The organism is Plantibacter sp. ME-Dv--P-122b (assembly GCF_030209375.1).
GTDB lineage: Bacteria > Actinomycetota > Actinomycetes > Actinomycetales > Microbacteriaceae > Plantibacter.
In genome coordinates this window covers 1-57,671 of sequence record NZ_JARVSC010000011.1, presented here as the reverse complement: position 1 = coordinate 57,671, position 57,671 = coordinate 1, and the positions used below count along the sequence as shown (strand labels likewise).

General features: G+C 69.0%; 46 protein-coding genes and 1 pseudogene (1 of these 47 running past the window's edge). 18 read left to right on the top strand and 29 right to left on the bottom strand.

The genetic code is table 11. From position 1 onward, the window contains the following. A protein-coding gene (locus tag QRN19_RS17430; protein ID WP_285028490.1) for an ROK family transcriptional regulator crosses the window boundary here: on the top strand, nt 1-906 show its 3' portion. It extends 288 nt beyond the left edge of the window; only the last 906 of its 1,194 coding nucleotides appear in the window; its start codon lies off the left edge, out of view; the stop codon is at nt 904-906. Between the two features lie 40 nt (nt 907-946). Then, nucleotides 947-2,179: a multidrug effflux MFS transporter gene (locus tag QRN19_RS17425; RefSeq protein WP_285028489.1), complete on the top strand. Its 1,233-nt coding sequence runs from the start codon at nt 947-949 to the stop codon at nt 2,177-2,179. An 87-nt stretch (nt 2,180-2,266) separates the two neighbouring features. Here the strand turns inward: QRN19_RS17425 and QRN19_RS17420 are convergent, their stop codons facing one another. From QRN19_RS17420 to QRN19_RS17405, 4 genes are read right to left on the bottom strand one after another with little or no spacing between them, the layout of a single operon-like run. Beyond that, the gene (locus QRN19_RS17420) at nt 2,267-3,235 is read right to left on the bottom strand and encodes a carbohydrate ABC transporter permease (protein ID WP_285028628.1); all 969 of its coding nucleotides are present in this window, start codon (nt 3,233-3,235) and stop codon (nt 2,267-2,269) included. 5 nt (nt 3,236-3,240) lie between these two features. After that, complete coding sequence (locus QRN19_RS17415) at nt 3,241-4,218, bottom strand: ABC transporter permease (protein WP_285028488.1); 978 nt, start codon at nt 4,216-4,218, stop codon at nt 3,241-3,243. 4 nt (nt 4,219-4,222) lie between these two features. Further along, nucleotides 4,223-5,923 carry an extracellular solute-binding protein gene (locus QRN19_RS17410; RefSeq protein WP_285028487.1) on the bottom strand — a complete coding sequence of 567 codons (1,701 nt, stop codon included), beginning with the start codon at nt 5,921-5,923 and terminating at the stop codon, nt 4,223-4,225. A 37-nt stretch (nt 5,924-5,960) separates the two neighbouring features. Then, entirely contained in the window at nt 5,961-7,478 is a 1,518-nt protein-coding gene (locus QRN19_RS17405) for a carboxylesterase/lipase family protein (RefSeq protein WP_285028486.1), read from the bottom strand. Nucleotides 7,479-7,688: 210 nt separating this feature from the next. Here QRN19_RS17405 and QRN19_RS17400 point away from each other — a divergent pair, with 210 nt between their 5' ends. After that, complete coding sequence (locus tag QRN19_RS17400) at nt 7,689-8,414, top strand: FadR/GntR family transcriptional regulator (protein WP_285028485.1); 726 nt, start codon at nt 7,689-7,691, stop codon at nt 8,412-8,414. 4 nt (nt 8,415-8,418) lie between these two features. Here QRN19_RS17400 and QRN19_RS17395 read toward each other — a convergent pair whose 3' ends face one another. Then, entirely contained in the window at nt 8,419-9,426 is a 1,008-nt protein-coding gene (locus QRN19_RS17395; RefSeq protein ID WP_285028484.1) for a glycosyl hydrolase, read from the bottom strand. A gap of 235 nt (nt 9,427-9,661) precedes the next feature. Between QRN19_RS17395 and QRN19_RS17390 the strand changes: the two genes are divergently transcribed. After that, nucleotides 9,662-10,321 (top strand): HEAT repeat domain-containing protein, encoded by a 660-nt coding sequence (locus tag QRN19_RS17390; RefSeq protein ID WP_285028483.1) that lies wholly within the window; start codon nt 9,662-9,664, stop codon nt 10,319-10,321. A 24-nt stretch (nt 10,322-10,345) separates the two neighbouring features. Here QRN19_RS17390 and hisD read toward each other — a convergent pair whose 3' ends face one another. From hisD to QRN19_RS17375, 3 genes are all read right to left on the bottom strand, one after another. Further along, nucleotides 10,346-11,662, bottom strand: coding sequence for a histidinol dehydrogenase (hisD, locus tag QRN19_RS17385; RefSeq protein ID WP_285028481.1), 1,317 nt, complete (start codon nt 11,660-11,662; stop codon nt 10,346-10,348). A 94-nt stretch (nt 11,663-11,756) separates the two neighbouring features. Next, nucleotides 11,757-12,689: a LysR family transcriptional regulator gene (locus tag QRN19_RS17380; RefSeq protein ID WP_285028479.1), complete on the bottom strand. Its 933-nt coding sequence runs from the start codon at nt 12,687-12,689 to the stop codon at nt 11,757-11,759. Between the two features lie 30 nt (nt 12,690-12,719). Continuing rightward, nucleotides 12,720-13,583 (bottom strand): nitrilase-related carbon-nitrogen hydrolase, encoded by an 864-nt coding sequence (locus QRN19_RS17375; RefSeq protein ID WP_285028476.1) that lies wholly within the window; start codon nt 13,581-13,583, stop codon nt 12,720-12,722. 186 nt (nt 13,584-13,769) lie between these two features. Here QRN19_RS17375 and QRN19_RS17370 point away from each other — a divergent pair, with 186 nt between their 5' ends. Then, nucleotides 13,770-15,263, top strand: coding sequence for a purine-cytosine permease family protein (locus tag QRN19_RS17370; RefSeq protein ID WP_285028474.1), 1,494 nt, complete (start codon nt 13,770-13,772; stop codon nt 15,261-15,263). Between the two features lie 50 nt (nt 15,264-15,313). Continuing rightward, nucleotides 15,314-18,181, top strand: a complete 2,868-nt coding sequence (locus QRN19_RS17365; protein ID WP_285028472.1) for a hypothetical protein — start codon at nt 15,314-15,316, stop codon at nt 18,179-18,181. A gap of 13 nt (nt 18,182-18,194) precedes the next feature. On the opposite strand, the gene QRN19_RS17360 is transcribed toward QRN19_RS17365, so the two are convergent. From QRN19_RS17360 to QRN19_RS17350, 3 genes are all read right to left on the bottom strand, one after another. Further along, a complete protein-coding gene (locus tag QRN19_RS17360; protein ID WP_285028469.1) occupies nt 18,195-19,853 on the bottom strand; it encodes an extracellular solute-binding protein in 1,659 nt (552 codons plus the stop codon). A gap of 101 nt (nt 19,854-19,954) precedes the next feature. Next, nucleotides 19,955-20,842: a carbohydrate ABC transporter permease gene (locus QRN19_RS17355; protein ID WP_285028467.1), complete on the bottom strand. Its 888-nt coding sequence runs from the start codon at nt 20,840-20,842 to the stop codon at nt 19,955-19,957. After that, on the bottom strand, nt 20,839-21,834 hold the full coding sequence (locus QRN19_RS17350; RefSeq protein ID WP_285028465.1) for an ABC transporter permease: 996 nt from the start codon (nt 21,832-21,834) through the stop codon (nt 20,839-20,841). The genes QRN19_RS17355 and QRN19_RS17350 overlap by 4 nt, the downstream gene beginning before the upstream one ends. Before the next feature lie 141 nt (nt 21,835-21,975). On the opposite strand from QRN19_RS17350, the gene QRN19_RS17345 reads away from it, so the two are divergent. The 5 genes from QRN19_RS17345 (at nt 21,976) to QRN19_RS17325 (ending at nt 29,232) form a co-directional block, all read left to right on the top strand. After that, nucleotides 21,976-23,067, top strand: coding sequence for a substrate-binding domain-containing protein (locus tag QRN19_RS17345; RefSeq protein WP_285028462.1), 1,092 nt, complete (start codon nt 21,976-21,978; stop codon nt 23,065-23,067). 104 nt (nt 23,068-23,171) lie between these two features. After that, nucleotides 23,172-24,200: a hydroxyacid dehydrogenase gene (locus QRN19_RS17340; protein ID WP_285028460.1), complete on the top strand. Its 1,029-nt coding sequence runs from the start codon at nt 23,172-23,174 to the stop codon at nt 24,198-24,200. A gap of 29 nt (nt 24,201-24,229) precedes the next feature. Further along, on the top strand, nt 24,230-26,146 hold the full coding sequence (locus QRN19_RS17335) for a heparinase II/III family protein (RefSeq protein WP_285028458.1): 1,917 nt from the start codon (nt 24,230-24,232) through the stop codon (nt 26,144-26,146). Next, on the top strand, nt 26,143-28,320 hold the full coding sequence (locus QRN19_RS17330; protein ID WP_285028456.1) for an alpha-galactosidase: 2,178 nt from the start codon (nt 26,143-26,145) through the stop codon (nt 28,318-28,320). The genes QRN19_RS17335 and QRN19_RS17330 overlap by 4 nt, the downstream gene beginning before the upstream one ends. A 9-nt stretch (nt 28,321-28,329) precedes the next feature. After that, nucleotides 28,330-29,232 carry a PhzF family phenazine biosynthesis protein gene (locus tag QRN19_RS17325; protein WP_285028454.1) on the top strand — a complete coding sequence of 301 codons (903 nt, stop codon included), beginning with the start codon at nt 28,330-28,332 and terminating at the stop codon, nt 29,230-29,232. A 39-nt stretch (nt 29,233-29,271) separates the two neighbouring features. Here QRN19_RS17325 and QRN19_RS17320 read toward each other — a convergent pair whose 3' ends face one another. From QRN19_RS17320 to QRN19_RS17290, 7 genes and pseudogenes are all read right to left on the bottom strand, one after another. Beyond that, a complete protein-coding gene (locus QRN19_RS17320) occupies nt 29,272-31,266 on the bottom strand; it encodes a bifunctional lysylphosphatidylglycerol flippase/synthetase MprF (protein ID WP_350224046.1) in 1,995 nt (664 codons plus the stop codon). 111 nt (nt 31,267-31,377) lie between these two features. Next, nucleotides 31,378-33,006: a bifunctional aspartate transaminase/aspartate 4-decarboxylase gene (locus QRN19_RS17315; RefSeq protein ID WP_285028450.1), complete on the bottom strand. Its 1,629-nt coding sequence runs from the start codon at nt 33,004-33,006 to the stop codon at nt 31,378-31,380. A gap of 14 nt (nt 33,007-33,020) precedes the next feature. Continuing rightward, nucleotides 33,021-34,733, bottom strand: a complete 1,713-nt coding sequence (locus QRN19_RS17310; RefSeq protein ID WP_285028448.1) for an aspartate-alanine antiporter-like transporter — start codon at nt 34,731-34,733, stop codon at nt 33,021-33,023. Between the two features lie 233 nt (nt 34,734-34,966). Next, nucleotides 34,967-35,722, bottom strand: a pseudogene (locus QRN19_RS17305) (ABC transporter ATP-binding protein); the annotation flags it as partial. Next, nucleotides 35,719-36,723, bottom strand: coding sequence for a FecCD family ABC transporter permease (locus tag QRN19_RS17300; protein ID WP_285028627.1), 1,005 nt, complete (start codon nt 36,721-36,723; stop codon nt 35,719-35,721). The pseudogene QRN19_RS17305 and the gene QRN19_RS17300, both read right to left, overlap by 4 nt. A 101-nt stretch (nt 36,724-36,824) precedes the next feature. Beyond that, nucleotides 36,825-37,868: an ABC transporter substrate-binding protein gene (locus tag QRN19_RS17295; protein WP_285028444.1), complete on the bottom strand. Its 1,044-nt coding sequence runs from the start codon at nt 37,866-37,868 to the stop codon at nt 36,825-36,827. A 138-nt stretch (nt 37,869-38,006) separates the two neighbouring features. Continuing rightward, nucleotides 38,007-38,348: a hypothetical protein gene (locus QRN19_RS17290; protein ID WP_285028442.1), complete on the bottom strand. Its 342-nt coding sequence runs from the start codon at nt 38,346-38,348 to the stop codon at nt 38,007-38,009. Between the two features lie 579 nt (nt 38,349-38,927). On the opposite strand from QRN19_RS17290, the gene QRN19_RS17285 reads away from it, so the two are divergent. Then, a complete protein-coding gene (locus QRN19_RS17285) occupies nt 38,928-39,521 on the top strand; it encodes a recombinase family protein (RefSeq protein WP_285028440.1) in 594 nt (197 codons plus the stop codon). 299 nt (nt 39,522-39,820) lie between these two features. Here the strand turns inward: QRN19_RS17285 and QRN19_RS17280 are convergent, their stop codons facing one another. Beyond that, complete coding sequence (locus tag QRN19_RS17280; protein WP_285028438.1) at nt 39,821-40,273, bottom strand: hypothetical protein; 453 nt, start codon at nt 40,271-40,273, stop codon at nt 39,821-39,823. Between the two features lie 351 nt (nt 40,274-40,624). Here QRN19_RS17280 and QRN19_RS17275 point away from each other — a divergent pair, with 351 nt between their 5' ends. After that, nucleotides 40,625-42,376: a hypothetical protein gene (locus QRN19_RS17275; RefSeq protein WP_285028437.1), complete on the top strand. Its 1,752-nt coding sequence runs from the start codon at nt 40,625-40,627 to the stop codon at nt 42,374-42,376. 72 nt (nt 42,377-42,448) lie between these two features. On the opposite strand, the gene QRN19_RS17270 is transcribed toward QRN19_RS17275, so the two are convergent. From QRN19_RS17270 to QRN19_RS17250, 5 genes are all read right to left on the bottom strand, one after another. Beyond that, nucleotides 42,449-43,111, bottom strand: coding sequence for a response regulator (locus QRN19_RS17270; RefSeq protein WP_285028436.1), 663 nt, complete (start codon nt 43,109-43,111; stop codon nt 42,449-42,451). Continuing rightward, a complete protein-coding gene (locus QRN19_RS17265; protein WP_285028434.1) occupies nt 43,108-44,403 on the bottom strand; it encodes a sensor histidine kinase in 1,296 nt (431 codons plus the stop codon). Before QRN19_RS17265 ends, QRN19_RS17270 begins: the two co-directional genes overlap by 4 nt. A gap of 68 nt (nt 44,404-44,471) precedes the next feature. Next, nucleotides 44,472-45,686: a serine hydrolase domain-containing protein gene (locus tag QRN19_RS17260; RefSeq protein WP_285028433.1), complete on the bottom strand. Its 1,215-nt coding sequence runs from the start codon at nt 45,684-45,686 to the stop codon at nt 44,472-44,474. A 14-nt stretch (nt 45,687-45,700) separates the two neighbouring features. After that, nucleotides 45,701-46,525 (bottom strand): hypothetical protein, encoded by an 825-nt coding sequence (locus QRN19_RS17255; protein WP_285028432.1) that lies wholly within the window; start codon nt 46,523-46,525, stop codon nt 45,701-45,703. Further along, complete coding sequence (locus QRN19_RS17250) at nt 46,525-47,274, bottom strand: ABC transporter ATP-binding protein (RefSeq protein WP_285028431.1); 750 nt, start codon at nt 47,272-47,274, stop codon at nt 46,525-46,527. Before QRN19_RS17250 ends, QRN19_RS17255 begins: the two co-directional genes overlap by 1 nt. A gap of 99 nt (nt 47,275-47,373) precedes the next feature. On the opposite strand from QRN19_RS17250, the gene QRN19_RS17245 reads away from it, so the two are divergent. Together QRN19_RS17245 and QRN19_RS17240 are read left to right on the top strand one after the other, a co-directional pair. Then, nucleotides 47,374-47,928, top strand: coding sequence for a hypothetical protein (locus QRN19_RS17245; protein ID WP_285028430.1), 555 nt, complete (start codon nt 47,374-47,376; stop codon nt 47,926-47,928). A gap of 81 nt (nt 47,929-48,009) precedes the next feature. Further along, on the top strand, nt 48,010-48,723 hold the full coding sequence (locus QRN19_RS17240) for an HAD family hydrolase (protein WP_285028429.1): 714 nt from the start codon (nt 48,010-48,012) through the stop codon (nt 48,721-48,723). Between the two features lie 31 nt (nt 48,724-48,754). On the opposite strand, the gene QRN19_RS17235 is transcribed toward QRN19_RS17240, so the two are convergent. The 4 genes from QRN19_RS17235 to QRN19_RS17220 all read right to left on the bottom strand — a co-directional run bounded on the left by QRN19_RS17235 (nt 48,755) and on the right by QRN19_RS17220 (nt 53,275). Then, nucleotides 48,755-49,198 carry a BLUF domain-containing protein gene (locus QRN19_RS17235; RefSeq protein WP_285028428.1) on the bottom strand — a complete coding sequence of 148 codons (444 nt, stop codon included), beginning with the start codon at nt 49,196-49,198 and terminating at the stop codon, nt 48,755-48,757. Nucleotides 49,199-49,448: 250 nt separating this feature from the next. Beyond that, nucleotides 49,449-50,720, bottom strand: coding sequence for an HNH endonuclease signature motif containing protein (locus QRN19_RS17230; RefSeq protein ID WP_285028426.1), 1,272 nt, complete (start codon nt 50,718-50,720; stop codon nt 49,449-49,451). Between the two features lie 540 nt (nt 50,721-51,260). Further along, nucleotides 51,261-52,571, bottom strand: coding sequence for an ABC transporter permease (locus QRN19_RS17225; protein WP_285028425.1), 1,311 nt, complete (start codon nt 52,569-52,571; stop codon nt 51,261-51,263). After that, nucleotides 52,568-53,275 carry an ABC transporter ATP-binding protein gene (locus QRN19_RS17220; RefSeq protein ID WP_085511157.1) on the bottom strand — a complete coding sequence of 236 codons (708 nt, stop codon included), beginning with the start codon at nt 53,273-53,275 and terminating at the stop codon, nt 52,568-52,570. The genes QRN19_RS17225 and QRN19_RS17220 overlap by 4 nt, the downstream gene beginning before the upstream one ends. A 166-nt stretch (nt 53,276-53,441) precedes the next feature. On the opposite strand from QRN19_RS17220, the gene QRN19_RS17215 reads away from it, so the two are divergent. From QRN19_RS17215 to QRN19_RS17205, 3 genes are all read left to right on the top strand, one after another. Continuing rightward, the gene (locus QRN19_RS17215; protein WP_285028424.1) at nt 53,442-54,677 is read left to right on the top strand and encodes a sensor histidine kinase; all 1,236 of its coding nucleotides are present in this window, start codon (nt 53,442-53,444) and stop codon (nt 54,675-54,677) included. Continuing rightward, nucleotides 54,674-55,351 (top strand): response regulator, encoded by a 678-nt coding sequence (locus tag QRN19_RS17210; RefSeq protein WP_285028423.1) that lies wholly within the window; start codon nt 54,674-54,676, stop codon nt 55,349-55,351. The genes QRN19_RS17215 and QRN19_RS17210 overlap by 4 nt, the downstream gene beginning before the upstream one ends. Before the next feature lie 64 nt (nt 55,352-55,415). Next, nucleotides 55,416-56,858 carry a sugar porter family MFS transporter gene (locus tag QRN19_RS17205; RefSeq protein ID WP_285028422.1) on the top strand — a complete coding sequence of 481 codons (1,443 nt, stop codon included), beginning with the start codon at nt 55,416-55,418 and terminating at the stop codon, nt 56,856-56,858. A 7-nt stretch (nt 56,859-56,865) separates the two neighbouring features. On the opposite strand, the gene QRN19_RS17200 is transcribed toward QRN19_RS17205, so the two are convergent. After that, complete coding sequence (locus QRN19_RS17200) at nt 56,866-57,429, bottom strand: manganese efflux pump MntP (protein WP_285028420.1); 564 nt, start codon at nt 57,427-57,429, stop codon at nt 56,866-56,868. Nucleotides 57,430-57,671 lie beyond the last annotated feature (242 nt).

Sequence of the window (57,671 nt, the reverse complement as noted above, 5' to 3'; positions counted from 1 at the left end):
GTCCGCGTGGCCCTCTGCGCCCTCGGCGGGCGGATCGTCGCGCAGACCTTCCGTCCGAGCGAGCGGGTGGTCACCCCGAACGAGGCTGCCGCGATGACCGCCGACGCCGTCCGCGAACTGCGGGCGGGCCTGCCGGACTCGCGCCTGGTCGCGCTCTGCGCCGCCATGCCGGGCCGTGTCGACAAGACCGGCGAGGACGTGGTCTACGCGCCGCACCTGAGGTGGCGGAACGTGCCGTTCGCGTCGATGCTGCAGGACGCGACCGGCATCCCCTCCCGGGTCGCTTTCGACGCCGCCGTCGGGCTGGCCGCGGAGCGACACTGGGGAGCTGCCCGTGACACCGCCGACGCCGTCTACCTCTACGGCGGCCCCGGCGGGATCGGGGCGTCGGCGCTCGTCGACGGCCGGATCCTGCAGGGAGCGAACGGCGGCGTCGCCCGCCTCGGCCACCTGCTCGTCGCCCCCGACGGTCCGGTGTGCAGTTGCGGCAACGTCGGCTGTCTCACGACCGTCGTCTCTGCGCACGCCATCGCCGCGGCCACCGGTGCCGCCTCGGTCGCGCTCGCGGACCTCCGTGCCGCGCTCGCCGAGGGCTCCGCCGCCCGGACCGCCGGCGCCCTCGACCGACAGCTGGAGTACGTCGCGACCGCGATCCGGGTCATCACCAACATCTACGACCCCGAGATCGTCGTCATGGGTGGGTTCTTCGGCCTGCTGCTCGACCAGGGCGACGGTGCGATCCGGCGGCGACTCTCGGACGAGACCATCTCCGCGCTGCGCAGCCCGGCCCGCCTCGTCGAACCGCGGCTCGGCGAGAGCCAGCTCCTCGCGGGGGCGAGCGACGTCGCGTTCGCCGCGCTCCTCCGGGACCCCCTCGGGTTCACCGCCCGCGAAGCGACCGCATGAGCCGCGGGATCCGACCGGTGTCCTCCGCGGGACACCGGCGATGAGCGCGGGCGACGCGGCACCGGCGGCCGGAGACTTCGCACGCCGACGGATCGCGTACGTCATCGCGCTGGGACTGCTGCAGACGCTCAGCACCTTCACGATCGACATCTACCTGCCGGCCTTCCCGCAGATCGCGGGCACGTTCGGTGTCTCGGAGCCGTCGATCCAGTTCACCTTCACGGGCGCGATGATCGGCATGGTCTTCGGGCAGTTCTTCGCCGGCCCGTGGAGCGATGCCGTCGGTCGGCGTCAGCCGATGCTCATCGCCACGGTCGTCCACGTCGCCGCCTCGATCGCGTGCGCCCTCGCCCCCTCGGTCGAGATGCTCGTCGCCGCGCGTGTGCTCCAGGGCGCGGCGTCGGCCGCGACGGGCGTCATCGCGCTCGCCATCGTGCGCGACCTCTACTCCGGTTTGTCGATGATGCGCATGCTGGCGTCGATGTCGCTCATTTCGGGGATGGCCATCGCCGTCGGGCCACTGTTCGGGTCGCTGTTGCTGGAGGTCATGGAGTGGCGGGGGGTCTTCGCCTCTCTCGCCGGATACGGACTCGCCATCGGGCTGCTGGTGCTCGTCCTCATCGGCGAGACGCTCCCGCCGGAACGCCGGCACCCCGGAGGACTGCGCGCTCGCGCCTCGGCGATGCGGCGGGTGGGCTCCGACCGACCCTTCGTCGGGCTCGTCCTCGTGACCTCGCTCGCTTGGGCGGGCATGTACAGCTACCTCGCGGCATCGTCGTTCCTCTTCCAACGCGTGTACGGACTCAGCGAGCTGCAGTACGGCCTCGTCTTCGCCTCGCACGCACTCATGATGCTCCTGGGCACGCAACTCGGGGTCCGCGTCGCCCATCGCATCGAACCACGCCGCATCGTCATGCTGTCAACCGCCGGTCTCGGGCTCTCCGCGATCGGGCTGCTCGTGATCGGGTTCCTGCCCGTCGGGCCGCTCGTGAGCATCATGGTGTTCCTCTGGGCGTTCACCTTCTTCCTCGGCGTCAACACCCCCTGCATCCAGACCCTCGCGCTCGCCCGCCACGGCGGCGACGCCGGCACCGCGGCGAGTCTCCTGAACGCCACCCGGCAGGGTTTCGGCGCGCTCGCCACCCCGATCGCCGGGTTCATCGGGGTCACGAGCGCCGCACCCGTGGCCGCGGTCATGGTGGTCGGCCAGCTCGCCGCGATCGTCATCCTGTGGGTCGTCGTCCGGCCGGGACGACTCGACCCCATCGACTGAGGCGCACGGCTGCAGCGCACCGCGAAACGACACCCCGGACCAGGAGGGTCCGGGGTGTCGCGGTCCGTTCGGCATCGGATCAGGGAATCACCCCTTGATCGCGCCGGTCAGCATGCCCTTCGTGAAGTGGCGTTGGATGAACGGGTAGACGATCAGGATCGGCAGGGTCGCGAGGACCACGACCGCCATCTGCACCGATTGGGACGGCGGTGTCGGGACGTCCGAACCGATGATGTCGGTGAGGACGGACCCCTGGATGACGTACTGGTTCAGCACGACCTGCACCGGCCAGAGGCTCGAGTCGTTGATGTAGAGCAACGCATTGAAGTAGCTGTTCCAGTACCCGACGGCGGCGAAGAGCCCGACGACCGCGAGCACCGGGCGCGACAGCGGCAGGACGATCTTCCAGAGGATCCGGAAGTCGCTCGCGCCGTCGATGCGCGCGGACTCGATGAGACTCGCCGGGATGCTCATGAAGAAGTTGCGCACGACCACCATGTTGAACGCCGAGATCAGGCCCGGGAGGATGAGCGACCACAGGGTGTTCAACAGGCCGAGGTTCTTCATCAGCAGGTAGTTGGGGATGATCCCGGCACCGAAGAACATGGTGAACACGACGAGGAGCAGGATCGCACGCGAGCCGGGGACCTGCCTGGTGCGGCTGAGCCCGTAGGCCAACATCACGGTGCAGGTGAGCGAGAGCGCCGTCCCGACGATCGTCACGAAGGCCGAGATGAGCAGCGAACGCGTGACGATGTCGCCGGCGAGGATCGCCTGGTACGCGTCCAGCGAGAACGAGGTCGGCAGGAAGCCGCTCGTCTGCGCGTCCTTTGAGGCGAAGCTCATCGCGATGATGTAGACGAACGGGTACAGCATCACCAGGACGATGAAGCCGATGACGAGGGCTTTGAGCGCCTGGACAGGGACGGAGGGACGCCCCATCCACGCCGGTCGGTCGCTCGTGGGACCGCGTCGCCGACGTTTGGTCCGCGGTGGGCGAGCGCTGCCCGCGGCTTCCGGTGCCATCGGCGCCGTCGGCGTCTCCGGTGCTGTCATGGTGGTCACAGGACCCCCTCCGTTCCCATTCGTTTCGCCAGACGGTTGGCGCCCAGCACCAGGAGCGTGCCGATGACGCCCTTGATGAGTCCGGCGGCCGCGGAGATCCCCCAGTCGCCTCCGACCACGCCTCGGAAGTACACGAAGGTGTCGATGACCTGCGCAGCATCCGCGCCGACGATCGGTTGTTGCAGGAGCAGCTGCTCGAACCCGACGGTCAGCACGTTGCCGACGGTCAGGACCAGCAACAGCGAGATCACCGGGACGAGCCCCGGCAGGGTCACGTGCCACGTCTGCCGCCACGGTTTCGCGCCGTCCACCGCCGCGGCCTCGTAGAGTTCCTGCGGGATCGCCGCGATCGCCGCGAAGAAGATGATGGTGCCCCACCCGATGTCCTTCCAGATGACCTGCGAGGTCACGAGGAGCTTGAAGGTGTCCGGATTCGACATGATGTTGACGCCGTCGACCCCGAGGGACTCGAACAGCCCGGCGACCGGTCCAGCGCCGCCGAGGATCTGCTGCCAGATGGAGATCACGATCACCCAGGAGATGAAGTGCGGCAGGTAGACGATCGACTGCACGACCCGCTTCACGCGGGACGACAGCAGGCTGTTGAGGAGGAGGGCGAGCAGGATCGGTGCCGGGAAGGAGAAGACGATCTGCAGGACGGCGATCTGGATCGTGTTGACCACCGCCCGAACCACCTCCGGGTCGCTGACGATGCGGACGAAGTTGTCGAAGCCCACCCACGGTGAACCCTCGATCCCCAGGAACGGCGAGAACGCCTGAAAGGCGACGACGTTGCCGAGGATCGGGACGTAGGCGAAGAGCACGAAGAACAGGAGTCCGGGCAGGATGAGCGCGTACATCCGCCACTCGCGTCGCATCCGGGTCCCGAGCGGGGTGCGATGCCGACGGGCCGCGTCCTCCCGACGACGATCACGGGCGGCGGAGCGCGCCGGCCTGGTCTGCAGCTGCGTCATGACGTCACTTCCGTTCGTCGAGGAGCTTGCGGTAATCGGCCTTCACCTGGTCGCCACCGGCCTTCCGCCAGTCGGACCGCCAGTCCTTGATCGCGGAGACCGAGAGCTTGCCCGAGACGATCTTGTTGCGGTAGTCGTCGTTGATCTGGGTCAGCTGGGCCCCACGGCTCGTCTGCGTAGTGGACGTCAGGCCGACGACCGGGCTGTCGACGGCGGCCTTCGTGAGGTACTCCATCTGCGCGACGAGCCCGTCGGCGCGCCCGGCGTTCTCGTTGTTCAGCATGATGTACGGCGGTGCGGTGACGCCCAGCCATTTGAGGCCCTGGAGGTTGGCGAGGGCGGTCGCGTCTCCCGTCGAGACGATCTGCTTGCCCGGTCCGAAGGTGTAGTTGTAGCCCTCCAGACCGGAACCGCCGATGAACAGGTTCTCCTCGGTGCCGAACGGTGCGGCCCACCAGTTGAGGAAGCGGAGGAGCTCGGCGAGTCGTTTCGGGTCCTTCGCGGCGGAGGCCGAGATGGCGTCGAACCCGCCGTAGCCGGGTCCCGCCTGCACCACGATGTCGTCACCGTCATGTCCCGGCGGGAGCAGGTATCCGACTTTGGCCCCACTCGTCGACTGTTCGACCTGCAGCATGCCCTGCGAGGAGAGCCAGGCCGGGTCGTCGAGTTCGAAGGCGATCTGGCCCTCGAGCCAGAGCTGCTTCTCCTTGCTGCGCTGGGAGTCGGATCCGAGCGCGATCGCGTCGGGGTGGAAGACCTTCCGCTTCCAGAGGTCGGCCAGGTACTCCATGGTCGCCTCGAACTCGTCGGTCTCGATCGTGTTGACGAGTGAGCCGCCGGAGCCGAGCGTCCAGTCCGCGCCCGCGCCGAACATCCAGCGCGACAGCAGTTGGATCTGACCCGTGCCGAGGCCACCGACGGCCCACACACGCCGGCCGGCGTGTTCGCCGAGCTTCGCGATCTCCGCCAGGACGTCCGCGAACGCCGCCGCATCGGCTGGCTGGCCGGTCGCGCCGACCGCCTCCATGAGGTCGGTGCGGATGACGGGGCATGCCGTCACGCGCGGGCTGGTGCGCGGGACGCCCATGATGCGGTTGCCCTTCGCCGAGTTGCGCCAGGCGTGGGTCTCGAGGTTCGCGAGGTTCGGGTACTCGAGGACGGCGTCGCCGCCGAGCGCGTCCGACAGGTCCGCGAACGCACCGGCCTGGATCGCCTGCTGAACGGCCGGCACCTCGTCGCGGAGGTACATGATGTCGGGGAGGGTACCGCCCGCGAGCGTCGTCGCGACCTTCGCGTCGTAGTTGTCGCCCGAGGCGTAACTCGGCTTGAAGTCGGCGTTGATGCGCTTGTTGAGTTCCTGCCAGAACGGGTTCGACTCGAGCGGCGCGGGTGGTGAGAAGTAGAGCATCTGGAAGGTCTTGAGTTCACCACCCCGACCCGGTGCCGAGGCCACACTCGCCCAGTAGCTCGCCGGGTACGAGGTGTACACCGGTTGGACACCGGCCACCTGGCTCACGATGGCCGTCGCGTCGGCGGCCCGCTGCGCCCGGAAGGTGGGGAGGAGGAGTTCGGATCGTGCGGCCTGCGTGCCGGCTCCCCCCGGGGAACATGCGGCGAGGGCCAGGGCGGCCAGGCCGCCGACGCCGAGACCGAGCGCCGTCCGGCGCGTGAGTTGGAGGTCGTGCAAGGGGTTCGTGTGGGACATCTGTCTTCTCCTCTGAAGCCGATGTATCGGTCGATTGTCAGTGCTGGGGTTCGAGTGCGGCCGGTGCGTCGGTGAAGCGCCGACGGGCGGCGAACGGGTCCCGGGTGCTCCGACTCTGCTCGTCGAGGACGAGCGTGGAACGCTCGTGCCCGTACGGAGGCCATGCGGCGTCCGGCGTCGCAGGATCGCCCGTCGCGACGAACGCCGCCCAGCCGCCACTCATGCGCTCGCTGAGTTCGAACGGTGCGTCGTCACCGACTTCCTCCCGGGCCGTGTCGCTGTCGTCGAGGTGACGGAACACGAACGGCAGCTCGAGCGAATGGCCGGAACGGCGGGCCCAGCTCGGCGTGTCCGCCCGGCTCCAGGAGAAGAGGTAGCCGAAGGTGTTCGCGGACGCGGCCGAGCGGGCGTCGAGCAGGCGGCTCACGGGGCGCCGGTAGAGCCGGTCGGAGACATAGGACTCGAGCGCGGCGACCGCGTCCGGCGATCCGCCGTCGTCCTCCGCACAGGCCTCGACGTAGGCCGCGGCCGAGCCAGGTCGGCCGTCGGCTTCGAGTTCCCGCTCGAGTGTGGCCAGGGCCTGTGTAGGCGGGAGACGGAGGAGGTCGACATAGCCGCTCGCCTCGTTCCGATTCGTCCCCACGATCGCGTCGATGTGGGAACCTGCCCCTGCGGCGATCGAACGCAGCGGGACGTCGTGGAGGAAGCGACCGTCGACGACGGGCCTGAACGGGATGCCCGGTCCACGGCGCGTCGCTCGCCAGCGGTCGACCATCCGCTCCTGCGCCGCGACGAGTTCCGTGGGAGTGGCGCTCAGCAGACGGCGTCCGTCGGCGTGCGGTCCGGCGAGCTCCAGCAGCAGCTCGTCGGTCACCTCAGCCGCTTCGTCGAGCGTGTGCACCCGCTCGGCTGTGGCGCTCTCGATGATCACGCGTCGGAACGGGGAGTCCAGGGAGCTCTCGGCGAGTAGCGCTGCGACGGCCACACCGCCGGCGGACTGTCCCATCACCGTGATCCGGGTGGGGTCGCCGCCGAACGCGGCGATCTCGTCCTGGACCCACTGCACGCCGGCGAGGGTGTCGCGGAGGGCGAGATTACCGGCGTCCGCGTAGTCCGGGCCGAGCAGATGGTCGAGCCGGAGGGAGCCGAGGGCGCCGAGACGGTAGGCGATCGAGACCACGATGACCCCGTGGGCCGCGGCGAGCCGAGCGCCGTCGCACAGCGGGTGCGCGTTCGAGCCGTACAGGTGCGCACCGCCGTGGACCCAGACGAGGACCGGACGAGGCGAGTCGGAACGCCCGCCGGGCAGCCAGACGTTCGCCGTGAGGCAGTCGGTCTCGCTCATCGGCGCGGCTCCGGCGCGTCCGGCGTCCTGCCAGGCGATGGGGCCCTGAGCGCTCGGGCGGACACCCCGCCACCCGTCAACTCGCTCGGCGGGCAGGAACCGTTCCGCGACGCGGGCCGTCGGGACTCCGAGGACCGCGACCGCGGCGCCATCGGGGGTGTCCAGACCTTCGCCGCGCACCCGGCCTGCTGATGTGACGTACTCGAACACCTGACTCCCATCGACGTTGACGGATCGATCTTGCGCCTCACGGGCAAAAGTTGTCAAGCAACTTTCTCGAAAATCTTCATGCTTTCGATGATGGCACTGGCCTAAGTAGTCAGTTTCTGCGCCGTTCTCGCGAGAACAGGCCCGCGAAGCTGTCTGATAACTTTCAATCGCTGTTGTCGCCCTGCGAAAGTTGTCTGATACCTTCGCGTCATGGATCGCACCGGAGGGACCGAGTCGCGGGTCGAGGACATCGCGGACGAACTGCAGCGGGAACTCGCCGACGAGTTCGAGTTCGGAGCGAAGCTGCCGAGCGAGTCCGAGCTCTGCGAGCGCTACGGGATCAGCCGGGCCACGGTCCGTGAGGTGCTGAAGGTCCTCAGCGGCCGAGGGCTGATCGAGCTGGGCCGAGGACGCAGGGGCACCGTCACCCGTCCGACGAGCGAGGTGCTCGGTGTGCAACTCGGAGCCCTGGTCCGACGCGACCCACAGCGACTGATCGAGCTCGCGCAGATCAGAGACTTCCTCGACGAGTTCGTCGCTCAACGGGCGGCCGAGCAGTCGTCGCCGTCGGCCTCCCACGCGGTGGACTCTGCGCGATCCGCCCTCGACCGCATGCGCCACGCACCGTCCGGCGACGCGCTCGGCGTGGCCAACGGCGAGTTCCATGCAGCCCTCGTCGATGCAGCGGGTAGCGAAGTCCTGTCCTTCCTCCTTGACGGGATCGAGAGCGCGTTGGTCTCGACGCAGCGTTCCGCCTACGGGGGCCGACTCGTCCGCGACGAGACCTCCGAGGATTCCCTCGCGGTCCACGAACAGCTGCTCGACGCCGTCGCCGCCGGGAAGCCCGATGATGCGAGGACCGCCGCTCGGGACCACGCCAGGCTCGTCCGAGCAGGGCTGCGCCACCGGGTCGCCGCCCTGCTCGGAATCCGCTGAGCGGCTAGGGCAGGACCACCTCGCCCTGGTTGAACACTCGCGGGTGGAAGTAGGCGTTCTGGATCTCGGCGTTGGAGTTGTTGGCACGCAGTTGCTCCGACCAGATCATGAAGTACGACCAGCGTGTCTGCGACTGCAGGAGGTTCGCGTCGGGTGCCTTCCCCAACTCGGCGATCGCGATCGGCTTGGTACCGGCGATCGTCTGTATCTGCTGATAGTCGGCGGCGCTCGGGTAGTTCTTGTACCAGACGTCGAGTGAGACGACGTCGACGTACGAGTTCCCCGGGTAGTAGTTGGCCCAACCGCCGGCAGGGTTGTCCTGCACGTTCCAGACCCAGATCAGGTTGTCGAGTCCCTGCGCATCGAAGTAGTCACGCATCTGCTGGAAGATCTTCGCCCCGCCGTTCGCGCCCGACCGGCCACCCCACCAGTTCCAGGTCTCGTTCATCTCGTGGAACGGCCGGAACAGGACGGGGACGCCGGCGTCCTTGAGCTGCCGCAGGTAGGGCACCACCTCAGCCATGCGCTGCCGCCACGTCGCGTTGAGGGCGGTGCCGCCCGTGACGATCTGGGTGAACTGGGTGTTCGAGATCTGGGTCTTCACTCCGCCCTCGAACTCGCAGGTGGACGGCCCCGTCGGTGAACAGGCGTGCCAGGTGAGCGCGACGAGCGAACCGTTCGCCCACTCCGTCTTCGCCTGGTCGATCACCCGCTGCCGGTTCGCGGCGTCCTGGCCGCGGAACATGAGGTCGCCACCCCACAGCCCCGGGTACTGACCGGTGACGTCCTTCACCTGCTGGGTGTACTGGCCGGGAGCACTCGCTGGTTCCTTGTTGTGCTGACCCGATACGACGTTCGAACCGGTGATCGACCGGAGGTACTGGATCACCGACGCCTTCGTCTTCGCCGGGAACGCCTCCGCGGGTGCCGATTGGCCGACCCCTGCTCCCACCAGGCCGACCACGAGCACGGTGGCGAGCGCCAGTCGTGCGGCACGGATGTGTGACTGCATCATCGTCTCCTTCCCGCGTCTCCTCATTGAGACGACGGTCCCAATAGACTTCCCGGTCACCCGTCGCAGGTCAAGACCTTTCATGACTAATTAATCAAAGTGGGGTGCTGCCTGTCGTGGACAGTGTCGTCGGCGCGACCGTTGTCGGGCGGTAGGCGTACGGCTTGAGGGACCTCGAACCGTCTGCCGCACGTACGCTGGTCTGAGACGGGATGCAGAACCTGAGGAGCGGACCATGAGCCAGGAGCACGACGCCGCCGCGGCGAACGGTCTGGGCATCGCCCTCCGCGCACCCGTCCCCTCGGACCGACTCCAGGCAGCGCTCGCGGCGGGCACCACCCCGAAGACCGCCTACATCGAGGTCCTCATCGACCGATGCGCTGTGGAGCCCGACTTCTTCGTCCGCGACATGCTCACCTGGGCGCTCGTGCGGCACGATCCGGACGTGACCGTGCCCCGCCTGATGGAGGAACTCGGGTCGGTCTTCCCGCAAGCCCGCAGCCAGGCGCTGCACACCCTCTCCAAGACCGGGGACCCACGCACCTGGTCGGCCATCACCCTCGCACTGCTTGAGGACGAGGAGGATCAGGTCGCCCGAGCCGCATGGCGCACCGCCGCAGGGGTCGTCCCCGAGCGGGAGGCACCGGCACTCGCCGAGCTGCTGGCGAGGCAGTTCGGCCGGGGCGATCGCGAGGTGCAGCTCAGCCTCACACGCGCGTTCGACACGATCGGCGAGCCCTCGATCGAACCTGTCGAACAGACGGCTGCATCCGACGCGTTCGACCGTGAGGCCCGTGCGCACGCCCGCGCGACCGCCCGGATCCTCCACGACCCCGAGCTGGACTTCGACGAGGCGATGCAGGAGGCCCTGCACTCGCTCCGCCAGGGTGACTGACGAAGCGGGTGCGCGCCGACCGCCTCAGCGCAGGCGGGCCGTCCGCAGGGTCGCGGTCGCGCTGTGCGCCGCCATGCCCTCCGAATCGGAGATGACCTGCACCGCGTCGGCCAGCTGGGGCGTCGCCGACTCGGCGATCCGCTGGTACGTGAGCGGCTTCAGGAACCGCGACACCGAGAGCCCGGCGCTGTGCTTGGCGCCGCCGGCGGTCGGCAGCACGTGGTTCGTCCCCGCCATGCCCTTGTCCGAGTAGGCGACGGTACTCCACGGGCCGAGGAAGATCGACCCGTAGTTGAGCAGTCGCCCGTGGTACCAGGCGTCGTCGGCCGTGATGACTTCGAGGTGCTCCGGAGCGAGGTCGTCCATGAGCGCCGCGGCGGTCTCGCGGTCGTCGGCCACGGTCACGGAGCCGTAGTCGCGCCAGGCCGGCCCGCAGATCGACTCGGTCGAGAGCGTCGGGAGCTGGCGTTCGACCTCGGCGATGACCGCGCGGCCGAGCTCCTCCGACGTGGTCACGAGCGCGGCCGGCGAGTTGGGTCCGTGCTCGGCCTGGCCGAGCAGGTCGGCGGCCACCAGGATCGGGTCCGCGGTCTCGTCCGCGAGGACGGCCACTTCGGACGGACCGGCGAGGAGGTCGATCGCGACCGTGCCGAACAGCTGTCGCTTCGCCTCGGCGACGAAGGCGTTGCCCGCACCGACGAGCATGTCGATCGGTAGCTCACCGAGCAGCCCGTAGGCCATGGCGGCGAGCGCCTGGACCCCACCGAGGACGAAGACCCGGTCGACACCCGACACGTGCGCGGCGTAGACCACGGCGTCGTTCGCACCACCGTTCGGCTGCGGCGGGGTGCAGGCGATGACCGTCGGCACGCCGGCCTGCTTGGCCACACCGACCGTCATGAACGCGCTGGCGGTGAGCGGGAACCGGCCGGCCGGGAGGTAGGCGCCCACACGGGAGACGGGCACGTACTTCACGCCCGTGACGAGTCCGGGGACAAGCTCGGTCTCGAAGTCCTGCAGGTGTGATCGCTGCTCCTGGGCGAAGGCACGGGTGCGCTCGCCGCCGAGGTCGATGGCGGCGCGGAGGTCCGCGGGGAGGCGGTCGCCACTGGTCGCGATCTGCTCGGGCGTCAGCTCGACGTCACCGCCGTCGTACCGGTCGAGCCGTCGCGCGGCGTCGAGCACGGCGTCCATGCCGCGTCGCTCGATGTCGAGGAGCATCGCGGAGACGGTCTCGATGACGGCCGGGTCGCGCTGCGCCGGTGGGGCGTCGACGAGCGGGGTCTTGAGGTGACGGAAGGAGCCGTCGAGGGACTGGAGCACGGGAGGACTGAAACGCATGCTGCGAGCGTACGAACGCGGCGCGGGGGCGACAACGGGGGACGTGCCTGCCCGAGCCATCGGGTCATCCGATACGCCGGTTCGCGGGTGTCGCTCAGCGTCTCGGAGTGGTCGCGATCACCTGGTCGGGCTCCGCCGCCGCGAGCAGGGTGTGCTCGGCGAGCTCGGCGATCCGCGCGGTTGCCGGCGACAGGTAGGCCCCCTCGCGCTGGACGAGCGCGATCGTGTCGTAGAGCGGTTCGGCGAAGGGGGTGAGCGTCAGCTGCTCCGGGAACCCGCCGGTGCGGGCGACCGTGCCGGACACGATCGTGTCGGCGGCCCCGGTCGCCGCGAGGCTCAGGGCGGTCTCCACGTGCTCGACCTCGACGGCCGGTTCGATCGACCGTCCCTGCAGGCGAGCGCGCTCCAGCAGTTGGAGCCGCGTGGGGTCCCGCCAACCGGCGTAGGCGTCGTAGAGCACGAGCTTGGCGTCCGCGAACTCGTCGATCCCGACCGGGCCCGCCGCGGGATCCCTGGTGGTGGAGGCGTAGAAGACCTCGTCGCGGAAAAGGGGCCGGATCGCGAGGCCCGTGACGGGGACCGGGAGGACGACGAGCCCGGCCTCGATCTCGCCGCTCGCCACGGAGTCCGCGACGAGGGCCGAGTTCAGCCCCACGAGTCGCACGCGCACATTGGGGTACCGCTGGTGGAAGCGCTGCACCAGGTCGGACAGCTCGTAGTAGGCGGCGTTGCGCAGGACGCCGAAGGTGCACACGCCGCCGTCGAGGGAGGTGATCGCCGAGAGCGCGTCGAGTCCGCCGTCGATGGCGGCGACCGCGCGTCTGGCATGCTCGCGCAACTCCTCGGCGGCCGCCGTCGGGACGAGCCGACGCGCACCACGGGCGAACAGCTGCAGGCCGATCTCACGCTCGAGGCGGCTGACGAGCTCCGACACGGACGCCTGGCTGCTGTCGAGTTCGGCGGCTGCGGCGGTGAACGAGCCGCTCTCATAGGCGGCGAGGAAGGCGCGGAGTTGCGCGAGGGTCATGCGGTCAGCCTAGCGAGGAGCGTTCTCCCGTCACTGCGCCGTGAGCGTCCCGTACAGCTCGGGCCGTCGGTCGGCGAGGACGTCGTTGCGCGGACCGATCCGGGTCGCGCCCCGGTCGATGCGAATCGTCGCGTCCACCCGTCCCCGAGCGTCCTTCTCGCCGACGGGCCACCCGTCGGCCGGGATGATCGTGGTGCCCTCGGTCCAGGGGTTGCCGGCCTCGGTGCCGGAGCGGTCGCAGCACACGATCGGGATCGCGGACGCGCGTGCCGCCGCCATCGCCTGGACGACCTCGGGCGCCCGCTCGCCGTCGGGCCGTTCGACGAGCGGCCAGTTCGTGGGGACGACGAGCAGGTCCGCACCTCGGAGCGCGAGCCCCCGCGGCACCTCGGGGAACTCGAGGTCGTAGCAGACGAGGACGCCGAGCCGGCCGAGCGGCGTCTCGACCACCGGCTGGGCCTCGCGACCCGCCACGAAGACGGACTGCTCCTCGTCCCACAGGTGCACCTTCCGGTAGACCCCGAGCACGCCCGCGGCACCGAGGACCAACGCGCTGTTGCGGATCTCCGAACCGTCCAGCTCGCAGAAGCCGACGACCAGCACGGCGTCCTCGGGGAGCAGCGAGGCCCAGTCGCTGAACACGGGTGCGTCGCTCGGGAGCGCGACCGCGCGGGCCACCTCCGGGCTGCCCAGGTAATAGCCGCTCGTCGCGAGTTCGGGCAGCACGAGGAGCTGTACCCCGTCCGCGACGGCGCCCCTGATGGCCGTCTCGATCGTGCGCAGGTTGCCGTCGAGGTCGCCGAGGACGGGGGCGAGCTCCTGGGCGCGGACCCGGATGGTGCGCGCGGCGGGGTCGGCGTGGTCGGTGGCGCCCGTGGGGTCGGTGCTGGTCATCCAGCGATCATACGAAGCCCTCGCGGACGGGACCATCGTGTTCCCCGATGGTTGCGATCGGGGCATGCCGATTGTGGACGCCGGTGGCCTGCGGATACCGTCGTCGGCACGAGCGAGTCCCCGACCCGAGGCAGACCCCCGCTGCCCGTCCCACTCCTCGACCGCCCGAGCCCTGGAGGCCAGCCCATGGCGACACCCGCCGACCCCACGTCCCCGTCCGGTTCCGCCATCGGTGGGTCGGACACCCAGCCGTCCCTCGTCGAGTCCCGCTCGATCGACTGGGTCCCGCTCGCCGAGCGTCACGGTCGCCCGCGCTCACTGTTCTCGCTCTGGTTCATGTCGAACGCCCAGGTGACGACCCTGGCGACCGGCATGCTCGGCGCAGCGCTCGGAGCGAACCTCGCGACATCGCTCCTCGCGATCGTGCTCGGCGTGGCGGTCGGCACCGTGTTCACGGCCTTCCACTCGGCGCAGGGACCGCAGCTCGGGCTCCCGCAGATGATCCAGTCGCGCGCCCAGTTCGGCTACCGCGGCGTCGTCCTCATCTGCGCGATCGTCGTCTTCAGCCTCGTCGGGTTCAACATGTTCAACCAGATGCTCGGCGCGGACGTCCTCACCATGACGACCGGTGTCGACGCCGGTGCGGGTTGGTACGTGCTCATCAGCGGCGTCGCCGTCCTCCTCGCGATCTTCGGATACTCCTGGATCCACCGCACGCAGTCGTGGCTCACGGCGCTGTTCCTCATCACCTTCGGGCTGTTCACCGTCGTCGTCCCCTTCGTCGTGCCGCTCCCGGCCGACGCCCTGTCGCTCGCGAACTTCAGCTGGACGGCGTTCCTCGTGCAGTTCGGTGGCGCCGCGGCCTACGCGCTCGGCTGGGCGCCGTACGTCTCCGACTACTCGCGGTATCTCCCGCCGCAGACGAACCCGGGCCGCGCGCTGGCCTACACCTACGGCGGCGTGTTCGTCGGTGCCGTCTGGCTGATGGGCCTCGGCGCGTTCGTCGCCAGCGCGTTCCAGGGCGCCGACCCGCTCGAAGGGGTCCGCGAAGCCGCCGACGCCATCCTGCCCGGCTCGGGCACCTGGCTGCTCATCGCCGCACTGCCCGGACTGATCAGCGTCATCACCGTCAACATCTACGCGGCCTCGATCGAGACCATCACGATCATCGACTCCATCCGACCGGTCCGGCCGACACGTGCCCTGCGGGTCATCACCTGCCTCGCGATCGCCGCGGCCGCCGTCATCGGCTCACTCCTCAGCACCGGCGAGTTCCTGGCGAACTTCAGCAGCTTCCTCGTCGTCCTGCTCTATGTCCTCGTGCCGTGGACCTCGATCAACCTCGTCGACTACTACCTCGTCCGGAAGGGCCACTACGTGGTCCGCGACATCTTCACCCCGAACGGCGTCTACGGCGCTTGGGGCTGGCGCGGCCTCCTCGCCTACGTGATCGGGATCGTCGCGATGATCCCGTTCGTGGTGACGGTGTGGTTCACCGGTCCGATCGCACAGGCGCTCGGCGGTGCCGACCTCGCCCTGTTCATCGGTCTCGCCGCCTCCGCGATCGCCTACGTGCTCCTCTCCCGGTCGCTCGACCTGGGCCGCGAGCGGGCCGCGGCGGAACGCGACGTCACCGAGACGGGTCACCAGGCGGTCGCCTTCAGCTCTCGGCGACGCTGAGCATCGGACGTCGTCCGGTCGGTCGCCGTCTCGCGATTACACTCGACGGCGTGACGGGAACGGACGAGGTGAGCGGACCGGACGCCGTCGAACCCGAGGCCCGTATCCCGGACCCCGCACCGCGGCACACGCCGCTGTGGGTCGTGCTGTCCGCGTGGCTGCTGCGAGTCGAGCGGTGGCTGCAGTCCCGCGGCGGCCCGCGGTTGCGCAGAGCGCTGCGGCTGTTCTGGACCCTGGTCGCGGTCGGTGGCGTCATCCTCCTGGTCGGCCCGGTCATCAACCCGCCCCTCACCCTCGACGATCTCACCGACGAGGCGTCCGACGTCACGGACACCTGGATCGCCCGCTCCTTCGATGCCGACTACCGCGTGACCACGGACCAGGACGGTCGACTCGTCACCGAGGTCGAGGAGCGCATCGACGCGTTCTTCCCCAAGGACCTCGACGATCGGACCATCGAGCGGGTGCTCGCGACCGAGTACCAGGGGCACGCGCTCGACCCGTCCTTCATCACGGTGACCCTGGACGGCGTCGAGCAGGACGTGACCCGGGAGCGGGCGGCGGTCTTCCTCCGGCTCGTCGTCGACCCCGGCGAGCAGCTCACGGGCGACCACGAGCTCGTCATCCGATACCAGCTCTCCGACCTCGCCTACGTCGACACCGACGCGGCGACCGGGCGACCCGTCGACCTCCTCCGCTGGGACGTGTTCGGCCCCGATCTGCAGCAGGCCGTGGCGAAGCTCGACGTCCGGGTGACCATCCCGCAGGAGCTCGACGACCGTCTCGTCCGCCAGCCACGCGGCTCCCTCGCCTGGACGCTGGTCGGTGCCGGGCAATGGCTGACCCCGGAAGCCGACTCGCCTCCCGGCGAGGTCGCCTACGCGTTCACGAGTGACGACGCCGCCCCGCCGCACGCGCAGGCGCGGTTCACCATGCCGTTCGAGCCCGGCTCGATCACCATGCCCCCGCAGTCCTGGATCTTCTGGGTGCAGACCTTCGGGCCGGTCCTCCCCCTGCTCGTCCTCGCAGCGACCCTCCTCCTGTCCTTCGCAGCCAGGGCCGTCGCGTGGGGCGACGCGCGTGGACGTCCGTGGTACCTCGCCCAGTCGGAGCCTCCGGAGGGCATCACGCCCCGCACCGCGGCGCACCTCCTCCGGTCGCCCGCGACGATGGAGCTCGCCGAGCGACTGAAGGACGCCGCCATCAGCGGCTCGAAGGAGCAGACCAAGCGACAGGCGCGCCTCGTTGCGGCCGCAGGCGCCGCCAGGCGGGCCGGCCGTCTGGGCGATCGACCCCGTGCCCTGCGCCGGTACCTCACCGGGCCGGAACGCGCCGGACAGATCCGTGCGGGTCTCCGCCGGGTCCCGAAGGGCTTCGTCCGCGACTGGTTCATCGCCGCACCGATCGCGCTGACCCTCCTCCAGTGGGGCATCGTCCGGCAGCTCTCCCATCAGACCGTGCTCGCGGTGGTGTGGTGGCCGCTCGCCTTCGTCGCCCTCTCGACCGTCTTCGCCGGCATCGTGCTCGCGATCGCCCTGACCGCCCGGCCGCTGACCCGCAAGGGTGCGCTCGTGAAGCAGCACCTGCTCGGCATCCGGGTGTTCGCCGAGCGGACCCAGCTGCTCGACCGCGCCAGCCTGCGCGACCGCCTCCTGCCCTACGCCGTGCTCGGCGCTCCACCTCGGGCGACCGGCCGACGGGTGGCCGCGCTGCTCGCCCCGGAGATCACCATGCCGGCCGCCGCGGCCGAACGCGCTGCACGCGCCGACGGGTCGAGAGCGGGCTTCCTGAGCGGTCCGCGCATCGCCGTCCGGGTGCTCGCCGTACTCATCGTCGCCGGCGCGATCGTCGCGGTGAGTGTCCTCCCGGCCCCGTCGTTAGAGCCCACGACGCCCCGTTCATTCATGGGGGACATCCCCGGATCGACCCTCACGACGATCGCGACAGCCGACCTCGACGCAGAGCTCACGCGGACCGACGGCGACGGTGCACGACTGCGCGTGACCGAACGGCTCGGTGTGGACTTCTCCGACGAGGGCTCGGTGCCTGCACAGGTGGTGCGCGAATGGCCCGCCGTGGTCGACGGCCAGGACCTGGGCCTCGCGGTCGACCGCGTGACGGTCGACGGCGATGACGCGCCCTTCACGACGGAACACGGGGACGGCCGACTGCTGCTCCGCACGACCTTCGCCGACGTGCGCACCGGCCTGCACGACGTCGTGATCCAAACGACCGCCACGAGGCCGGCCGTCGCCGCGACCGTCGATGGACGGGACGTCGACCAGGTCAAATGGGTCGCGCTCCTCGACGGCTGGACGAGCGGCGTCGCCTGGGATGAGGAGGTCGCGCAGGGACCGTTCCGGCTCAGCTTCACCGCCGACGACGAGCTCCTCGACGCCGCCGTCGACACCGGGTGGACCCCCACCGATGCCGGGACGTGGCGACCGGCGGCGTCCCAGGGCGGTTCCGGCCGCGAGACGGCGACCGTCGAGCTCACGCCTGACGACGACGGCGGATGGCCACTCGACGTCCGTGGCGACGACCTCGGCGTGGTCCTCGACCTCCCGGCCGGGACGGTCGCCGGTACCGACGCCGGCGCCGCTGGCTGGGCTCGGGCGGCTGCCCTGGCACCGGGGCTCTTCGCAGTGGTCTTCGCGGGCATCGCCGTCCTCGGTTCCGTGATCGGCGCCCTCGGGTCGGCCCGGCGCCGCGCCCCGAAGCCGGGTCTGGCCCGCGATTCGGTGCGCTGGCTGACCCCGTCGGCCCTCGCCGCCGCAGTGATCCTGGGCATCTGGACCCTGAATGGCGTCGCGGGCGACGACCCGTTCGGCGACCTCGTCCTCGGTGGGCTGATCGCCGGCGTCGTGGCGGTCATCGCCTGGTACGGCGTCGTCATGTGGGCCAGGCCGCGCGCCTGACCGCCGGCCGCGGTCAGGACAGCTTCTCGAGCTCCTCCTGGTACTCGGCCCGGACCTTGTCGTTCGTCGACGACTTCCAGGAGGCGATGCCCGACTTCACCGTGTCGAGATCCGTCCGGCCGAGGATGTACTCGTTCATCGTCGACGAGAGGCTGTTCGTCGCCGACGACGTCTTCCCGGCGGTCTCGGAGTAGAGGCCGGTGATCGGGCTCTTCTGCAGCATCGGTGAGGCCTTCTGCTGCCACTCGTGCGAGCGACGCAGCCGCTCCTCCATCGGGACGGCACTCGCGAGGATCTGCGGGGCAGCGGCGAGCCGGTTCAACGAGGTGGGGCCGATCTGTGCGGACCCCGCCTCGGTCAGGACGACGCGACCGTCCGCTTCACGCGTGTGGTGCTCGCCGGCACGACCGTACTGGAGGAAGAACCCTTCGGTGCTGCCGTACGGGGCGGCGAGGTGGTTGAGCAGCGTGAGCAGCTCCTTCACCCGGGCCTCGTCCGCCTGCTTGATGGCCGTGAACGAGAACATCGACGACCCCTGGTAGACGATGCCGTCGCCACCGTCCGCCGCGAACGGGAGGATCGCGTCGTACAACACGCCCTCCGGCGCACTGGGGTCGATGATCGCCGAGATGCCGTCCTGGTGCATGAGGACCGTGCCGTTGGCCATGTAGGTCTTCGCCTGCGAGCCGGAGATGCTCGGGGTGTCGGGGTGGTAGTACCCGGCGTCCTTGAGTTCCTTGATGTACGAGAGCGTCTCGAGCCAGCGGTCCGACTCCCACTTGTGCACGAGCTTCGAGCCCTGCAGCTCCCAGCCGTTCGGGACGCCGAACATCGCCCCCATGAAGTCGTAGCCCCAGTCGACACTGTCGCCGTTGCTCTGCCCGCTGATCGCGTAGCGGTTGCGCTTGGCGTCGGTGACCGCCTTGCACAGCTCGGTGAAGTCGTCCTTCGTCTTCGGCGTCGGCTCGGCCCCAGTGAGCTCCTTGATGAGGTCGGGTCGCGAGATGAGCATGTTGCCGAAGGGCGGCCGGTTCACCGGGACGCCGTAGATGCGACCGTTGATGCGGCAGCCCTCCCAGGACGGCGTCGGCAGGTTCGCGAGGTTCGGGTAGGTCTTCACGTTGTCGCCCGAGAGGTGGTCGGACAGGTCGGCGAACTGGGCCTTCAGCAGCTGCGGGTAGGAGGGCGGCAGCTGGAAGGCGAGGAACTCGACGAGGTCCGGCACACTGCCGCCCGCCATGACCGTGGCGAACTTCGGCGCGAAGGAGTCGGCGGGGACCACCTGCAGGTCGAGCTTGCAGCCGAGTTCCTGCTCGGCCGCCGTGAGATAGCTGTTCGACGCCGGCGCCGGCGGGCTGTACGAGATCACGAAGCCCGACACCGTCCCACTCACGGCGGCCTTCCCCGACACGGAGGTGAAGAGCTCCGCCTCCTTCGGCGCGGAGTAGTACACCGGCTGGACCGTCGCCGAACCGGCGAGGTCGGGCGTCGGCCCTTTCGTGATCGGTACGTAGGTGGGCAGGGGCACGAGTGCGCCGGAACCCGCCGCCCCCGAGGTCGCACCGCCGGGGGTGCAGCCGGCGAGCGTCGAGCCGAGGCCCAGGACGGCCAGGCTGACGCCGGCCGCGGTGAGGAAGGTGCGGCGTGACAGGCCGGGGGTGGTGTCGTTCATCGAGGTCTCCTTCGAGGTGGGGCGAGCGCCGGAGGCGCGGTTCGGATCCCGGCGACGGTGCCGGGGTGTGGTGTGGTGTCGTGCGGCGGGACGCGGACCGGTCAGCCCTTGACGGCGCCGGTCAGCACCCCCTTCGTGAGGTGGCGTTGCACGAGCGGGTAGGCGATGAGGATCGGGACGATGGCGATGAGCACCACGGCCATCTGCAACGACTCCGCCGGCGGGAGCACCGAGGCGTCCGAGGCACCGCCGACGAGTGAGGACCCCTGCAGTACGTAGGTGCGCAGGACGAGCTGCAGCGTCCACTTGGAGGTGTCGTTGATGTAGAGCAGCGCGTTGAAGAACGCGTTCCAGTACCCGACGGCGTAGAAGAGGGCGACGACGGCGATGACGGCGCGGGACAGCGGCAGGACGATCGTCCCGAGGATGCGGAACTCCCCGGCGCCGTCGATCTTCGCGCTGTCGATCAGCTCCTGCGGGATGCCCATCATGAAGCCGCGCACGACCACCATGTTGAACACGCTGAACGCGCCGGGCAGGATGAGCGCCCAGACGTTGTCGAGGAGACCGAGCTGCTTCACCATCAGGTAGAGCGGGATGAGGCCGGGGGTGAACAGGAACGTCGCGAGGACGATCATGAGCACCGGCCGCTGGAAGAACGACCGCCGACTGAGGGCCCAGGCCGCCGACACGGTGCAGACGAGGCTGATGAGCGTACCGACGACCGTCACGAACAGCGTCACGAGGATCGCCCGGGTCACCACCCCGCCGGCGAGGATCTGCTCATAGGCGTCGAGGGTGAAGGACTTCGGCCAGACGACGTAGCCGCCGGCGGCCGTGACGTCCTCGGCGGTCGACACGCTCGTGGAGACCACGATGAGGAACGGGAACAGGATGACGGCGAGGATCATGACGATCGCGAGCGCCTTGAGCGCGAGGACGACGGGCTTCGGCTTCCCCGCCCAGACCGGTCGGACGATGGTGCTCATGATTTGGAATACACTCCCTGCTCGCCGAGCATGTGCGCCGCCTTGTTGGCGACGAGGATGAGGATGAGACCGACGAGCCCCTTGATGAGCCCGGCGGCGATGCCGGTGCTCCAGTTCCCGTCGATGACCCCGTGGTAGTAGACGTAGGTGTCGAGCACCTCGGCCGCGCCGGGCCCGACGGCGTTCCGCTGCAGGATGATCTGCTCGAACCCGACGGAGAGCGCCTCGCCGAGCCGCAGGATGAGCAGGAGCACGATGATGGGCCGGATCCCCGGCAGGGTGATGTGCCAGAACCGACTCCACGCGCCCGCACCGTCGATGGCTGCGGCCTCGTAGAGCGAGTCGTCGATGGCCGCGAGCGCCGCGAGGAAGATGATCGTGCCCCAGCCCGCGTCCTTCCAGATCACCTGCGAGGACAGCAGGAGCTTGAAGGTGGCCGGGTCGGACATGACCGAGATCGTGCCGAGGTCGAGCTGGCGCAGCCAGGTGTTCAGCACCCCGCCCGAGCCGAGGCTCTGCTGGAAGAAGCCGACCACGATGACCCAGGACAGGAAGTGCGGCAGGTACAGCACCGACTGGACGGTGGCGCGCAGCCACGGCCAGGTCAGGGAGTGGATGAAGATCGCCAGGGCGATCGGCACCGGGAAGAACAGCACCAGCTGAATGAAGGTGATCTGGAGCGTGTTCGAGACCGCGTTCCAGAACGCCTGGTCGGCGAAGAGGGCCGTGAAGTTGGCGAAGCCCACCCACGGGCTGTCCGGGATCGGGATGTAGGGCTGGTAGTCCATGAACGCGATGACGTTCCCGAGCAACGGGATGTACACGAACAGGAGCAGGAGCACGACCGCCGGCGTCACCATGATCAGCAGCGGGGAGTCACGGCGGAACTGCATCCGGAACGGCACCTTCCGCCTCGTCGGCCGGCCTCCGGACCCCGCTGGGGCGATCGGTGGTCGGATGGTCTCCGGCCGATCGGTCGTCGTCGCGCTCACAGCAGCTCCCTTGCTCACGGCGGAGGCCTGATCTGGGGCATCCGCGCCGTTCTCTCGAACGTTGGCCATCATTCGCGGGGCCGCTGAGTAAAGTCAAGATCATTCAACCATCCGAACAGATATCGAACATCGGAGATGACCATGGCGCTCTCGCACCGGCACGACCGCATCCTCGCGGAGCTGCGGATCCACGGGAGCCTCTCCGCGGCCGACTTTGCCGAGCGCATGGGCATCTCGGCGATGACCGTCCGGCGGGACCTCCGGGAGCTCGGCGAACAGGGGCTGCTCCGCCGTGTGCACGGCGGAGCGGTGTCCGTCGACACGCAGCCGACCACCGGTATCGCACATCGCCCGGGGGCCCGTCCGTCGCCGTCCGCCGGCGCAGCCGACACCCTGTTCACCTTCGGATTCGTGGTCCCGGACCCGAGTTACTACTTCCCGACGATCGTGGCCGGTGCGGTCGAGCGGGCTCAGTCGCTCGGCGGCAGGATCGTCCTCGGCGTCTCGCGCTACGACCCGGCGCGCGAACGCGACCAGATCGAGCGGCTGCTCGCCGGTGGCGTGGACGGCCTGCTCGTCACCACCTCGGCCCTCGACGCCCTCCCCACGCTGGAGCGGCTCGAACAGGCGCCGGTACCCGTCGTCCTGGTGGAGCGGTCGGTCGCCGAGTCGCCGGTCGGCGACGGCCTCGAGTTCGTGCGAAGCGACCACGCGGCCGGCGCCGTCACGGCGATCCGCCACCTGGCGGCGCTCGGCCACGAACGCATCGGCATGGCGGCCTTCGACACCCCGACGACCCCCGCGCTGCGACTCGGGTACGAACGCGCCGTCCGCCAACTCGGCCTCCGCGCGGACGCGACCACCGCCATCATCGACGATCAGCGCGGGGTCGGCGAGCAGACCAGGCAATACCTCGAGGCCTGCGTGGCGTCCGGCACGACGGCGGTGTTCCTCCACTCGGACCACTACGCGGTCGAGTTCGCGGACGCGGCCCTCGACTTCGGGCTCTCGATCCCCGGCGACCTCTCGATCGTCGCGTACGACGACGAGGTCGCCGGCCTGGCACGGGTGCCGCTCACGGCCGTCGCCCCACCGAAGCGCGACATCGGCCGGTTCGCGGCGACCATGTGCTTCGAACGCATCTCTGCGGCCTCGCAGCAGGGGTTCGCCGCTCGGCACATGAACCTCCGCCCGAGCCTCAGCCTGCGCGACTCCACCGCCTCTCCACGCTGACATCGCTCTCTGTTCGTTTGATGTTCGTTTGATCGGTCGCGCTTGACACCACCGAACGGCACGCACTGGGATGGACCCTGCTGTCGAGACGACCGGAGGCGACGATGCTGCACAGCCAGAGCCCCCGTCCGGGCGTGATCGGCTTCCTCATGCCGGATGGCACGTTCGACCGGGTCTTCTCCGCGTCGGACCTCGACCGGCTGCGGTCCGACCCCCGCGTCCGACTGGTCGCCGACCGGCCGCTGCATCCCGAGCTGGCTGACGACCGCGCACGCCTCGGCCAGGTCGAGGTGCTCGTGACCGGCTGGGGCTCCCCGGTCCTCGACGAACCGCTGCTCCGCGCCCTCCCGGCGCTGCGCGCGGTGGCCCACTCGGCGGGAAGTGTCCGGGGCATCGTCACCGACGCCCTCCTCGAACGTCGCGTGGCGCTCACGTCCAGCGCCGACGCCAACGCGGTCCCGGTCGCCGAGTTCACGCTGGCGATGGTCATCCTCGCCGCGAAGCGCACGTTCTGGGCGGCGGACGCCCTGCGGGCCTCCCGGGCACCCGTCGACGGCGAGCGGGTCTGGCCGACGGTCGGCGGGAACGGGATCACCGTCGGTGTCGTCGGGGCCTCGCGCATCGGCCGGCTCGTCATCGAGCGGCTCTCATCGCTCGACGTGCAGGTGCTGGTCGCGGACCCGACGCTCGATCACGAGCAGCAGCTGGCCGTCGGCGTGCCCTGTGTCCCGCTCGAGGAGCTCGCCGCCCGGAGCGACATCGTCACACTCCATGCACCGGCCCTGCCGTCGACCCGTCATCTCGTCGACCGGTCGCTCCTGCAGGCGATGCGTCCCGGCACGACCGTCATCAACACCGCGCGGGGCGACCTCATCGATCATGAGGCGCTCGCCGATCGACTCGACCGCGGCGACCTCGTCGCCATCCTGGACGTGACCTCCCCCGAGGTGCTGCCGCCGTCGTCGCGGCTGTGGTCCACCCCGAACACCGTCATCACCCCGCACATCGCGGGCTCCGCCGGCAACGAACTCGCGCGTCTCGCCACCAACACGGTCGACGAGGTCCTGCACCTCGCCAGGACCGGGACCTTCCGACAGCCGATCACCCTCGCAGCACTCGCCCTCCAGGCGTGACCCGACCATCGAGCAGGAGCAGCCAGATCATGACCCTCCCAGTGGACACCACCGCGCCGACGGCCCAGAGCTTCGCTGGACGGTTCGGGCCGAGCGCGCGGCTGGCCCTACGGGTCGGAGGTTGGCGTGCTGGCCCTCCGATCGGGGACCGCGCCGCCTGGGACCGGGTCGCGGAACGCGATCGTTCGGCGTTGCTCGACGCCGCCCGAGCGTGGTGCGCGGAAGCGGACCGCACGCCGCCCACCCTGTCGCTCTGGGCACGGTACAGCGCCGACGGCGAACGGACCCCGTACGAGACGGCGCAGCAGGCGCTCCTCGGCGCGGTCGCCTCCTCCGCGCTCGCGCTCGGCGTGACCGACGACGACGACTGGGCCGTCGAGCTCGGCGACCGGATCTGGCGACTGTGCGAACTCACCGCCTGGTGCCTGCCGTCCCACTACGCCCTGCCGGAGTCCGGCGAGCGCCCCTTCCTCCCGGTCCCCGGTCGTGACGTGCTCGACCTGTCCGACGGGTATGTCGGCGGCATGCTCGCCGCGATCGACACGATCGCCGGCGACCGACTGGAGCGACTGTTCCCCGGGCTGCGGGCTCGGGTGCACGCCGAGATCAGACGCCGCGTGTTGGACCCGTGGCGCGACGAGGTGGACTTCTGGCACGGGCTCGACGGCCCGCCGAACAACTGGGCACCGTGGATCGTGTCGAACGTCCTCGTCTGCTCGGCCGTGGTCGAGACGGACGTGGACGCGCTGTCGGCGTCGGTCGACCGAGCGCTCGTCATCCTGGACCGGTTCCGTGCCGGGTACGCCGAGGACGGGAGCTGCGATGAGGGCGCGACCTACTGGTGGTGGGCGGGGGCGACGCTCTTCGAAGCGCTCGACCTCCTGGGCGAGGTCACGGACGGTGGCTTCGACGGGTTCGCGGTCGCACCGGTGGCCGCGATGGCCCGGTTCCCGATGGCCATGCAGCTCTCCGCCGAGTCGCAGGTGAACTTCTCGGACGGGTCCGCGAACCTGCCGGCGAACGCGACCTGGAACCTGCTCGCCCGGTTCGGCGAGCGCGTCGGTGACGAGGCGGTCGCGGCGCACGCGCGCTGGATGGGTCGGCTGCATCCGCTCGGCTTCTCGGGCCAGCTCGCGCCGCTGTTCCGCCGCACCCTGGCGGAACTGCTCGACCCGGGGTGGACGACGTCGGGTGACGCCGCGCCCGGGATGCCGGCGTCCTGGTACGCGCCGGGCACGGAGGTCGCGGTGTTCCGGGAGGCCGCCGGTCGCGTGGACGGATGGGCGGTCGCGGCGAAGGGCGGCCACAACGACGTCAGTCACAACCACAACGACGTGGGTGGGGTCATCGTCTCGCTCGACGGGGCGCCGGTCCTCATCGACGTCGGTGTCGGGGTGTACCGCCGCGACACCTTCATGCCCGACACCCGCTACGGCATCTGGACCATGCGGAGTGCGTTCCACAACGTCCCGCTCCCGGCCGGGATCGAGCAGCCGCACGGGCGGCGGTACGAGGCGACCGGCACACGGTTCTCGGACGAGGGCAGTGGCGCCTCCCTCGCCATGTCCCTCCAAGGCGCCTACCCGGTCGAGGCGGGACTCACCGCGCTCGGCCGCACGGTGACGCTCGACCGTGCGGACGGTGCCGTCGTCGTCGAGGACGCCTGGACGTTCGCGGAGGCTTCGCGGATGACGCTCACCCTCCTGACCGCCGTCGAGCCGATCGTCGCCGACGACGGGATCCTGGTCGGTGCCGCGCGGATGGAGACCGACACCGCCTCGTTCGACGCCGAGGTGGACCGCATCGAGATCGACGATCCGAAACTCCTGGAGGTCTGGGGGCCGACCGTCTCCCGGATCCGCCTGGTGCAGCGGTCGACTGCGACGAGCGGAGCGCACGCCCTGCGACTCTCCAGGGCGCTGTCCGCGGATAGGGTCGGACGATGACCGCAGACACCGTCGTCCATCTCCGATCGCGCTCGGTGAGCGTCGTGCTCGATCTGCGCGACGCCCGACCACCGTCGATCGCGTACTGGGGCGCCGACCTCGGCCCCCTCGGAGAGCCGGAGCTCGCCGACCTCGTGCGGGGTGCGGAGCGCTTCGTCACGGAGAACGCCCCTGATCGCCCGACGCGTCTCGCGGTGCTGCCGGAGCAGAGCGAGGCCTGGCTCGGCCGGCCCGGGATCACCGGCAGTCGCGACGGACGTGACTGGTCGCCGCTGTTCACCATGGGGACCGCGCAGGTGACGCCGCGCTCCGTCACGGTCGACGGGCGCGACACCGAGGCCGGGCTGTCGGTGCGGCTCGAGTTCGAGCTGAGCGAGGCCGGCCTCCTCCGTGTCCGGGCCACGCTCGGCAACACCGCCGACGGCATCTTCCGGCTCGACGACCTGCATCTCGCCCTGCCGATCCCCGCCCGCGCGCGTGAGGTCCTCGATCTCGCGGGCCGCTGGGGCAAGGAGCGGACGCCGCAGCGTGCACCGCTCCACGTCGGTGCCTGGGTCCGCGAGGACCGACGCGGACGGACCGGCCCCGACGCCCCGCTCGTCCTGAACGTCGGCGTCCCCGGCTTCGGCTTCGCCGCCGGTGAGGTTTGGGGTGTGCACGTCGGATGGAGCGGCAATCAGCGGCATCTCGCGGAGCGGGTCTCGACCGGCGATCAGGTGATCGGGGGCGGCGAGCTGCTCCTGCCCGACGAGGTGCGCCTCGGTCCAGGCGAGACCTACACGAGCCCATGGGTGTACGGCGCGTACGGTGACGGCTTGGACGCCCAGGCTGCACTGTTCCACGAGCACCTGCGCTCGCGGCCGAGTCATCCGACCAGGGATCGCCCGATCACCCTCAACGTGTGGGAGGCGGTCTACTTCGATCACGACGCCGCGGCGCTGACGGAGTTGGCCGAGGTCGCCGCCTCACTCGGGATCGAACGGTTCGTCCTCGACGATGGCTGGTTCCGCGGCCGACGGCACGACCGGGCCGGGCTCGGCGACTGGTTCGTGGACGAGGCGGTGTGGCCGGAGGGCCTGCAGCCGCTCGCCGACCGGGTCCGTGCGTTGGGCATGGAGTTCGGCCTGTGGTTCGAGCCGGAGATGGTGAACCTCGACTCGGACCTCGCTCGCGAACATCCGGACTGGGTCATGCAGACCGGCGGTCGGCTGCCCGTCCCGGCCAGGAACCAGCACGTCCTCGACCTCGGTCGGCCCGAGGCGTTCGCCTCCGTCCTGGAGCGGATGACGGCGATCCTCACCGAGGTCGACATCGCCTACATCAAATGGGACCAGAACCGTGACCTCGTCGACGCCGGCTCGGCGCCCGGCGGCCAAGCCGGCGTGCATCGTCAGACGGCGGCCGTGTACCGGTTGATGGACGAGCTCGCGAACCGCTTCCCCGGGCTCGAGATCGAGTCCTGCTCCTCCGGCGGCTCGCGGGTCGACCTCGGCGTCCTCGAACGGACCCAACGGGTCTGGGCCTCCGATTGCAGCGACCCGCTCGAACGGCAGCAGATCAACCGTTGGACCGCCCAGCTCGTCCCGCTCGAACGGCTCGGCGCGCACATCGCGTCCGGGCGGTCGCACACGACCGGCCGCTCCCACGAGCTGTCGTTCCGTGCCACGACCGCGCTCTTCGGACACCTCGGTGTCGAGTGGGACCTGCGGCAGGCGTCACCGGCGGAGCTCGACGAGCTGCGCGAGTGGTTCGCCCTGTACCGGTCGACGCGTGCGCTGCTGCACACGGGACGGCTCATCCGCGAGGACATGGTCGACGACGCGCTGCAGATCACCGGCGTGGTCGCCGCGGACGGCTCGAGCGCCCTCTACGCGCTCGCCTTCCTCGGGCGCTCGGACGTGGCCAGGATCGGACGGTTCACCCTGCGCGGTCTCGACCCGGAGCGCCGCTACCGGGTGCGACCGCTGCGCATCGGCGAACCGGCCGGTGGTCGCACCGTCCCCGCCTGGTTCGGTGACGAGGACGACGTCGACGGTCCGCTCGCGGGCTGGACCGGCGTCGTCGCGTCCGGCAGGTCGCTCCTCCACGCCGGTCTCCAGACCCCGTCGTCGCACCCGGAACGCGCGTGGATGGTCGAGGTCACCGCCGTCGGCGACGACGACCTCGCGAGATAGCATCGTCGGATGTCGAACACGCGACCTCCCGAGATCCTCCGCCTCACCGCCTTCGCCGCCGAGCCCGGCGGAGGCAACCCGGCGGGGGTCGTCCTCGACGCCTCGTCGCTGTCCGACGCCGAGATGCAGGCGGTCGCCACCGAGGTCGCGTATCCGGAGACGGCGTTCGTCGTCGATGCGGGTGTGGACGGCGACGACCGCCACGTGCGGTTGCGCTACTTCTCCCCCGGTGCCGAGGTGCCGTTCTGCGGTCACGCGACCATCGCCACCGCCGTCACACTGGCCGAGCGCCGTGGCGTCGGACGCTTCACCCTGGAGACGAACGTCGGACCCCTCGTCGTCGAGACCGCGTCCGACGCCGACGCCGGGTCCGGTCCCGACTCCGGACGGATCACTGCGTCGTTCACGAGCGTCGAACCCACCGTGCGCGACCTCGACGACGAGGTCGCCGATCGCCTGCTGTCCCTGCTCGGACTGCAGCGCTCCGACCTCGACGAACGGTGGCCGCTCCGCGAGTCGTTCGCCGGCAACCGGCACCCGGTCGTCGCGGTCCGTGAGCAGGCTGCGTTCGACGCCTTCACCTTCGATCCTGCCGCCCTGCGCGCGCTCATGGACGAGCAGGGTTGGGCTGGGACCGCAACGGTCGTCCACGATCACGGCTTCGACGACGCCGGCCACCTGCACGTCGAGGCCCGCAACCTCTTCCCGGTCGGAGACATCACCGAGGACCCGGCGACCGGTTCCGCTGCAGCCTCCCTCGGCGGCTACCTGCGAGCGCTCGGCCTGATCACCCCTCCGGCCCGCATCCTCATCCGGCAGGGCCACCACGTCGGTGCGCCCAGCCTGCTGACCGTCGACGTCCCCGCCACCGGCGGCATCTCCGTGACGGGTACGGCGCAGCCGATCGTGTGAACGTGACGACGGGGTGCCCTCGGCGGGGGTCCCGCACGCTCACCGCTCAGTGACGAGGTCGAGTCCTGCTGCTGCGAACTGGCGAAGTGTCGCCTCTGGCAGGAACGCGCGCGTGAGGCCCGCGCCGATACGGCCGAGGTCGCCTTCGTCGCGGAACAGCAGGTACATGGTCTCGTAGCGTGGATGGAACTTCTCCTTGAAGCGGTGCAGGGACTGGAACCCGTAGACCGGTTCCAGGACGTCCGCCAGCCAGTCGGACAGGCGTGCGATCGAGCCCCCGGTGGATTGGTCTCCGTGTGCCAACGGCGCGCCGGAGAGGGAGAGGATCTGAGCTCCCTCGCGTGAGAACTGTCGCGCCGACGATCCGATGAGGTATTCCATCACCGGACCGAATCCGCCCTCGCGGCGCCGCATGAGGTCGAGTGTCCAACCGGCCGCTCGGCCCTCCTCTCCGTACACCGGGAGCCACGAGGTGAATCCGTCGACGTCACCTGCGGGCGAGATGGCGAGAGCCACCCGCACTTCGGGGTCCTCGGCTTCGGTCAGCGTGCCCAGCGTGAAGCCCATCTCAGGGAGGCCCTTGTCACCAACCCAGGCTTCGGAAATGGCCCGGAGCTGCTGTTTGACGCCCCATGGTTCGTCCGCGAGCCGGGTGAGGCGGAAGCTCATCTGTTCACGGTCCGCGCGGTTCATGGCGGTGCGGACCGAGTTCCACCGCTTACCCGTGAATTCCAAGCCTGGCAGGTCGACGATGGTGTCGTCGGCGACGACGATGCTGCGCCATCCGACGGGAATCGCGTGGAGCGTCTCTTCGCTCGCGCTGAAGAAGCAGGGCACAAGTCCGGCATCCTCGGCGACGCGGATGAATTCGCTGACCGCTGTGGCTCGGGCCGTCGGTGGACCGACGGGATCAGCCAGCGCGAGCGCCACACCCGCCCGGCGCTGATACGCCACGATGGCGCCTGCGGTGGAGCGGAAGTAGCTGTTGTCATCCCAGGTGCTCATCCAGGAGAGCGTTCCGCCGCCGTTTGCTCGTAGGGCGTCTTTGACCTCGTCCCGGGAGGGCGCCGGGGCGTCACCGATGGTCGCCCGTCGGCGGGAGCGGAACGCTCGGCGAACCACCACCAGGTAGACGACGAGGAGCAGCCACAACACGGATTGCGCCAGGGTGACGTCGAAGTCCCCGAACTGGGCAGCCAGTTCTTGAGGGTCGAAGACAGCTGCCAGGACGAACAGCAGGGTTCCGGTGATGACGTTGACGATCGCCAGCACGAGTGCGGCGATCCATGCCCACCGACGCCCTCGCCGGAGACCCACCGCGAGGAGGGCGATGACACCGCCGTCGATCACGGCATCGACGAACGGCCCCTGGAAGGCTCCCGTCGCACCGAAAGGACCATCAGTGGGTACGAGAAGCGTGAGGAGTTCGACCGCGAGGATCACCAGCGTCGACACGAAGGCGATGAGACGTTGTTCTCGAACGGTCGTGCGCCCGATGCGAAGAGGCCGGTCGATGACGAGGACGAGGAGCACGGCGAACGCATGCTCGAGATCGGCCAGGGTTCCGACGAACAGCAGCATGACGAACTTGAAGCCCAGCAGGACGAACCACGCACGTACGCGCCACGGCGCCTTCAGCAGGCCTGCAGCGGCCGCGAGACCGGCCATCGTGCCACCTGACGGTCCCACATCGAGCACCATGGCCTGTTCCTGCGCCCAGGACCACGGCAAGAGCGCCGCCAGCCAGAGGAACAGGGCGCTGGCGAGGATGCCGAAGAGCTGACCGGCACCGAAGTAGCAGGCGGCAGTTCGCGAACCGCGCCGGTACTCCAGCACGGCGAGTCCGACCGCACTGATGATGACGAAGGGGTAGACCGCGGGATGATTGACGAAGAACGTCCCCGTGATCGCCGTCCACCACCGCCCTTCCCGCAGTGCCGGTAGCCCGTACGCCACGGAGTCGAACAACGCGTTCTGCTCGAACGAGGTCCACAGCCCGCCCCACACGAGACCGGTGACGAGCAGGACTGCCACCAGCGACAACGTCAGTGGAATCCGTTTCGACACGGAGACGATGGCCGTTCGCGGGCGTCTCTCGACGTCAGTGACCATCAGCGTCTCCCTCGGAGGTGCCGTCCTGCAGGTTCAACGGGCTCGCTCCCACTCGTCGACGTACTGGAGGGCGACTGCACGCAGACTTCTTCCGATCTGCGCATACTGCACGTCCCGCAGGTTGGCCAACGAGATGCGAATGGACCACACCGGTCCCTCGAAACCTCCCCCGTTCAGCAGGATGATCCCTGTCTGCTCGGCAAGTCGGAACAGGATGTCCGTGGGTTCGTAGTTCGCCTCGAGGAAGTCGGCGAAAGCCGGCTCCCAATGCCGGCGCGCGTAGGCCAGCATGTCCAGCTCGATGTAGTAGCCGACGCGGTTCGCGTCCTCCGGGAGGTGCACCTGCATACCGTTCGTGAGCGACTCAAGACGCCGGGCGATGAGCGCCTGCGTCTCGTGCTTGTAGTGGTCTGCGGTGTCGAGGATGCAGTATGCGGAGAAGAGGAGCATCATGCACTGCTGCGGGAGGGAGAGCCCGGCGGTGTGATTGAGCGCGACAGACCGGCTGTCCGCGACGAGGCGGTCGATGAAGCGGATCCGTCTCGGATGCAGCGACAGTGTGCCGTACCGGGCGTCGAGCTCGTCGAGGACCGTGTCGGGGAGCTCCGCAAGGCGCCGGTCGAAGATGTTGTCGCGGTTGACCGCGATGACTCCGAGTCGCCAACCGGTCGCCCCGAAGTACTTCGAGTACGAGTACACCCCGATCGTGTTCTCGGGGATCTCCGACATCAAGGAGCGGAAACCGTCGATGAAGGTGCCGTAGACGTCGTCGGTGATGATGACGAGATCCGGGTTGTCCGTGGCGACCACATCGGCGATGTGTCGCAGCGTGTCTTCGGGGATCCGTTCAGACGGAGGATTCGTGGGGTTCACGACGAAGAGGGCCTTCACCGACGGATCACGCAGGCGCTCGATCTCCTCTGCGGGGAACTGCCACAGGTTCACTCCCCGGGCGTCGACGACGCTCGCTTCGATGTGCATCACGTCGAAGTCGTAGTCGGCGAGTCGAGGGATCTCGAGGTAGGGGGTGAAGATGGGCGTCATGATCGCGACGGTGTCGCCCTTGTGCAGCAAGCGGTTCTTGAGCAGGGTGTCGAAGATGTAGCACATGGCTGCGGTGCCGCCTTCCACCGCGAAGAGATCGAAGGGCTCCTCCGGTTCGATTCCCGCGCACATCTCCTGTACGAGATAGGCGTGCGTGATGGCCTCGGCGTGGGCGAGCATCCGATCCGGCTCGGGGTAGTGGTCGCCGATCACCGAATCTGCAAGCTCCCACACGAACGAGTCCGGAATGAAGCCCAGTGTGTCGATGCCGTACGCCAGCACCTTGGAAAGCAGCTCGACCCCGGGCTCACCCTCATGCGCGGCCAGCCAGGCGCGGAAGCGCTCGGCGATACCGTCCTTCTCCGGCACCCCGATCAGTTCGGTGTCCCACTCCTTGTTCTCACGAGACACCTCCAATGCGAACTGCCCGAGCGCGAAGAACGCTTCACGAGGGGTTGGAGCGATGAAGTTGGGGTTTCCGCGGCCCGCGTTGAGCATCTGGAAGGCTGTGCGTGATTCGTGCTCACCTGCGAGCCGCTGCAGTTCTGCTTTGAGCTCGAATGGGGAGAGCGTCTGTAGTCGGGCGATCTGCTCGCGGGATACGCTGGCGATGGGCATGAGTTCTCCTCAGATCAACCGGTGGTGGAGGTGATGGCGACGACGACGGCGCCTCCGATGGTGAGCACGATGTTCCCCACGGCGTACGGCACCGTGAAGCCGAGCAGCGGCACACTGCTCTTGGCTGTCTCGCGGAGGGTGCCGACCGCGGCAGTCGTTGTGAGTGCACCCGTCAACATCCCCAGGATGAGGACGGGGTGCGTCTTCCTGAAGATGAACCGACCGACGAGGGTCATCACGATGAGGGGTGCCAAGGTCACGAAGACTCCCGCGAGGAAGAGCTGGACGCCGTAGTCCCGGAGTCCCGCGACGAAGCCCGGGCCGGCGTTGATGCCGACGACGGCTACGAACAGCGTGAGGCCGACGGTCTCGAAGAACCACTGTGCACCGGGTGGTACATGGCCGAACGTCGGGCTCTTCGCGCGTCGCCAGCCGAGCAGCAGACCCACGAGGAGAGCGCCCACGCTCGTGGTCAGCGACAGGGGCACGGAGCCGAGGACGATCGTCGGAACTCCGATCAACGCGCCCGCCGTGATGCCGAAGGCGACGGTGACCATGTCGGATTTCGGGTCGGTGCGTTCCGGGTAGCCCACGTGACGGATCCCCTGCTCCAGAAGGGAAAGCGGGCCTTGCACGCGCAGCTCGTCACCACCCTGGAGGACGGTGGCCCCCGTGAACGGCAGCGTCTGACCGGCCCGAGTCACCTTGGTGAGGAAGATCCGGCGTGAGCGTGGATCCGCACGCAGCTCTGCAACGGTCCTTCCGACGACCTCCTTGCTCGTCACGACGATGCTGAGCGTCTCGAGAGCGAAGTCGAGAATCTCCGGATCCACCACCTCGGCGGCGAATCGTTCGAGATGCTCGTCGATGAGGGCAGGGTATGCACCGGCCACGACGATGACATCGCCGGCGACGAGACCGTGGTCCAGGTCCGGCTCGACGATCTCCCCTCCATGACGAACGCGTGCGATGTACAGGTGAGAGCCGGTGCGACGCACGGATTCGGATTCGAACTCCGCGATCGACTGGGCGGTGAAGGTGTCGTCGAGCAGGTAGGCGCGGCGATGGATGTGCTGATACGCACTCGTGACGTCCGGGTCGTCCTCGTGGAACCCGAGCTGCACCTCGAGGTCGTGTGCGGCTTCGGGGAGGTTTCTGATCCCGAGCAGGCGGGGGGCGACGAACGAGATGTACAGAGCTGCCCCGATCGTGCCGAAGATATACGTCACGGCGTATGCCACCGGCACCAGGTCACTCCACTGCGCCGCGGTGTCCGCGTCGATCGGCAGTCCTGAGATCGCGTCCTGAGCTACGCCGATGATGGCGGACTGCGTCAGTCCGCCGCCTGCGAGTCCTGCGGCGATTCCAGGGTTGTAGCCCAGGACGAGACTTGTCGCCACAGCGGCCCCGAGTCCGACTGCCGCCAGCGCCACCGCGAAGACCGCTTGGGGCAGTCCTGATCCACGGAGGCCTGCCACGAATTGCGGTCCGAGCTTGTAGCCGAGCGAGAACAGGAAGAGCAGGAAGAAGATCTGCTTGACGACGGGATCGACACGAAGGTCTTCACCGAGGACCGCGCCGATGACGACGCCGACCAGCAGCGTTCCGGTGACGGCACCGAGACCGAGGCCCCGAATCGTCACCTTGCCGATGAGAAATCCGAAACCGAGCGCGACGAACACGGCGATTTCGGGATGACTGACGAAGACGTCGCGAATCCAACCCATCGGCCGTCAGCTCGCGGTCACGGGGCGGGTCGAGTTCGACACCTGCTGGGTACGTCGTCGAGGCGCCTGTCCTCGCTGGCTGCCCGCCAGCCGGCAGGCGTTCGTGGATCCATCTCGAGACAACTTCCCGCCCCCTCCGCTCCCCGAACGAGTCGAGGCGATACGTCAGAGTCAGAATAGACCTTTTCGGGACAAGACTGAACTACATCCGAGGTGTCAGCCGGGACCGATCGCGTGAACGTGACGACGGGGTGGCCTCGCCTGGGGTCCAGCGTCACCTCGGCCACCACGCCGTAGACGTCCGCAATGAGTGCTGCGGTCAGCACCTCGGCCGGTGCCCCTGCAGCGACCACTCGACCGGCCCGGAGCACGACGACCGTGTCGCAGTACATCGCGGCGAGGTTGAGGTCGTGGATGGCGATGACGGTCGTGACCGGGAGTGCGCAGACGAGGTCGAGCAGCTCCAGTTGGTGTCGGATGTCGAGGTGGTTGGTCGGTTCGTCGAGGAGCAGCTCACGGGGCTCCTGAGCGAGGGCCCGCGCGATCTGCGCGCGCTGGCGTTCACCGCCGGAGAGGGTGTGCCAGAGACGGCCGGCCTGGTCGAACAGACCGACGTGGGCGAGCGCGCGGTCGACGGCGGTCTCGTCGGCCGCGGTGTCACCGCCGAGTCCCGAGCGGTGCGGGATCCGGCCGAGCCGGACGATGTCGCGCACCGTGATGTCGACGTCGGTGTCCGCGTGCTGCGTCACCGAGGCGACCGAACGCGCGATGCGCCGTCGACCGACCGACGCCAGGTCGACCCCGTCGAGCGTCACGAGTCCGGCGGTCGGCTTCACGAGGCCGTGGAGCACCCGCAGGAGCGACGACTTGCCCGACCCGTTCGGCCCGAGGAGGCCGACGGTCTGGCCCGGCTCGGGGTGCAGGGTCACGCCGTCGACGACGAGCGCGCCGCCGCGGTTCCAGGAGACATTCTCTGCGCGGAGTGTCATACCCGTTTCCTCCTCCGCGCCAGCAGGGCGATGAAGACCGGTACCCCGACGAGCGCGGTCCCGACGCCGACCGGCAGCGGCGTCGGTGAGAACGCGACGCGCGAGCCGGCATCCACCCACACCATGAAGATCGCACCGATGATCGCCGTGGCCGGGATGAGGCGACCATGACGGGGTCCGACGAGCAGGCGGGCGGCGTGGGGCAGCACGAGTCCGACGAAGCCGATCGCCCCCGCGACGCTCACCAACGTCGCCGTGATGAGTGCCGTCGCGATGAGCAGGATCGCCCGCGTCCTCGCGACGTGGATGCCGAGCGACGCCGCGACGTCCTCACCGAAGGCGAACGCATCGAGCGCGTGGGCGTACCGGAGGCAGAGGACCGAGCCGGCGACGACGACGATCGCGCAGAGCAGCACGTCGTCCCAACGCACGCCCTCGAGTGAGCCGAGCAGCCAGAACATCACACCGCGTGTCTCGTCCGAGTCGGCGAACGCGAAGACGATCAGCGAGGTCAGTGCGGAGAAGAGTTGCGTGCTGGCGACGCCCGCGAGGACGACCCGGTCCGTCCCGCCACCCGACAGGCGGGAGAGCAGGAGCACGAGTCCGAAGGCGACGAGTGCTCCGATGAAGGCGCCGCCGGAGAGGCCGATCGACGCCCCGCCGAGTCCGAGTATCCCGATCGCCACGGCACCGGTCGACGCGCCGGAGGAGATGCCGAGGATGAACGGGTCGGCCAGCGGGTTGCGGAGGAGCGACTGCATGATGACGCCGCAGAGCCCCAGCCCGGCACCGCAGGCTGCCGCAACGAGGGCCCGTGGCAGGCGCTCCTCCCACACGATCGCGTCCTTCGACAGCTTCACCGGGATGTCGGTGACACCGAGGTGGTTCGCGACGATGTCCCGCACGTTCACGAGCAGGATGTCCGCCGGTCCGAGCGTGATCGCCACGCCGACCGAGACGAGGAGGAGGACCACGCCGGCGAGGACGAGCAGACCGGTGATCGTCGCGCGACGTGCGCGTGAGGCGGGTCGCCGTGCCGTGTCGCTCGTCCTCACCGCGTCGATGCCCGTCACCGGGTCGTCACTCGTCACCGTGTCGGGGTTCAGAGCTCGTCCTCGTGCTCGACCCACCACGCCTTGATCTTCTCGAGGCCGTCGACGAAGCGGATGGACGGGTTCAGCTCGGCGCCGTGCAGGGCGATGTACCGCTGGTTGCGCACGGCGTCCATGGTCTTCGTGAGCGGGTCGGACTCCAGGAAGGCGACCTTGTCGTCGAGGCGGTCGCCGGGGAAGCGGTCGCGCTGCAGGTCGCCGAGGACGAGCACCTGCGGGTCACGGTCGACGAGGTCTTCCCAGGTGGTGGCCGGCCAGTCGTCCTCGAGCTCACCGAAGACGTTGTCGAGCCCGGTGGTCGAGGCGAGCAGCGCGGCGGATCCGAGCCCACCGCCGACGTACGGGGTCTTCGTGTCGGCGAACCAGAACGCGACGGTCGTCCCGTCGAAGTCGACACCCTCGGTCGCCTTCGCGGCACGATCCTGCAGTTCGGCGATGAGCGCGGCGGCACGGGCGGAGACGTCGAAGACCTCGCCCATCTCGGTGATCTCCTGGTACAGCGCGTCGATGGTGAGCGGCGTCGTACGCGTCCCGCCGCCGTTGATGCTCGTCCCGTTGTCGCAGTCGGTGGGCGAGAGGTAGCTGGCGACACCGGTCTCGGCGAAGCGCTCGCGTGGTGCGACGCCGCCCTCGTTGAAGTGGCGGCCGAAGGACGCGGTGACGAAGTCCGGGTCGGCTCCGAGGACGACCTCGTAGGTGGGGGCGTTGTCGGCCAGCCGCGGGACGTCGGCGTTCGCGTCTGCGAGGGAGTCGAGGACGGGGTCCGTCCAGGAGGCGGTGCCGACGATGCGGTCCTCCAGACCGAGGGACAGCAGGATCTCGGTCGAGTTCTGGTCGAGGGAGACGACCCGCTGTGGTGCGGCGTCGATCGTGACCTCGGTGCCGCAGTTGTCGAGTGTGAGCGGGTAGTCGGTCGCGCCCTGCCCTGCGGCGGCGGTCGACTCCGGTTCGACGGCTTCGGAGGCCCCACAGGCGGAGAGCCCGATGGCGAGGACGGCTGCGAGGGCGAGGCTGATGGCGGCGCGCTGGTGCACGTCGTCTCCTTCATTCGAGGGGGTGGGACCTAGGAAGGATAGCCTTACCTGAGTGCCGGAGGCGAATCGGTCCGCTCCCACCGCCGAACGCAGCTCAGCCGAAACGCAAGAATCCCCAGCTCAACGCAAAACCGGCGGTCACCCACGCGATTGGCCCCCAGTACGTCCACCACCACCGATGCGTTGACGGAGGGTCAGGTCACGTCGCGCGGCCCGAACCGTCTGCAGGTAGAGTGCGGTCGGGAAGATGAACATGAGGCTCAGTCCGAAGACCAGGGTGACCCGGGACTCGTTTGTGTCATCGGCCGAAAAGAACTCCGTTGGCGCTGATGCGAGCCGGTCGATCACGACTCGGAGGATGATCTGCAGCACCAGCGCGATGAGTGCTGCGGTCGCTGCGACGACCCACACTCGCGTTCCATTTGAAGGGGCTTCGTCTCTGTACGGCTCGTTTGCACGTCCGGGCGACGGGTCGGACATGCATTCCTCCTGAGCCACAGCGCCGAGACTGTTGAGACGACTTCTTCGTATTGTCCCTCTCACCCGAGCGACCTGATGAGCATGAGCGTTGCCAAGATGGCGGCAAGAAGCCCAAGCCATCGCCAGAGAGCTGCACCTCCGTCGGGAGAAGTCTGCTGCCTCCGGATGGTCCTCCGCAGGCGCGGTCCTGCGTACCGGTCGAACGCCCTGGGGAAGATCACCAGGCCCCCACCTGCAATCAGCACGATGATCGATCCGATCATCATCTCAACATTCATAACCCCGCCATTCCTACCAGGGTGAGACTTGCACGATCGAGCAGGCGAGAACAATCCGGACCGAGGCGGAAGTGGCGGACTCAGTGCCGATTCGCCACGCCGACTCCATGCTCGACGGCCGGAAAGCCACTTTGCCTCAGGAAGCCACAGATTTACGAGACACATGGCTCCGCGTCCAACCGGGCCAACTCGGGCGCGAGGATCCGCGGATCTCCCAGCCAGCATTCTGTCTCGAAAACTCGTCTCACGGTGTTGCGTGTCTCAATTACCTTCACGTGGGTTTCTGAGACATTTTGGTGCAATGAGGCAGATCGGGTACACCAGAGTCAGCACCGCCGGCCAGGACGCACAGCTGCAGCTCGACGCGCTCCTCGACGCCGGCGTGCAGAAACGTGACGTGTTCGCGGATGTGACCTCCGGCAGTAAGACAGCAATCGAGCGCCCCGGCATGACGAAGTTGCTCGAGTACGCCGAGACCGGCGACACCGTGATCGTGTCGCGCATCGACCGCCTCGGACGATCCCTGATCGACGTACTCAACACGGTCGAGCTCCTGCGCGCCCGCGGGATCCACGTGCGATCACTCTCGGATGGCATCGACCCCGCGACGTCGACAGGCCGGCTGATGCTCCACATGCTCGCCACCCTGGCCGAGTACGAGCGCGAGCTCATCGTCGAACGCGTCAACGCTGGCATCGCCGCGGCCCGCGAATCAGGCACGCGATTTGGGCGCCCACCAGTGGATCCCGACGTCATCGCCGAGAAGCTCGCCATCGTCGCTGAAGCCCGCGATCGCGGCCGCACGGCAGCAGAAGCCGCTGCACTCGTCGGCTGGAGCCGGGCGACGCTCTACCGACACCAGACCAGCACCTCGAGCAGAACCCCAACAGCCTGACGTTTCGAGCACTTCGGTTTCGACAACGAGTTCTGAGCACCCAACGCTCGCAGAACCTCGCTACGGCATCGGGTCGACCGGAACATGCTCAGAAACGATCGTTTCCGGGTGGGCGACCACATGTAAGCGGCCGCCGCCGTCGACATCAACCTCACCCCGGACGAGGTGACTGCGCTCGAAGAGAACTACCAGGTGCGCCCCGCCGGCGGCTTCTGAGCACACACCCCCATCACCACCACGAGCGGCCCGACTGCGCGAATGCGCCGCCGGGCCGCTCTGTTGCGGTCTTCCTCGGGTCGCTACTGGTGTGAACGTCTGGAGGAGCCATCCTCCTCAGCGGATGTACCCAGGATGCGCCGAGTCTCGGCGTCCCGCGCCGCCTGTTCCGCGGGAAGCTTCTGCAGCATAGATTCGACGGCTTTCTGCGAGTACCCAGCCGCATCGATTTCAACATCCCCGCGCTTGAAGATGAATCTCTTGTCCTGATGGCGGCGGACGAACGCTGTAATGACAGCGGCCAGACCGCTAAGCCCGCCGACGCCCGCTGCGGCAGCACCGAGGACCGTGACGACCTCGATCCATTCCACAGGACCAGCGGAAAACTCCGCAGCCGTGTTGTGGTCAATGTCGTGCTCGTCCAGCAGTTTCAAGATCTCCTCGCTGTACTCCGGAGGAAACCGCAATTGGAGGCTGTCGTCACCGACGTGCCCGAGTGTGACGATCAGCGGAACGAGATTTGCGTCAGAAGCCATGCCGCTAGGGTGGCACCGTTTCTCCGGATTGCACCATCCCGATAGAGAATTTCTCACCGGGACGCTCAGAGAACGAGGGACGATCTGCAGCATGCTGCCTATGGAAACGTCCCAGCAGGCCCGTCCGGGGATCTGTCCGACAGGGGGACCTCCTACGGGACACCGGCAGGATCGTTCGTGGTCTAAAACGATCGCTGTTGGTCAATATCGCTGCGATCTTGCTCTGGCATTAAGCGCCCCTACGCGCGTACGAGGTTGGCGGACGAGCCCCGACACGATGAGGATTGGACGCTGCAGCCAATCGTGTTGGAGAGTCGGGGTGATGCCGTACGGTCGACCCAGGAGGATCACGTGGGCAGAATTGACTGGCGACACATAAACGAGAATGACTTCAATGACATCGTCGAAGCTCTGCTCGTTCGCGAGTACACGCGGGACGGCCTCAGGGCTCATGCGCTAGGTGGGCGCGGCGGCGACGACGGGATTGATGTTGCGGTGCGCGTGGAGAAGACCAATCAACTTGTGCACACCCTGCAGCTCAAGTACTTCCCCGGCGGTTTCTCTGGCGGCAACGGAGGTCGACGCGCTCAGATCAAGCACTCCTTGGCGCGGGCGATCGATAAGGAAACCCCACCACTGTGGACGCTCGTGGTGCCGACGAACCCGACGGCTCGAGAGCGCAAGGCTGTGCTTGGAATGAGGAATGGGGCACGCGTCACCATTCGATTCATGGGCCCGGCCGAACTTGACGGGCTACTCGCCAAGCACCCCGACATTGAAGATCGGTTCACAATCGATCGGTCTATCCAGATGCTCGCGGCCGTGCACCGTCCGGAGGCAGCTCTCGCGAAACCCGGGGACCTGCGCGCTGAAGTCTCCCGGCTCCAGGAACGTCTAGAAGGGCGAAGCGAGTACTGGGCCCCGTCTGTCACCTTTGCCTCCGGCGGATCATATATCGAGACACTCCAGGCTTTACGGGAGGATTCGCACGAGCGGGAGCCGCTAGGAATATCTCTCTCCTTGGGGTTCAACGCCGATGATGCTGATCTGAAGAAGCAGTTCGAGGACTCTATGAAATTCGGCGTCATCGATGCGATCCACCTCCCGGAGCGGGTCGTGCTCTCCCTTGACAAGGTTGGTCCGGAATGGTTCGCGGAAGAGGGCTCACGGGGCAGTCTCGTGATCGGTCCGGCTGAGGACGACCATGAACCGGTACGTGCGAGGGTCGAGGTTCGAGACCCGAATGAACGCGCTGCGGCCAGCTTGTCAGGCCAGACACGCGCGAGAGCACGTGGAGTTGGCGGCGGAACTATTCGCGTGTCTCTTGAGGGTGGCGTCACGCAGACCTGGCGATTCCCAGTTGACATTAATGACACCGGTGCAGTCTCGACCGAGGCCGAATTCGCCGGCAACAGTGCGCGTGAGATCAGAAGAGCGCTGCGATTTCTCGATGCACTTGCGTCACATACGGAGATCGGGATCACTCTCGCTGGCGAGACCACTCTGTGGATGAACTTCAGAAGCCAAGCTTCGCCGCTGCCGGATCGGGGACTCTGGGACTTCGTGGAGGACCTTTGCACTCTCGAGGATCACTTCGATGTCACCCTCCGCTACCCCTCGAACGACGTGCCGGCATCGGACCGTCTCTGGGCGCGAATTCTCGTCATGCTGATCCGAGGCGAAGCTGTTGCGCACCCCAACACGGGAACGTTTGGCGGGACCCTGAACGGCATGCTCGACGAAGGCCTTGAGCTACTGCTCGTAAAGGGCGCTGCAGCTGTAGCCAGTGATCCAGACTTTGTCGTCGAGGTACTCGATACACCCTTCCACTTAGACGAGGTCGCGTACTACACACACCACGCCGTGGCAGATGGCTCCGAACGATTGCTCGCTGACCTGCGTGCCGGCAAGGGTGAAGGCAACCATCTGGCCATACGACCCGCAGATGAGCTTCCTTGGGTGATCTACAGCCCGTCACATCTCGAAGCCGCCGGGCACTCCGTCGTAATCACGAAACCATGGTCAGTAGAAGGCATCAATGAGCACCCTGGTTACACCAGACTGCCCAACAAGCTCAGTGAGCTGCCGACAGGTCGGGGATAACGGCCGTGCGACCGTCAATTGATGCTCAATCAGGCTGATCCGATAATATTTCTTATGTCGTTTGCACTCGGCTCACCGCGGGTCGACGAGCCCCGCGCGGATGCCCCAGAGCACGGCCTGCAGGCGGTCGCGCGCTCCCGTCTTCTGGAGCAGACCGGCGAGGTGGTACTTCACCGTGGTGGGTTCGACGAACAGGCGGTCGGCGATCTCCGCGTTGGAGAGTCCCTGCGCCAGCAGGTCGAGGACCTCGAACTCGCGATCGGTGAGCGGCGACTCCGCCGGTGCCATCGTGGCCGCGGGCGCCTCGCGTCTGCGCTCGGAGAACTCACGGAGGATGCGACGGGTGAGGCGCTGATCGAGCGTCCCCTCCCCCGCTGCGACGGACCGGATCGCGGCGAGCAGCGTCGCCTCATCGGCACCCTTGAGCAGGAAGCCCGCCGCACCGGCCTCGAGGGCGGCGAACACGTCCGCGTCGACGTCGAACGTCGTGAGGATGAGGACGTCGGCGTCGAGCTCCGGATCCGCCGTGATCGTGCGGGTCGCCGCGATCCCGTCCATGCCCGGCATCCGGATGTCCATGCAGATCAGGTCCGGACGCAGCTCCCTCGCCAACCGCACCGCGTCGGCACCGTCGATCGCCTCGCCCACCACCTCGATGTCGGGCTCGGCACCGAGGATCACCGAGAGGCCGGCGCGGACGACCGCCTGGTCGTCCGCGATGAGAAGACGGATCATTGGTCACTCCGGTGCTGGTCGGGACGGTCGTCAGGACGGTGCTCGTCGGGACGGTCGTCAGGACGGTGCTCGTCAGGGATGGTCAGTCGGTTGCGCCACCCGCCCTCGTCCGTCGGCGCCGAGGTCAACCGCGCTCCGATGAGCTCGGCGCGCTCGCGCATGCCCCAGAGGCCGTAACCGTCACGCGACGGCGAAGCAGGCCGCTGCGACGATGCGGCGTTCGTCACGGTGAGCTCGATCGCGTCAGCCTCGAACCGCACCGTCACGCGGCAGACGGCTCCGGGCGCGTGCCGGGCGGCGTTCGCAAGCGACTCCTGGACGGTCCGATACGCGGCCGTCTCCGCAAGCGGCCCCAGCACACGAGGCTCACCGGTCACGGTGTACGCGACGTGCTGCCCCCGCGACCGCGCCGCCTCGACGAGTTCCGGGATCGCCGCGATGGTCGGAGTGGTCGCCGGCCCGAGCGTCGATCCGTCTCCGCCGCCCTGGGCGTCCGCGTCGTCGCTGCGCAGGAGGCCGACCGTCCGCCGCAGGTCCACGAGCGTGGTGCGGGCATCCGACTGCACCGTCTGGAGCATCTCCCGAGCGCGGTCCGGGTCGCGCTCCACCAGAGCGCTGGCCGCCTGCGCACTGACGATGATCCCCGACAGGTGGTGTCCGGCGATGTCGTGCAGCTCCCGCGCGAGGGCGGTGCGTTCCGCGCGGAGGTCGTTCTGCACGCTGATCCGACGCTCGTTCTCGGCCATGCGCGCCTGGTCCTCGATCGCCGACAGCAAGCGCTCGCGACCCCTGGCGTACTCGGCGACACCGGCCGGGAGCACGTACTGCAACACGATGCGCGCGACGGCCGCGAACACGAGGATGAGCGGCGCCTCGGACGACCCGAAGACCATCGCGATGCCGCCGACGACTGTCGTCGCCACCGCGCCCGTCACCAGTGCGGTCAGCACCGTCCGACGGTCCTGGTGCCGAGCGAGCGCATAGCTGGCGAGGATCACCCCGAACGAGCCGATCCCGAGCTCACCGCCGGTACTGCCGAGGATCACGAGGTCGAGCGTGACGACAGCCCCGAACACGACCACCGGGTACCGGATCCGAAACAGCAACGCGACGGCCTGGAGCACGACCAGGGCCGCGTGCACCCACGGCGGGATCCGACCCGGCACGGCGTGCAGCTCGTCGACCAACGGCACGACCCCGAGGTACCCCACCGCACCGGCGAGGACCAGGACCGGCGGGAGCGCCGAGCGCAGACGGGCCGCGACAGGGGCGGGCCGCGCGGGAGAGGTCATGCGTCGAGTCAACCACGCCGAGCGCCGACCCCGGTGGGGGCCGGCGCTCGGCGTCTGATGGGAAGCGATCATCGCTCGCAGAGGGTCGCGTCGAGGGCGTCGACGACGATCCGGTACTGCTTCATCAACCGCTCGTTGTCGTCGGGCGACACGACCGCCCACGGCAGCGAGGTGACGGCGATGGTGACGGCGGTGCCGTCGGGGCCGACCGCGTTGCGCGTCTGGGTTCCGGGGATGTCGCCGCCATGGCCCCACGCCACACCGCCGCAGCTCAGCGGGTAGCTCTGCAGGCCGAGCCCGTAGCCCGCCCCCGGCCACAGCTCGTCACCAGCCGGGACCGTGGTCTGCATCTCGGCGAGGGTCTCCTTCTCAAGGAGTTCACCGTCGAGCAGGGCCTTCATGAAGACGTTGAGCTCGTGCGGCGTCGAGACGAGGGCACCGGCGGACCAGGCGAAGGAGGTGTCGAGGGCCGTGATGTCCAGCAGGTCGCCGACGGTCTTCGCGTGGTACCCGTGCGGGTGCTCACCGCGCAGCTCGCGTTCGCCCGGCGCCGGGAAGTACGTGTGCTCGAGGTCGAGCGGCTTGACGATGCGCTCGTCGATCTGCTGGGCGAGCGCCCGATCGGTGACGCTCTCGACCATGAGCCCCAACACGAGGTAGTTCGTGTTGCTGTACTCCCAGCGCTCCCCCGGCGCGAACACGGCCGGCTTGGCGAGGGCGATGTCGAGCATGTCGCGGGGCGAGGTGTACCGCTCCTGTGCCGCGAACGCGTCGGCGGCGATCTGGTCGGCGTACTCGGGGAGGCCCGCCGTGTGCTGGAGCAGCTGGCGGACCGTGATGCGGGTGCCGTCGATCCCCTCGCCCGTGATGAGCCCTGGGAGGTAGGTGTCGATCGGGGCGTCGAGCGCGACCTTCCCCTCCTGGACGAGCTGCAGGACGACAGTCGAGACGAACATCTTCGTGTTGCTCGCGATCCGCACCTCGCCGTCGACCGGAGCCGGCTCGTCGGTCGCGAGGTCGCCGATGCCGGCCGCGACGTCGATCGCCTCACCGTCCGGACCGATCACCGAGGCGAGTGCGGCGGGGTAACCGGCGTCGACGAGCGACTGCATCCGGTCCTGCAGCGGCCCGGATGCGGTGCCGGCGGTCTGCTCAACAGCACTGGAGCAGGCGCTGAGGGAGACGGTTCCCGCGAGCAGCGCGGCGGCGGCCGAGACGGCGATGATCGTGCGGTGACGGGTCTGGTGCTGCGTCTTGGTCTGGATCTGGGTCTGGTCGTTCATGTGGGTGATTCCTTTCAGATGTCGCGACGCGACAGCGCAGCGGATGCCGCCGCAGTGAGGGCGGCGGTGAGGGCCAGGAGGGCGAGGATGACGACGATCGGTCCGAGTCCGTCCGTTCCGCCGTGGATGACGCCCTGTGCGAGGGCGACGGGCAGGAACTGAGTCCAGACCGGCAGGGTGCCGCCGGTGATCAGCTGGATCGAGGAGGCGACGACCGGTTCGAGGATGAGGATCGCGATCATCGTCAGGACGCCGGCGAGCTGGGTACGGACGATGAGTCCGACCGCGAGGCCGATGACCGACAGGGCGGTGACAGCGAGGACACCGAGCCCGAACCGTGCTGCGAGATCCGGGAGACCGAGGACGAACGGCGTCCCGGTCGCCGCCAGGGTGATCACGAGCGTGACCAGGCTCACGAGGGCCAGCGCGACACCGAGGGCGGCGCCGATGAGTGCGACTGCGCCCGCCTTCGCTGCGACGATGCGGAACCGCTTCGGCGAGGCGAGGACAGCGCCGACGATGCCGCCGTAGCGGTCGTCACTCGTGCCGGCGAGGACGCCGAGCAGGGTGATCGCCAGGAGTGCGACGCCGATGGAGCCGCTGCCCATCGACGCGCCGAGGGGGTTGAGCGCGTCGAGTTGGACGGCACGGGAGGCGAGGTCCAGGACGGGGAAGTCGCTCCCGAGGGCGTCGAGGCCAGGGCCGATGTCGCCGTCGGCGAGGGCGGGCATGAGCGTGACGAAGGCGAGTTGCGTGACGATGAGTCCCACGATGGCGACCGCCGCGGTGACCTTCGTCGCGGTCGTGGTGACGAGCCCGATGAGTTCAGCGCGGAACATCAGCGCACCTGCCCGTTCTCGGTGAGCTGGGCCGTTCCGGTGACCTGGAGGTAGTACGCCTCGAGGTCACCGCCCGATGCGGCGAGGATGTCACCCATCGACGACTGGGCCACGACGCGCCCGTCGGTGATGACGACCACGTCGTCCGCGATGTCCTGGACGTCGGAGAGGAGGTGGGACGACAGCAGCACCGTCCCACCCGCGTCGGCGAACGCACGCAGCCGGAGGCGGAGCCACTGCATGCCCGCCGGGTCCAGGCCGTTCGACGGCTCGTCGAGGATGAGCACGGCCGGCTCGCCGAGGAGTGCTGCGGCGATCGCGATGCGCTGACGCATCCCGAGCGAGTACCCGCCGGCGGGGCGGTCGGCGTCGCGTGCCATCCCCACCTCGGTGAGGACCGCATCGATCCGGGAGGAGTCGACCCCGATCCGCACGGCGGCGATGCGGAGGTGCTGCCGACCGGTGCGAGCCGGGTGGAGTCCGCCCGCGTCGAGGACGGCGCCGACGGTGCGCGCCGGCTGCTCGAGCTCGCGGTACGGGCGGCCGAGGATGAGGCCATCTCCGGCGTCGGGACGGGCCAGTCCGAGCAGCAGACGGATGGTGGTGGTCTTCCCGGCACCGTTGGGGCCGAGGAGTCCGACGACCCGGCCGGGGTCGACGGTGAAGGACACGTCATCGACGCGCGGGCGACCGTGGAAGGTCTTGCGGAGCCCGCGAGCCTCGATGGGATGGGCGGTGGAGAGGTTCATGGGTCCAGCCTCGGCGCAAGCCGTTGGCGGCGCCCCCGCCTGCCGCACAGTCCCGGGCTGGCCGAACGGACAGTGATCGACGACCTCTAGGCTGCTGGCATGGACACGGCTGCTCGGATGCTTGATCGACGTCACCGTCTCGCGCCGCGCGCGACCGTCGTGGGCGTTGCGGTCGCCGTGGTCGCCGGTGTGCTCGCCGGCTGCGCGTCGTCACCCTCGCCGGACCGGACGACGGCGGCGACTGCATCGGCATCGGATTCCGCCACCCGTTCCGGCACCGGTGAGATCCGGCACCAGCTCGGGCCGCTCACCGACCGCTTCCCGCAGCTCGCCACCGCGCTCTCGGCGACCTGGATGTCGGGGACCATGGGGGACGAGCGGGTTCCGGGCCCGAGCACGTACTGGATCGATGCGGTCGTCGTCCTGGACGAGGCAGGATACGCGGAGCTGCGCGCGCTCGCACCCGGTGAGGCGGGCTCGAGCGAGGAGGCGGAGCTCCCGGACCTCGACGCCGGACTCGACGACGCACTGCCACCGGGGCCGTTCGCGCGTTCGTCTGCTCTCGACGACGCCTTCTCGCAGGACGGCCGCTCCACGCAGGTGTTCCTCGACGATGCGACCAGCTCGGTGATCCTCACCAGCCGGTTCCAGTAGCGGGCGGCACCGCGGGCTCGCACGTTCTGCGGCGAATGACCACCGCTTCACAATCGCGGGCTCGCGGGATTGACTGGACGCATGTCCGAACCAGCTGACACCACCGTCCCCGAGAACTCCGACGACCGCATCGCGGTGCTCTTCGACATCGACGGCACGCTCGTCGACTCGAACTACCTGCACGTCGACGCCTGGGATCGCGCGTTCGCCGATGCCGGCCGACCGGTCGACGCCTGGCGCATCCACCGCTCGATCGGCAAGGACGGCGGCGAGCTGCTCGAATCGCTCCTCGACGGTTCTGACGAGGTCGAGCAGTACGGCGAGCGGGCGAAGGAGTTGCACAGCGAGTACTACCTCCAGAACACCTCACGGCTACGGGTGATCGGTGGTGCGCGCGAGCTGCTCGGCGAGTTGGCGGGGCGCGGGATCGCGGTCGTCCTGGCGACGTCGGCTCCGGAGAACGAGCTCGGGATCCTGCGGGACCTGCTCGACGTCGACGATGCGATCTTCGCCGCGACCTCGTCCGGTGACGTGGAGACCGCCAAGCCGGAGCCCGACATCGTCGAGGTCGCGCTCGATCGTGCGGGCGTGCCGGCGTCGCGCGCGGTCATGGTCGGCGATGCCGTCTGGGACATCGAGGCGGCTGCGCGGGCCGGCGTGGAGTGCATCGGGGTGCGCAGCGGTGGCTTCGGTGAGCAGGAGCTCCGTGACGCCGGTGCGGTCGCGGTCTACGGCGATGTGGCGGAGCTGCTCGCGAACCTCGACGACAGCCCGATCGGCAAGCTCGCAGGCTGACGACGGGCGTGAGCGCGGGCTTGAGCGCGGCTCAGCTCCGCGTGGCGCGGCTGCGGAACCAGCGGGCGAGTTCCAGCAGCGCGCGCATGGTGGCGGTCGGGTCGTCGCGGTCGAGGTCGTCGAAGGTGTCGCGGTAGCCCTCGAGCTCTGCGGTGGAGCCGGTGTCGGCGCGTTCGAAGCCCATCGTCCAGGCGGCGAACTGGCGTTCGCGGATGGGCTCCTCGAACATCACGCGGATGCCGGTGTGGCGGGGATCGGCCGCGAGCGTGTCCATGAGTTCGCGGACGGAGGCGTCCGGGCCCTCGAGGACCTGCAGGAATCGGCCGTCGCGGTAGACGAGCATGCCGGTGAGCTGTGCGCGGGCGTTGTTCTCGCGGCAGACGGCGAGCAGGGCGGTGAGATCGTCATCGCTGAACGGCTGCGTCGCTGTGCTCGCGTACACGAGTGACAGCATCTGGTCTTCGTCGGTGCCCACCGTTGGAGCCTACCCGGCGGGGTGCGGACGCGGTGCCGGAAGCCCTCCGGGACCGACTGCCCTTCGACAGGCTCAGGGACCGAGTCGATCCCGGTGAACCTCCTCCGGTCACTGAGCCTGTCGAAGTGCCCACGAAGAACCCTTCGACAGGCTCAGGGGCCGGAGCGGTCCGGGCCCACCTCCCCCGGTCGCTGAGCTTGTGGAAGTGCCCACGAAGAGCCCTTCGACGGGCTCGGGGACCGGCGGGTGGTCAGAACGGCGCGGGGTCCGGTTCGGTCCGATGGTGTTTACCGTCGGGTGTCGTCCACTCGAGGACCCCGCCTGGGCCGTGGTCGAGGTTCCACCCGGGCAGATGCTTCATCCGGTGGTGATGTCGACAGAGGCAGGCGAGATTGCCGGCATCTGTCGTCCCGCCGTCCTCCCACGCGACCGAGTGGTCGAGGTCGCAGGCCCGGGCTCGCCTTCCGCAGCCCGGTGCCCGACAGGTGCCGTCCCGCAGGCGGACCGCCCGTTGCAGGTCGGACGGAACGCGGTACTGATTCCGTCCGACGGAGAGTACCGCGCCAGTTTCGGGTTGGACGAGGATCCGGGTGAAGCTGGGGGCGTTGACCGCGATGCGGGCCGCGGTCTCAGGATCGATGGGGCCGTACCCGTCGAGCGTCGCCGGGGCATCGCTGACGCCGGCCATGCTCAGTGCTGGCACCGTGATCTGCACGGTGGGCTTGATGTGCTCCTGCACCTCGATCGGGTGCGGAAGCACCGGGCTCGACATGACGTCGTCGGGCGTGACGCCCGTGAGCGCGAGCACCGCCAGGGCGTCCGCCTGCAGCTGGGCGCACGTGCGGGCGTCACCCGCGGCGCGCGACTCCGCCGCTGCGGCCTCGACGCGCTCGATGATGCCCTGCGCGATGGGCGCCGTCGTGAACAAATGCACCCACGCCATGCCGTCGGCGGCGGGCTCGAACTCGACCCGACGGTCGGCCTCGGAGCGGACTGCTCGGGCGATGATGGACTCAGGGTGGAGCCGCTCACGGAGGACACGCGCGCGCCTGCGGAGGTTCGCATCGGTGGACTCTTCCGCGACGGGCAGGACTTCAGCGAGGAACACCGCCCGCCCTGCGGTCGGTACATCGCCGAGTTGGTCGATGATCGTCTGCGCGTGCCGAGCCGAGATGCGGCCGGCCTCGAGGGACGCAAGTACAGCGGGCGCTTCGTTCACCAGGCGCTCGGCGTCGTTGGTCGCCCGCTGCACGGTCTGCTCGGGCATCCGGGTCGCCATCGCGAGGGCCGCGCAGGTGGAGCGGCGGGAGAGCGCCTGACGTTCGGCCGGCGGGAAGATCGCCGGAACTGTGACATCTGCGAAGGCATCCGCGTACGCGGCGGAGCGGGCGAGGAGGCGCGCTTTGCGTGCGTCCAGGATCGCTTGTTGCCGGTTGAGCTCCGCCCATTCATCCGAGAACTCCGCGAGCTGCGCGGCGTATTCATCGCCGGCGCGGATCGCGGCGGAGGTGGTCTCGGTCATGACACCAGTCCACCATGGACCACTGACATTCCAGATGCCGAGTGGAGGCGGTTGTGGAAGTTCATCGGGCACCCTTCGACAGGCTCAGGGACCGGAAAGGGTTGCTCAGGGACCGGAAAGGGTTGCTCAGGGACCGGACGGGCTTGCTCAGGGACCGGAGGGGGTTGCTCAGGGACCGGCGAGGGTTGCTCAGGGACGGGAGGGGTCCGCAGCCCCCGGACCCCTCACCGGCCCACGAGCGCCTTCACGACGCGACCGCCTGCGGCTCGCCGGACCCGTCGTCCGACCGCTTGCAGCGAGGTTCATCGGGATCAGGATCCGGCCCGAACAGGTCACCATCCCGAAACGCGAAGCCTAGAAGAGCGGGCGCGGAGCCTCAACCTCCGACGACGGGACGGCCGCTGGTCGTAACGTGGACGCTGCAGACGCGAGCTGAGCGTCTGCGTCGGCGCTGCTCCTCAACCTGGCGCCGGCGCGGCTGTGGGGCGCCGCTTCCGCCACGCCCCACAGCCGCCACCCGGCAACCCCGACCGCTGCACCTCACTCGTAGCGGAGCGACTCCACCGGATCGGCCTTGGCGGCACGGGCGGCGGGCAGGGTGCCTGCGAGGAACGCGATCACCATGACGACCAGGACGATGATCCCGAGCGACACCGGGTCGAACGCGATGAGGTCGAGACCCGGCAGGTCGGCGAGGAGCGATCCGGACAGCGCGGCACTGATGCCGGTGCCCGCGAGCACCGCGATGCCGACGCCGATCGCACTGCCGAGGAAGCCGATGAACGCGGCCTCGAGACTGAACAGCCCGAAGACCTTCCCGCTGCCCATCCCCATGGCCTTCATGAGACCGATCTCGCGGGTGCGCTCCTGCACGGACATGAGGAGGGTGTTCACGATCCCGAAGCTGGCCGCGAGGAGCGCGATGATCGCGAAGGCGTTGAGGACGAGGACGATCCCGTCGATCACCGTCTTGATGGTGCCGAGTTGGTCCGCGACGGTCGTGCCGGTGTAGCCCGCGTCGGCCAGTCGGTCCTGCAACGCCGTGACCTGCTCGTCGGTGGCGTCCGCGCTGAACCGGATGGACGCCTGCGCGTACCGCTCGACCTGGTCGGACGGGACGCCGATGTTCTGCGTCTCGTAGAGGAGGTCGGTGAGCGCGGCGTTCGGCACGATCGAGGCACCGGTGGGCGAGGCGAGGCTCTCTTCGGCGACCCCGACGACCGTCGCGTCCACGGTGTGCTGCGTCCGCTGCGCATCCGTGATCGCGACCGTGACCGTCTGCCCGACCGCGTCCGCGTCGCTTCCGAAGCCGAGCGGTTCCACATAGGACGTGGGGAGCACGAGCTGGAGGGTCTCGGTGTCGTCGTCGGGCTGTGCACCGTCCAACAGCGTGACGCTCTGCCCGGAGATGAGTCCGCCGACGCCGACGACGTACTTCGTGCCGCCGCCCGCCTCGATGTAGTCGGTCGAGATCGACTTCACGGCCTGCACGTCGAGGACGCCGTCGATCCCGCCGAGCTCGTCGAGATCGGTCGGTGTCAGGGCGACGACGGTCGAACCTGGCGCTCCGGCACCGGTGGCGGCGACGGCATCCGGGTCGTACTCCTTCGGCCCGCTCGTCGCCGCACCCAGCCCGCCGCTGGTGTCGGCCGTCTTGGTGACGGTCATCGTGTCGGACGCACCGACGCTCGACACCGTGTCGTCGATGTAGGCGTTGATGCCGGTGCCGAGCCCGTTCGTCAGCGTGAGCGTGAACGCTCCGACGAAGATCGCCAGGATGGTCAGGATGGTGCGGGTCTTGGACCGGAACGTGTTCGCGACGGCGGTCCCGATGAGGTCGACGGTTCTCATGCGGCCACCGCCTCGTCCTCGACGAGCAGTCCGTCTCGGATGAGGATCCGTCGATCGCAGCGTGCCGCCAGCTCCTCGTCGTGCGTGACGACGATGAGGGTGATGCCGCTCTCCCGGTTGAGGGAGAAGAGGATGTCCTCGACGACGGCGCCGGTCGCCGTGTCGAGGTTGCCGGTCGGTTCGTCGGCGAAGATGATCCGCGGGTTGTTGACGAGCGCACGGGCGATCACCGTCCGCTGCTTCTGCCCGCCGGAGAGGTTCACCGCGCGGTTCCTGGCCTTGTCCTCGAGCTGGAGCTGCGCGAGTGCGGCGAGCGCCCGGCGACGTCGGTCGCCGCGGCGGACGCCGGCGATCTTCATCGGGAGCAGGACGTTCTCGAGCACCGTCGCGTTGGCGGTGAGGAAGAACTGTTGGAACACGAACCCGAAGGTCTTGTTCCTGGTCGTGTTGAGGCGGCGACCGCGGAGGGTGCTCGTGTCGACCCCTTCGAGCTCGACGGTGCCGGAACTCGGTGCGTCGAGAAGCGCGAGCACGTGCATGAGCGTGGACTTGCCTGAGCCGCTCTTCCCGACGATCGCGACGCTCTCGCCGGCGTGGATGTCGAAGCTCACCCCCTTCAGCGCGTCGAACCGGTTCTGACCGCGACCGTAGGAACGTCGGACGTCCCTGACCGAGATGATCGGCGGCGCTGTGGTGCTCTGCATGGTGTCTCCTCGTCTGGGGCCGGGTGCTCCGGCACCACTCCAGACTCGCGGCGACGACCGTCCGACGCGTCCCCCACCGGCGGACACCCGTGTACCGCGTCCGTGGTACCGCTGAATGCCACGTGCGGAGGAGTCGCCGGGCGCCGGTTCCCGGCAGACTGGGCCCATGACCTCCGCGACGCAGGATCACCGGGTGCGCGATCCGCATCCGAGACCTCCGGTGTGGGTGGGCGATGTGGTCGCCGCGGTCCTCATCATCGCCTCGGCGTTCATCCCGTTCCCCAACGCGGAGTTCCGGCCGGGCAGCCCGCTCGTCATCGCCCTGGTGGTCGCGCCGGCGCTCCTCCTCCCGCTCCGTCGGCGCTGGCCCATCCCGGTGCTCGCTGCCGTCATCGCCTGTTACGGCGCGGCGGCGATCACGGGGACCCTCGCTCCCGGTGTCGTGATCGCGGCCGCCATCGCGATGTTCGGGGTGGCCGTGCGCTCCGCGCGGCGGACGACCCTCATCACGGCCGTCTCGACGATGGTCGCGGTCGCCCTCCTCAGCCTGCTCGCGTCGATCGGCAGCTTCGATCCGCGGACGGTGCAGTTCGCGGTGCTGATCGCGTTCGCCGCCGCAGCCGGAGACGGGATGCGCTCGCGCCGCGCGTACATCCTGGCGATCACCGAACGCGCGGAGCGGGCCGAACAGACCCGCGAGGCCGAGGCGAGGCGTCGGGTGACCGAGGAGCGGCTCCGGATCGCGCGGGACCTCCACGACACCGTCGCCCATCAGATCTCGGTGATCAGCCTGAACGCCGGGGTGGCGTCGAGCTCCCTGGAGTCGCGGCCGGAGAAGGCGAAGGAGGCGCTCGTCTCGATCCGCCGTGCGTCGCGGACGGTGCTCGGCGAGATCGGTGATCTGCTCGAGGTCCTGCGGAGCGACAGCGACGGCCCTGGCGCAGGCTCCCGTGGAACGCTGCCGCAGCCGGGGCTCGACCGACTCGATGCGTTGATCGCCGAGTTCACCGCCGCTGGCCTCGACATCACGACACGGGTCGACCCCGACGCGCCGAAGCTGTCGACCGCCACGGACACGGTCGCGTACCGCGTCGTCCAGGAGGGGCTGACGAACGCACTGAAGCACGGTCCTGAGCGTCGTGCGCACGTGCTCGTGGAGGGCGGCGACGGGAGGATCGTCGTCAGCGTGAGCAATCCGACGGCGCCCGATGTCCCGCGTGAGCAGGCCGACGCGGCGCCGACCACCGGGCACGGACTCCTCGGCATCCGCGAGCGCGTCGCCGCCGTCCGCGGGACCGTCGACGTCGGCCCGACCCCGGGCGGCTGGCGGCTGTCCGCGAGCCTCCCGACCGGCGAGCCGATGCACGCAGATACGACGAACCCTGAGGAGTCCCCCGCATGACCACCGTGCTCGTCGTCGACGACCAGTCACTCATCCGCCAGGCGGTCGCCGACATCCTCTCGTCCGAGGCCGACCTCGAGGTCGTGGGCGAAGCCGTGGACGGCGCGCAGGCGGTGTCGCTCGCCCGCGAGTTGCGACCGGACGTCGTGCTCATGGACATCCGCATGCCCGTGCTGGACGGCATCGGTGCGACCTCGGCGATCTGCGCGGACCCCGACCTCGCGGACACCCGGGTCCTCATCCTCACCACGTTCGAGGAGGACGAGAACCTCATCGCGACCCTGCGAGCCGGCGCGAGCGGCTTCATCGGCAAGGGCTCGGAGCCCGAGGAGATCGTCCGCGCCGTGCGCGCGGTGCACGCCGGCGACGCACTCCTGTCCCCAGCGGCGACCCGGAGTCTCATCACGAAGTACGTCGTCGCTGCGGACGAACCGACGAGTCCACGCCCGGTCCCCGCCGAGCTGGCGCTGCTCACCGAGCGGGAACTCGAGGTGCTGCTCCTCGTGGCCCGCGGACGCTCCAACCAGCAGATCGCCGACGACCTCGTCATCTCACCGCACACCTCGAAGACCCACGTGAACCGCATCATGACGAAGGTCGCCGCCCACGATCGCGCCCAGCTCGTCATCCTCGCGTATGAGAGCGGCCTGCTGCGGCCGGGCGCCGACGACTGAACCGGTACTGTCGTCCTGTCCACGATGCCGTTCGGCGCCAGGGCCCAGCAGACGAGGAAACACGATGGCCGGATCCCCCACAGCCCGACAGTCGGCGAGCGCGCTGCCCGCCCTCACCTCAGGGACGCACAGCCGCCACCTCGGCCTGATCTCGATCGTCGCCTGCTTCGGCGGGTTGCTCTTCGGCTACGACACCGGCGTGATCAACGGGGCGCTGCGTCCGATGACCGCGGAGCTCGGGCTCACCCCCATCACCGAAGGTGTCGTCACGAGCTCGCTCGTCTTCGCGGCCGCCGTCGGTGCGCTGCTCGGCGGTCGGGTGTCGGACGCGTGGGGCCGGCGGCGGAGCATCATCGCGCTGGCGGTGCTCTTCTTCGTCGGTACGCTCGTGGTCGTCTGCTCGCCGAACGTCGAGTTCCTCGTCGCCGGTCGCGTCCTCCTCGGGCTGGCCGTCGGCGGTGCCTCCGCCGTCGTCCCGGTCTACCTGGCGGAGCTCGCTCCGTACGAGATCCGAGGGTCGATCACCGGCCGCAACGAGGTCGCGATCGTGCTCGGACAGTTGTCGGCGTTCGTGATCAACGCGGTCATCGGCAACGTGTTCAGCGAGCACCCGAGCGTGTGGCGCATCATGTTCGCGGTCTGCGCGCTGCCGGCGGTCGCGCTGTTCGTCGGCATGCTGCGGATGCCCGAGTCACCGCGGTGGCTCGTCGACCACGGTCGCCGCGAGGACGCCCTCGACGTGCTGCGGACCGTCCGGTCCGACGACCGCGCCGTCGCCGAGCTCGCGGAGGTGGAGGCGTCCATCACCGCTCAGCGCGACGAACACCGGATCGGGCTCGGGGCCGTCCTCCGCAACCCGTGGCTCGTCCGTATCCTGCTCGTCGGTGTCGGCGTCGGGATCGCCCAGCAGCTCACGGGGATCAACTCGATCATGTATTACGGGCAGACCGTGCTCGTGGAGTCGGGCTTCGATGAGAGCGCAGCGCTCATCGCCAACATCGCGCCCGGGGTCATCGCCGTCGTCGGTGGCTTCATCGCCCTCACCTACATGGACCGACTCGACCGCCGGAAGACGTTCGTCATCGGCTTCTCACTCACGACCGCGTGCCATCTGCTCATCGGTTTCTCGTCGATGGTGCTCGAGCCGGGCGACCCGATGCGTCCCTGGGTCATCCTGGTCCTCGTGGTCGTGTTCGTCGGCTCGATGCAGACGTTCCTCAACGTGGCGGTCTGGGTCTACCTCGCCGAGGTCTTCCCGCTCCAGATGCGCGGCCTCGGGATGGGCGTCTCGATCTTCATGCTCTGGGTCGCCAACGGGTTCCTGGCGCTGTACTTCCCGTCACTGGTCGACGGCCTCGGCATCACCGGGACCTTCTTCCTGTTCGCGGGTGTCGGCGCGCTCGCACTCCTGTTCGTCGCCACCCAGGTGCCCGAGACGCGTGGGCGGAGCCTCGAGGCGCTCGGCGAGGACGTGTCGACCGGCGCGATCTTCACCCGGAAGCGGTGACCTCCGACTACCCGGTGAGGTGGTCGATCAGGATCTTGGTACCGATGAGGATCAGGATGACGCCACCGGCGATCTCCGCGGGCTTGCCGAAGCGCTGACCGACGCGCCGGCCGATGAAGACGCCCAGGAAGGCGAGCACGAACGTCGTCAGGCCGATGAGGACGACGGCTTCGAGGATCGAGCCGGGCAGGAACGCGAGCGTGATGCCGATGGCGAGCGCGTCGATGCTCGTCGCGAGCGCGAGGATGAGGAGTCGCCGGACGTCGATGCGGTCGGAGTCAACCTCGGTGTCCTCGTGGCTCGAGAACGCCTCCCAGAGCATCTTGCCGCCGACGAGGGCGAGCAGGCCGAAGGCGACCCAGTGGTCGACCTCCGTGATGTACCGCGCGAACTGCGTGCCGAGGACCCAGCCGATGAGCGGCATGATCGCCTGGAAGAGTCCGAAGGTCCCGGCGATCACGAGCGCGTGACGCACGTTGAACCGTCGCATGTGCAGGCCCTTGGTGAGGGCGACGGCGAAGGCGTCGGCGGAGACACCGAGCGCGATGAGGAGTAGCGGCCAGAACGTCATGTCGCGAGGTCTTCCTGTGATGCGTCCTGGACGCGGAGCTGCGTTCGGGCGCCGTGCCGCGAGGACCCGTCAACGTTGCCAGCGCGGTGCGGCGGCGGCAAGCCGAGACGCCCGATTGCCAGCGTTTCGCCTCGCCTAACCGGATCGTTCGGGTCACCTCCGCCCGAGGATCGGCCCGTCGAACTGCGGGGGGGGGGGGGGGGCGGCTGCACGGAGCCGCACCTCCCCCGCGCGACCGGGAT

Coding starts and splice junctions, on each gene's coding strand:
- QRN19_RS17420 (WP_285028628.1), bottom strand. CDS start 3,235: ATGACAGCACCGGAGACGCCGACGGCGCCGATGGCACCGGAAGCCGCG.
- QRN19_RS17400 (WP_285028485.1), top strand. CDS start 7,689: ATGGATCGCACCGGAGGGACCGAGTCGCGGGTCGAGGACATCGCGGAC.
- QRN19_RS17375 (WP_285028476.1), bottom strand. CDS start 13,583: ATGACCAGCACCGACCCCACGGGCGCCACCGACCACGCCGACCCCGCC.
- QRN19_RS17255 (WP_285028432.1), bottom strand. CDS start 46,525: ATGTTCCGCGCTGAACTCATCGGGCTCGTCACCACGACCGCGACGAAG.
- QRN19_RS17215 (WP_285028424.1), top strand. CDS start 53,442: ATGACCTCCGCGACGCAGGATCACCGGGTGCGCGATCCGCATCCGAGA.
- QRN19_RS17325 (WP_285028454.1), top strand. CDS start 28,330: ATGTCGAACACGCGACCTCCCGAGATCCTCCGCCTCACCGCCTTCGCC.
- QRN19_RS17240 (WP_285028429.1), top strand. CDS start 48,010: ATGTCCGAACCAGCTGACACCACCGTCCCCGAGAACTCCGACGACCGC.
- QRN19_RS17260 (WP_285028433.1), bottom strand. CDS start 45,686: ATGAACGACCAGACCCAGATCCAGACCAAGACGCAGCACCAGACCCGT.
- QRN19_RS17340 (WP_285028460.1), top strand. CDS start 23,172: ATGCTGCACAGCCAGAGCCCCCGTCCGGGCGTGATCGGCTTCCTCATG.
- QRN19_RS17360 (WP_285028469.1), bottom strand. CDS start 19,853: ATGAACGACACCACCCCCGGCCTGTCACGCCGCACCTTCCTCACCGCG.
- QRN19_RS17225 (WP_285028425.1), bottom strand. CDS start 52,571: ATGAGAACCGTCGACCTCATCGGGACCGCCGTCGCGAACACGTTCCGG.
- QRN19_RS17410 (WP_285028487.1), bottom strand. CDS start 5,923: ATGTCCCACACGAACCCCTTGCACGACCTCCAACTCACGCGCCGGACG.
- QRN19_RS17210 (WP_285028423.1), top strand. CDS start 54,674: ATGACCACCGTGCTCGTCGTCGACGACCAGTCACTCATCCGCCAGGCG.
- QRN19_RS17265 (WP_285028434.1), bottom strand. CDS start 44,403: ATGACCTCTCCCGCGCGGCCCGCCCCTGTCGCGGCCCGTCTGCGCTCG.
- QRN19_RS17200 (WP_285028420.1), bottom strand. CDS start 57,429: ATGACGTTCTGGCCGCTACTCCTCATCGCGCTCGGTGTCTCCGCCGAC.
- QRN19_RS17250 (WP_285028431.1), bottom strand. CDS start 47,274: ATGAACCTCTCCACCGCCCATCCCATCGAGGCTCGCGGGCTCCGCAAG.
- QRN19_RS17245 (WP_285028430.1), top strand. CDS start 47,374: ATGGACACGGCTGCTCGGATGCTTGATCGACGTCACCGTCTCGCGCCG.
- QRN19_RS17310 (WP_285028448.1), bottom strand. CDS start 34,733: ATGGGTTGGATTCGCGACGTCTTCGTCAGTCATCCCGAAATCGCCGTG.
- QRN19_RS17425 (WP_285028489.1), top strand. CDS start 947: ATGAGCGCGGGCGACGCGGCACCGGCGGCCGGAGACTTCGCACGCCGA.
- QRN19_RS17345 (WP_285028462.1), top strand. CDS start 21,976: ATGGCGCTCTCGCACCGGCACGACCGCATCCTCGCGGAGCTGCGGATC.
- QRN19_RS17355 (WP_285028467.1), bottom strand. CDS start 20,842: ATGAGCACCATCGTCCGACCGGTCTGGGCGGGGAAGCCGAAGCCCGTC.
- hisD (WP_285028481.1), bottom strand. CDS start 11,662: ATGCGTTTCAGTCCTCCCGTGCTCCAGTCCCTCGACGGCTCCTTCCGT.
- QRN19_RS17205 (WP_285028422.1), top strand. CDS start 55,416: ATGGCCGGATCCCCCACAGCCCGACAGTCGGCGAGCGCGCTGCCCGCC.
- QRN19_RS17220 (WP_085511157.1), bottom strand. CDS start 53,275: ATGCAGAGCACCACAGCGCCGCCGATCATCTCGGTCAGGGACGTCCGA.
- QRN19_RS17395 (WP_285028484.1), bottom strand. CDS start 9,426: ATGCAGTCACACATCCGTGCCGCACGACTGGCGCTCGCCACCGTGCTC.
- QRN19_RS17315 (WP_285028450.1), bottom strand. CDS start 33,006: ATGCCCATCGCCAGCGTATCCCGCGAGCAGATCGCCCGACTACAGACG.
- QRN19_RS17280 (WP_285028438.1), bottom strand. CDS start 40,273: ATGGCTTCTGACGCAAATCTCGTTCCGCTGATCGTCACACTCGGGCAC.
- QRN19_RS17270 (WP_285028436.1), bottom strand. CDS start 43,111: ATGATCCGTCTTCTCATCGCGGACGACCAGGCGGTCGTCCGCGCCGGC.
- QRN19_RS17335 (WP_285028458.1), top strand. CDS start 24,230: ATGACCCTCCCAGTGGACACCACCGCGCCGACGGCCCAGAGCTTCGCT.
- QRN19_RS17230 (WP_285028426.1), bottom strand. CDS start 50,720: ATGACCGAGACCACCTCCGCCGCGATCCGCGCCGGCGATGAATACGCC.
- QRN19_RS17330 (WP_285028456.1), top strand. CDS start 26,143: ATGACCGCAGACACCGTCGTCCATCTCCGATCGCGCTCGGTGAGCGTC.
- QRN19_RS17370 (WP_285028474.1), top strand. CDS start 13,770: ATGGCGACACCCGCCGACCCCACGTCCCCGTCCGGTTCCGCCATCGGT.
- QRN19_RS17390 (WP_285028483.1), top strand. CDS start 9,662: ATGAGCCAGGAGCACGACGCCGCCGCGGCGAACGGTCTGGGCATCGCC.
- QRN19_RS17415 (WP_285028488.1), bottom strand. CDS start 4,218: ATGACGCAGCTGCAGACCAGGCCGGCGCGCTCCGCCGCCCGTGATCGT.
- QRN19_RS17380 (WP_285028479.1), bottom strand. CDS start 12,689: ATGACCCTCGCGCAACTCCGCGCCTTCCTCGCCGCCTATGAGAGCGGC.
- QRN19_RS17285 (WP_285028440.1), top strand. CDS start 38,928: ATGAGGCAGATCGGGTACACCAGAGTCAGCACCGCCGGCCAGGACGCA.
- QRN19_RS17290 (WP_285028442.1), bottom strand. CDS start 38,348: ATGTCCGACCCGTCGCCCGGACGTGCAAACGAGCCGTACAGAGACGAA.